Source organism: Bradyrhizobium sp. INPA03-11B (assembly GCF_040446015.1).
GTDB lineage: Bacteria > Pseudomonadota > Alphaproteobacteria > Rhizobiales > Xanthobacteraceae > Bradyrhizobium > Bradyrhizobium macuxiense_A.
Genome location: NZ_JASGSR010000056.1, coordinates 1 through 51,822 on the forward strand (window position 1 = coordinate 1; position 51,822 = coordinate 51,822).

Genomic DNA, 51,822 nt, shown 5'->3' on the forward strand with positions numbered 1-51,822 from the left:
ACCTTGCCCTTGTAGAGATCGGGCGCCAGCGCATCGAACCCGGCCCGCGCGAAGCGATCGCACATGCCCTTGATCTGGTCCTGCAGGCCCCACCATTCCTGGATCACGACGACCCCGGGCGCGTTGCCGCGGGCGGCGTTGGCGAGATAGCCCGACGCTTCCTTGCCGTCCGGACGCTTGAAGCTGATGCTGGTACCCATGAGTTCCTCCGCAATGTTTGCCGGCTGATTGGCCGGCATCTTGTCCGTACTCGGTGGCGGACGCAAATCCATTCGCCGTCATTGCGAGCGCAGCGAAGCAATCCAGATCCCCGCAAGCGGATAGGTGGATTGCTTCGTGGAGCCTGTCATCGGGCGCGCGTTCGCGCGACCCGGTGGCTCGCAATGACGTGAGCCAAACAAAAAAGCCCCCGAAGGGGCTTTTTCAAATTCGCGATAGCCGAGGTCAGTGGGCGTCGGCCCAGACCTTGCGCTTGGTGAAGTACATCAGGATGGCGAAGATCACCAGGAAGAAGAACACCTGCATGCCGATCCGCTTGCGCTCTTCCATGTGCGGCTCGGCGGCCCACATCAGGAAGGTGGTGACGTCATGCGCGTACTGCTTGACCGTCGCCGGCGAGCCGTCGTCGAAGGTCACCTGACCGTCGGACAGCGGCTTCGGCATCTTGATGGCGTGGCCGGGGAAGTACTTGTTGTAGTACGAGCCTTCCGGGATCGTGACGCCGGCCGGAACCTTGTCCTCGAAGCCCTGCAGGATGGCGTCGACGTAGTCGGGGCCCTGCTCCTGGTACTGGCTGAAGAAGTCGATCACGAATTGCGGGAAGCCACGCTTGTAGGACCGCGCCTTGGTGATCAGCGAGAGGTCCGGCGGCGCCGCGCCGCCATTGGCCGCGCGCGCGGCCTGCTCGTTCGGGAACGGCGATGGGAAGTAATCCGCCGGGCGGCCCGGACGTTCGAACATCTCACCCTGGTCGTTGGGGCCGTCCTTGATCTTGTACTCTGACGCGAACGCGGCCGCCTGTGCCTCGGAATAGCCGGGGCCGCCGGCATCGGCGAGGTTGCGGAACGCGATGTAGGACAGGCCGTGACAGGCCGAGCAGACTTCCTTGTAGACCTTCAGACCACGCTGCAGCGAGCCGCGGTCATACTTGCCGAACGGACCGGAGAACGACCAGCTCTGGGCCGGCGGCATCGTGCCACCTTCCTCGGCCTTGGCGTTCTGGGTGCTGCCGGCGAACAGGCCGCCGGCCACCACCAGCGCGAGCACCATGGAAGCTACGGTTGCGGCCCTGCCCTTGCTCTTCGCCAGCACGTCGTCGGCGATCGAGTTCGGCACCTGGCGCGGCGTCTCGATGCGGGCGAGCAGCGGCAGCACGATCAGGAAGTAGGCGAAGTAGCAGACCGTCAGGATGCGGCCGGCGATCACATAGATGCCTTCCGGCGGCTGCGAGCCGAGGTAGCCGAGCCCGATGCAGACCACCACGAATATCCAGAAGAACTGCTTGGCCAGCGGACGATACTTCGACGAACGGGTCCGTGCGCTGTCGAGCCAAGGCAGGAAGCACAGGATGATGATCGCCGAGAACATCGCCACGACGCCGGCGAGCTTGTTCGGGATCGAACGCAGGATCGCGTAGAACGGCAGGTAATACCATTCAGGCACGATGTGCGCCGGGGTCACGCCGGGGTTAGCCGGGATGTAGTTGTCGGCGTCGCCGAGATAGTTCGGCATGTAGAAGATGAACCAGGCGAAGAAGATCAGGAAGCACGACACACCGAACGCGTCCTTGATGGTCGCATAGGGCGTGAACGGAACGGTGTCCTTCTCGGTCTTGGCTTCGACGCCGGCCGGGTTGTTCTGGCCCGCGACGTGCAGCGCCCAGATGTGCAGCACGACCACGCCGGCGATCACGAACGGCAGCAGGTAGTGCAGCGAGAAGAAGCGGTTCAGCGTCGGGTTGCCGACCGAATAGCCGCCCCACAGCAGGGTCACGATGCTCTCGCCGAAATACGGCACGGCCGAGAACAGATTGGTGATGACGGTGGCGCCCCAGAAGCTCATCTGGCCCCACGGCAGCACGTAGCCCATGAAGCCGGTCGCCATCATCAGCAGGTAGATGATGACGCCGAGGATCCACAGCACCTCGCGCGGCTCCTTGTACGACCCGTAATAGAGACCGCGGAACATGTGGATGTAGACCGCGAAGAAGAACATCGACGCGCCGGCGGCGTGCATATTGCGCAGCAGCCAGCCGTAGTTGACGTCGCGGACGATCAACTCGACCGACTTGAAGGCGAGGTCGGCGTGCGGCGTGTAGTGCATCGCCAGGATCACGCCGGTCAGGATCTGCAGCGCCAGCATCATCGAAAGGATGGCGCCGAAGGTCCACCAGTAGTTCAGGTTGCGCGGCGTCGGATAGGCCACGAAGGAGGAGTGGATCAGGCCGAAGATCGGAAGGCGCCGTTCGATCCACTTCAAGGCGGGGTTGCTCGGTTGGAAATCAGATGGTCCGCTCATTGATGCGATCCTGAAGAAGAAAAACGACGCGATGGGTCCAAGGGGAAGCCGAAGTCCCGGAGGGTCCGGGACTTAGCCGATCTGGATTTTGGTGTCGGAAAGGAAGGCGTAGGGCGGCACTGCCAGGTTGGCGGGCGCCGGCCCCTGGCGGATACGACCGGAGGAGTCGTACTGCGAGCCGTGGCAGGGGCAGAAGAAGCCGTCGTAATTGCCCTCATGGGCGATCGGGATACAACCGAGATGGGTACAGATGCCGATCACGACCAGCCACTGGTCATGGCCGGACTTGACGCGGGCCGAGTCGGGCTGCGGATCGGGCAGGCTCGAGAGCGGCACCTTCTGGGCCTCCTCGATCTGCTTCTTGGTGCGATGGCTGATGTAGATCGGCTTGCCGCGCCAGAAGACCTTGATGTCCTGGCCCTCGGCGATCGGCGTCAGATCGACCTGGATCGGCGCGCCGGCCGCGATCGTCGCGGCATCCGGGTTCATCTGGGCAACCAGCGGCCAGACGGTGGCGGCTGCGCCGACCGCGGCGGCAGCTCCGGTTGCAACAAAGAGAAAATCACGGCGTGTCGGATGGTCCGCCGAAGACGCTGTCGTCACGATTCCTAGCCCTTTCTTTTCTGCAGCCGGTGGAACCGCCCCAGAGGCGCTGGGATGCGCCCCAAGAAAGGCTGCCGGCGCCCGCGGCCCCCGCGGCGGCAGAAAACCGCTATTCCCCACCCCAAATGGCGGAACAGCAGTCCAGAATCGTTCTATTGGCACCCTTGCCGGACGAGCGCAAGCCCGCTATCGGCTCGCACACGTGCAATGCACGAAATCCGCGCCGAGCGATGTTTTATTGAGACAATTTCATCCGGATTTCACAGGTCACCAGCACCATGCAGATCGCGCTGTTCCAGCCCGACATTCCCCAGAATACAGGGACGATTCTGCGCCTCTGCGCCTGCCTGGACGTGGCAGCCCATATCATCGAACCGGCGGGATTCGACACCTCGGACCGGAATTTCCGCAGGGCGGGTATGGACTATCTCGACCATGTGCGGTTGAAGCGTCACGACTCATGGGCGAAATTCGAGGATTGGCGGGCCGAGGCCTCCTGCCGGCTGGTCCTGTTCACGACCAGGGCCGCGAAATCCTACCTTGATTTCGAGTATACCGCCTCCGATGTGCTGCTGTTCGGGCGCGAAACGGCAGGGGTGACCGACGCGGTGGTGGCCGCGTCCGATGCGCGGCTGGTGATTCCGATCAGGCCGACCATGCGCTCGCTCAATGTGGCTGTCACGGCGGCCATGGCGGTCGGTGAAGCGCTGCGGCAAACAGGTTCAGAACTTGCCGGCTCAGGAATTGCCGGTCCGGCAACTTAAGGGATTTTTGGTGAGCTACGCGGTCAAGGAGATCTTTCTTACCCTGCAGGGCGAAGGCGCCCATGCGGGCCGGGCCTCCGTGTTCTGCCGCTTCGCCGGCTGCAACCTCTGGAGCGGCCGCGAGCAGGACCGTGCTGGCGCCGTCTGCCGGTTCTGCGACACCGATTTCGTCGGCACCGACGGCACGCTCGGTGGCCGCTATGCCGACGCAACCGAGCTCGCCGGCACCATTGCCGCACAATGGACCGGGGGCGAGGCCGACCGCTATGTGGTGCTGACCGGCGGCGAGCCGCTGCTGCAGGTTGATACCGCCCTGATAGAGGCCCTGCACGACCACGGCTTTGCGATCGCGATCGAGACCAACGGCACCATTGCCCCGCCCGACGGCCTCGACTGGATCTGCGTCAGCCCCAAGGCCGCCTCCGAGCTCGTGGTGCGCAGGGGGCACGAGCTCAAGCTGGTCTATCCGCAGCCGGAGAATGCACCGGAGGACTTTGCCGGACTCGCCTTCGAGCGCTTCTCGCTGCAACCGATGGACGGCCCCGACGTGATCGAGAATACCGAGCGGGCGATCGCCTATTGCCTGAAGCACCCGCAATGGCGCCTCAGCGTGCAGACGCACAAGACGCTCGGGATCAGATGAACCGGAGCGTTTTCGAGCGAAGTGGGTACCGGTTCGCGTCAAGAAAACGCGACCAAACTAGAGACAAGACAGAACTGGATTGTTGAACGAGATGTGGGAATTGACGAAAGCGTTTCGGTTCGAGGCTGCGCATGCGCTGTCCGGAACGACCTTTGGCGCCGCCAGCGAGGAGATTCACGGTCACTCCTTTCGCGCCGAGGTGACCGTCCGCGGCACGCCCGACCCGAAGACCGGGATGGTGGTCGATCTCGGCCTGCTCGAGCGCGCCATGGCCGAGGTGCAGAAGACGCTCGACCACAAGTTCCTCAACAAGATCGAGGCGATCGGGGTGCCGACGCTGGAGAATCTCTCGCGCTTCATCTGGGAGCGGTTGCAGCACGCCGGCAAGCTGACCCGCGTCAGCGTCCATCGCGACAGCTGCAACGAGAGCTGCACCTATTTCGGCCCGCAAGGTTAGTCATGCTGCCAACAGACCCCGCCATCATCGAGGACCGCAAGGCGCGTGCGCGCGGCTGGTTCGAGGCACTGCGCAACGACATCTGCGCGGCGTTCGAGCGGCTCGAGGACGACGCCTCGCCCGCGCTCTATCCCGGCAATGCCGGCCGGTTCGTGCGCACCCCCTGGGACCGCACCGACCATACCGGCAAACCCGGCGGCGGCGGCGTGATGTCGATCATGAAGGGCCGGCTGTTCGAGAAGGTCGGCGTGCACTGCTCGACCGTGCATGGCGAGTTCGCTCCGGAATTCCGCGCGCAGATTCCCGGCGCCGCCGACGATCCACGATTTTGGGCCTCGGGCATTTCGCTGATCGCGCATTTGCGCAATCCGAACGTGCCCGCCGTGCACATGAACACCCGCTTCGTCGTCACGACCAAGGCGTGGTTCGGCGGCGGCGCGGATCTGACGCCGGTGCTGAACCGGAGGCGTACCCAGGAAGACCCCGATACGGTCGCCTTCCATGCCGCAATGAAAGCGGCCTGCACCGGACCGAACGGCGTCGCCGACTACGACAAGTACAAGAAATGGTGCGACGACTATTTCTATCTGCCACACCGCAAGGAAGCCCGCGGCGTCGGCGGCATCTTCTATGACTGGCATGACAGCGGCGACTGGGAGGCCGATCTCGCCTTCACCCAGGACGTCGGGCGCAGCTTCCTCAAGATCTATCCCGAGCTGGTGCGGCGCAATTTCGCGGCCGACTGGAGCGCGGAGGATCGTGACGAGCAGCTGGTCCGTCGCGGACGCTATGTCGAATTCAACCTGCTCTATGATCGCGGCACCATCTTCGGCCTGAAGACCGGCGGCAATGTCGATTCGATCCTGTCGTCGCTGCCGCCGGAGGTGAAATGGCCGTAATGAACCTGCCGCGCGCGATGCTGATCGATATGGATGACACCATCCTGTCGGCCTATGGACGCCCCGAGATCGCCTGGAACACGATCACCGCCGAATTCGCCGCGGAGCTGGCGCCCCTGCCCCCCGACGAGGTCGCGACCGCGCTATTGGCCTATGCGCGGCAATTCTGGTCGACGGCTGAGCCGATCTGGCGGATCAAGCTCGGCGAGGCGCGCCGGCTCACCGTGAAGGGCGGCTTCGCTCAGCTTGCGGCGGCCGGTCACCGCGCGCTCCCCGACGATCTCGCGGACCGCATCGCCGATCGCTTCACCGCCTATCGCGAGGAGGAGATGTTCGTCTTCCCCGGCGCGCATGAAGCGATCGATGCGTTCAAGGCGCTCGGCATCAAGCTTGCGCTGGTCACCAACGGCGCCGCCGACATGCAGCGCGCCAAGGTTGAACGCTTCGCGCTCGGCCATCGCTTCGATCACATCCAGATCGAGGGCGAGCATGGTTTCGGCAAGCCCGAGGAGCGCGCCTATCTGCACGCAATGGAAGCGCTCGGCGTCACTGCATCCGACACCTGGATGATCGGCGACAATCTGGAGTGGGAGGTCGTGGCGCCGCAGCGGCTCGGCATCTACGCGATCTGGATGGATGTGCACGGTGCCGGGCTGCCGGTGGGATCGACGATCAAGCCCGACCGCATCATCCGCTCGCTGACCGAGCTGGTTCCTGCCAGACACGAATAGCCGTTTTCCACGTCAATTCCATCGAAGCTGACGCCGGCCGTGATTTGACTGTCATCACCGGTCGCTAGCTTGCCGTCCGCGTCATCCAGCGCGGAGGGAATATCATGGAACTGAAACCAGGCGATGTCGTCATGCTGAAATCCGGCGGCCATCCGATCACGGTGGTGGAAGTCGACGAGGACAAGGTCGAGTGTCTGTGGATGGGCACGGACGGCGATCTGTTTCGCGAAACCCTGCCGCTCGTCGCACTCGAATCGACCGAGCTCGATCCCGAGGACGACGAAGAGGAAGACGACGAAGACGAAGATGACGACGAGGAAGAAGAGGACGACGAAGACGAGGACGACGACGGCGACCGCAAGAAGAAGCGCAAGGCTGCGTAAGATCCGTTGATCCGATGCCGCCCCGCGCGTGCGGCATCGTCTCCGTACGACGTTCGTCACCGTGCCGCCGATGAACTCGGCGGTACGAGAATCAGAGCCGGTGATCGCGGGTGAAACGGGAAACGGTCTGGTCGGCGATGCCGGACAGCACCTGCGGATCGAGCGGAAAATCCGCGGCAAGCCAGGCATCCTCGGCAAGCGTCAGGACATGCCCCAGCGCCGGCCCCTCGGCGATCCCGCGCGCGATGAAATCCGACGCCCGCAACGGGAAATGCGGCGCGCGCCAGCGTTGCGGCAGCGTGGCGAGTGCGCGCCATTGATCGACGTCGCGGTCTGCGCCGGTTCGCGCCCAGGCCAGCAGCAGCCGGTCGCGATACGGCTCCTCGTCGAGCCGGTAGAGCCGGCGCTTGGCATGCGCCTCGTCCATGCCGGGCAAACGCCACCAGCGATGGCCCATCGAGTCCAGCGACTTGGCCTCGGCGTTGGAGAGCCGCAGCCGGCTTGCGATGCGCCGCGCGTCCTCGGTCACGGCAACCGTGAGCGCGGCGAGCCTGCGCATCGCACTCGGTGCGAGCCCCATCAGCCTCTCGATCTCGATCATCGCCGCGAACGGCCCGGTATAGGCGACGCCGCCGAACAGCGGCTGCAGCAACCCGCCATCGCCCATCGCGACCATCGCGCCGGCGGCGCCGTTCGCCACCACGAGCTTGAGCATCTCCATGCGGATGCGCTCGGCAGAGAGGCCGGCAAGTCCGCCGCGCCCGCTGACGCAGGCGAGATAGCCGGCGCGATCTACCTCGCCGGCGCCATAGGCGGCGTGGAAGCGGAAGAAGCGCAGGATGCGCAAATAATCCTCGGCGATCCGCTGCGCGGGATCGCCGATGAAGCGCACGCGCCGCGCCTCGATATCGGCAAGACCGCCGACGTGATCATGCACGACGCCCGAGGCATCGACCGAGAGGCCGTTGATGGTGAAGTCGCGCCGCTCGGCGTCGCGCACCCAGTCGCGCCCGAACGCCACCTTGGCCTTGCGGCCATAGGTCTCGGTGTCTTCGCGCAGCGTCGTCACCTCGAAGGGCTGGCCGTCGACGACCAGGGTCACTGTGCCGTGCTCGATGCCGGTCGGCACGCTCTTGATGGCAGCCCGCTTGGCGCGGCGGATCACCTCCTCCGGCAGCGCCGTGGTGGCGATATCGATGTCGGCGAGCGGAATCCGCATCAGCGCGTTGCGCACGGCGCCTCCGATCACCCGCGCTTCCTCGCCGTCGGCATTGAGCAGGCCGAGCACGCGCGCCGCGGGCCCGGAAGCGAGCCATGGCGCGTCGGACAGCAGGCGCACCTCGCTCATTTCTCAGCCCCCGGCACCAGCCTGCCATTCTCGATGTGAGCGGGAACGTAGGTCGAGTTCGGCGGCGCGCCGGTCAGTTCGGCGAGCAGTACGAAGCTCACGATGACCATCACCAGCGCCGCCAGCGTCAGCTTCATGATCATGTCGAGCGGCCAGGACGCCGGCAGCGTCACGCCGGACCGCGTCGCGATGAGGAAGATGGCATAGACCGCGAAAGGGATCAGGAAGATTCCGATCTCGGTCAACACCGTGCGGATCATGACAGATAGATCCGCTCAAACAGCACGCGCAGGATGCCCGCGGTCGCGCCCCAGATGTAACGCTCGGCGAACGGCATCGCATAGTAGGAGCGGTCCATGCCGCGGAATTCCTTGGTGTGGATCTGATGATTCTCGGGGTTCATCAGGAACGCGAGCGGCACTTCGAACGCATCGACGACTTCGGCCTCGTTGATCTCAAGGGTAAATCCCGGCTTCACCTTGGCGACCGTCGGCAGGATGCGGAAGCCGAACGCGGTGCCATAGAGGTCGAGATAGCCGACAGGGTCGATGAATTCCCGCCTCAAGCCGACTTCTTCACAGGCTTCGCGCAGCGCGGCATCGAGCGGCGAGGCATCGGTGGCGTCGATCTTGCCGCCGGGAAACGAAATCTGGCCGGCGTGGCTCGACAGATTGGGCGAACGCTGCGTCAGCAGCACGGTCGGCTCGGGATGATCGACCACCGGGATCAGCACCGCGGCCGGCCGCACCGGCTGCTCCTGGGCAACGATCTCGAGCATGCGGTCGTTGCCGGAATCTCCGGTGCGCGGAATGATATGCGGATCGACCAGGCCCGGCGGCACTTCGAAAGTGAGCCGCGTGCGGGCCCGCGCGAAGAATTCCGTCGAGCTGATCGTCGCCGGCTTCACCTTCAGCAACGGCTCGTTCAAAGTGCGCCCCTCACCTGACTGGCATCGGCCATCGCGAAAAACTCGCCGCCGGACTCGATGCCGAACATCTCCTGACCATCGACCATCCGCTCCTCGCCCATGTCAACCAGATCGTAGTAGAGCGCGCGGGTGACCTTCGCCCACAGGTCGGCGCGAACATGCAGATAGGGCGTCAATCCGCCATCCTCGGCGGCTTCGAATCTGAGGCCGTGGCCCTTCTCGCAATCGACCCAGTCATCGACGTTGGTGCGGAACCTGAGCAACCGGCCGCGCGCGTCTTCCTCGGTCTGCATTTCCACGGCGAGGAACGGTGCGTCGTCGACGCGGATGCCGACCTTCTCGACCGGTGTCACGAGAAAGTGCTTGCCGTCCTCGCGTTTCAGGATCGTGGAGAACAGCCGCACCAGCGCCGGGCGTCCGATCGGCGTTCCCATGTAGAACCAGGTGCCGTCTGGCGCGATTCGCATGTCGAGATCGCCGCAGAACGGCGGATTCCACAGGTGAACCGGCGGCAGGCCCTTGCGTTTGGCCGAACCCGATGTCGCAGCCTGATTGGCGGCAGCGGTGAGGCCCTCGAGGCCCTTGCCTCCGAGACCCCTAGTTTCCCTGCCGGAATCGCTCTGCCCTTGCTTCGCCATTGTTTGCCCTGAAGTTTCCGACCTTCAATCTGGCACGTTTGGTGCACATATCGTGAGATGTGGTCGGGATGTCATTCTCGCCACATCGTGATGCCGTTCATACCCTGAAATACCGATAAGGTGGGGATAGTTTAATTCAACGAATACATGGCCTTCGCATAGGTTTAGCATGCGGGCCATGCGATGACGACCTAGAGATGACGACAGATGCCGGCGCGGAAATGCGCGCATCGCCGAGAAGGAGCGGATCGAATGGCTGGTGCAGACAGCGTCGAGAAACTGGAGGATGTGATCGTCCGTTCGGCCGAGCAGGTCGCGGGCCAGATCAAGGCCGCCAAGGAAGCGGTGTCCACGGTCATCTTCGGCCAGGACCAGGTGATCGAAAACACGCTGGTGACGATCCTGTCCGGCGGCCACGCGCTCCTGATCGGCGTCCCCGGCCTCGCCAAGACCAAGCTGGTCGAGACGCTTGGCGTCACGCTCGGGCTCGACGCCAAGCGCATCCAGTTCACGCCTGACCTGATGCCGTCCGACATCCTCGGCGCCGAAGTGCTCGACGAGAGTTCGGCCGGCAAGCGTTCGTTCCGCTTCATCTCCGGTCCGGTGTTCGCGCAGCTCTTGATGGCCGACGAGATCAACCGCGCCAGCCCGCGCACCCAGTCGGCGCTGCTGCAAGCCATGCAGGAGCAGCACATCACCATTGCCGGCGCGCGGCACGATCTGCCGAAGCCGTTCCACGTGCTCGCGACGCAGAACCCGCTTGAGCAGGAAGGTACCTATCCGCTGCCCGAGGCCCAGCTCGACCGCTTCCTGATGGAAATCGACGTCGACTATCCCGATCGCGACGCCGAGCGCCGCATCCTGTTCGAAACCACCGGCGCCGAAGAGGCGCATGCCAAGCCATCGATGGACGCGGAGACCCTGCTCACGGCACAACGCCTGGTGCGGCGCCTGCCGGTCGGCGATTCCGTGGTCGAGGCGATCCTGACGCTGGTGCGCGCCGCGCGCCCCGGCACCGAGGGCGGCGAGGCCGGCAAGCTGATCGCGTGGGGACCCGGTCCCCGCGCCAGCCAGGCCTTGATGCTCGCGGTGCGCGCCCGCGCGCTGCTTGACGGCAGGCTCGCGCCGTCGATCGACGACGTGCTCGATCTCGCCGAGCCCGTGCTCAAGCACCGCATGGCGCTGACCTTCTCGGCGCGCGCCGAGGGCCGCACCATTCCCGACGTGATCAAGCAGTTGAAGACGCGGATCGGTTGATGGCAGCAGACAACAGGCACCAGAACGAGGAGATCCTGGCGGTCCGACGTGCAGATGGCGAAAGCCGAACGCTCGCCGCGTCGCTGCCGCGCCTGGTGCTTGAGGCTCGCCGTGTTGCCGCCAACGTCATCCATGGCCTGCACGGCCGCCGCCGCGCCGGCTCGGGCGAGAATTTCTGGCAGTACCGCCGCTTCGTCTCCGGCGAGCCGTCGCAGCGCGTCGACTGGCGCCGCTCGGCACGCGACGACCATCTCTATGTGCGCGAGCAGGAGTGGGAGGCCGCGCACACCGTGTGGATCTGGCCCGACCGGTCGCCGTCGATGGCTTTCGCATCGCGCGATGTGCGCGACAGCAAGCTGGAGCGGGGACTGATCGTCGCCTTCGCGCTCGCCGAGTTGCTCGTTGCGGGCGGCGAACGCGTCGGCATTCCCGGCCTGATGAACCCGACCGCCAGCCTCAACGTGATCGACAAGATGGCCGAAGCGATCTTGCACGACGAGACGACGCGCGCGAGCCTGCCGCCGTCCTTCGTGCCGTCGTCGCTGGCCGAAGTCGTCGTGCTGTCGGATTTCTGGTCGTCATTGGCCGAGATCACGGCGATGCTGGGCGGGCTTTCCTCCTCGGGCGCGCACGGCACCATGATCCAGGTGGTCGATCCCGCTGAAGAGACCTTCCCCTATTCCGGCCGCGTCGAATTCGTCGAGCCCGAGGCCGGCAGCGTCATCACCGCGGGCCGCGCCGAGAGCTGGGCGAGCGACTATGTCGCGCGCGTCGCGCTGCATCGCGAGCAGATCCGGGCCGAGACCAACCGGCTCGACTGGCTGTTCTCGACCCACACCACCAGCCGCTCCGCGGCCGAGCTGCTGTTGTTCCTGCACGCCGGCATGATGGTGAGCAAGGGCGGCGGCCGCTCAACCGTCAAGGTGGGACGCAGCGCATGATCGCAGGCCTCCCCCTCTCCTTCGCCGAACCGCTGCTGCTGCTGGGGCTGGTCAGCCTGCCGGTGCTGTGGTGGTTGCTGCGCGTGATGCCGCCGCGGCCGCGCCGGATCGAATTCCCGCCGACGCGGCTATTGTTCGACATCGCGCCCAAGGAGGAGACGCCGTCGCGCACGCCGTGGTGGCTGACGCTGCTGCGGCTCGCCGCCGCCGCGCTGGTCATCCTCGCCGCCGCCGGCCCGATCTGGAATCCGCAGACCGGCGTTGCCGCGGGCAAGCAGCCGCTGGTGATTCTGCTCGACGACGGCTGGAGTTCGGCATCGAGCTGGGATGCGCGGATCAAGGCCGCCGACGAATTGGTCACCAATGCCGACAGCGACCGCCGCGGCGTCGCGCTGGTGCCGCTGTCCGACCCGACGCGCGACATCACGCTGATGCCGGCCGGCGCCGCGCGCGTCGCGTTGCGCCAGCTTGCGCCAAAGCCCTACTCGATCGATCGCGTTGAAACCCTCGCGACGCTTGAGCGTTTCCTCAAGTCGACCGGCGACTGCGAAATCGCCTGGCTGTCCGACGGCGTCGACACCGGCCGCGGCAGCGAGTTCACCGAAGGTCTCGGCAAGGTGATCGAGAGCCGCAATCTGACGATCTATGCCGGCGGCGCGCAATCTGCGCAGGCGCTGGTCGCGGCCGAGAACGCCGCCGCCAAGATGACGGTGAAGGTGCTCCGCACCGAGAGCGGCATTGCGGCTGGGACCGTGCGCGCGGTCGACGCCAAGGGCTCGCCGATCGGCGAGGCCCGCTTCACATTCGGCCCGCAGGACCGTGAGACCGAAGCCGCCTTCGATCTTCCGGTCGAACTGCGCAACGACATCGCCCGGCTCGAAATCGCCGGCGAGCATTCCGCCGGCGCCGTGCAGCTGCTCGACCGGCGCTGGCGCCGCCGCGCCATCGGCGTGGTCTCCGGTGCGAGCAACGACACCGCACAGCCGCTGCTGGCCTCGACCTTCTATCTCTCCCGCGCGCTGTCGCCATTCGCCGATGTCAGGCTCGGCGATCGCGGCGCGCCGCAGCAGGTGATCGGGCAATTCCTCGATCAGCGGCTGCCGATGATCGTGATGGCTGATGTCGGCACGCTGTCGCCGGAGATCCGCGACCGGCTCAACGCCTGGATCGAGCAAGGCGGCGTGCTGGTGCGCTTCGCCGGTCCTCGCCTCGCGCAGGCCGATGACGACCTCGTTCCCGTCAAGCTGCGCCGCGGCGGACGCACGCTCGGCGGCAGCCTGACCTGGGAGAAGCCGCAACACATGGCCTCGTTCGCTGCCGATGGTCCGTTCGCCGGCCTTACCGTGCCGAAGGATATCACCGTGAGCCGCCAGGTGCTGGCCGAGCCCGATGCCGTGCTCGCGACCAAGAGCTGGGCCTCGCTGGAGGACGGCACGCCGCTCGTCACCGGCGAGCATCGCGGCAAGGGCGTGGTCAGCCTGTTCCATGTCGGTGCCGACATGCGCTGGTCGGACCTGCCGATGTCCGGCACCTTCGTCGAGATGCTGCGCCGGCTGATCGACATGTCGGGCTACACCTCGAAGCCCGGCCCGGGCGTCGCCAGCGATCCCAATGCAGAGACGGTGGCGCCGCTGCGCACGCTCGATGGCTTCGGCGCCTTCGGTCCGCCGCCCTCGACCGCCAAGCCGATGTCGGCGGACTATCGCGACCGCGGCACCGCAGACCATCCGCCCGGCTTCTACGGCACCGCCGAGAGCCCGATCGCAGTCAACACGCTGGCCTCCGCCGACCGGATCGCGCCGCTCGATACCTCCGGCCTGCGCGCCAAGCGTGCGACCTACACCAACGCCGAGCCGCGGGACCTGCGCGGCATCATGCTGTCGACGGCGCTGGCGCTGTTCCTGCTCGACGCCATCGTGGTGGCGATGCTCGGCGGCGGCCTCGCCGCGCTGATCCGGCGGCGCGCCGCACCCGCGGTGCTTGTGTTGGCTTTCATCCTTGCGACGACGATGGTGCCCTCGCCGACGCGCGCCCAGAACGCCAGCAGCGACGACTTCGCCATCAAGTCGGTGTCGCAGACGCGGCTCGCCTATGTCGTGACCGGCAATGCCGACGTCGATTCCATCGTCAAGGCCGGGATGTCCGGACTGACGCTGTTCCTCGGCCAGCGCACCGCGCTGGAGGCCGGCGATCCCGTCGGCATCGATCCCGCGCGCGACGAGCTGGCGTTCTTCCCGCTGATCTACTGGCCGATCGTGCCGGGCGCGCCGAAGCCGCCGCAGGACGCCATCAACAAGATCGACGCCTACATGAAGCAGGGCGGCACCGTGCTGTTCGACACCCGCGACGCCGTCGAGGCGCCGCCGGGCGACAACGGCGCGTCGCAGACGCCAGGCATGCAGACGCTGCGCGAATTGCTGTCGACCCTCGACGTGCCCGAGCTCGAGCCGGTGCCGCGCGAGCACGTGCTGACCAAGACGTTCTATCTGCTGCGCGACTTCCCCGGCCGCTTCAGCTCCGGCCAGACCTGGGTCGAGGCGCTGCCGCGCGAAGACGACGAGGAGGCTGCGCAGCGCCCGGCGCGCGGCGGTGACGGCGTCTCGCCGATCATCATCACGTCCAACGATCTTGCCGGCGCCTGGGCGATCCGTCCCGACGGGCAGCCGATGCTGCCGCTGACGCCGGGCGAGCCGCGCCAGCGCGAATTCGCCTTCCGCGCCGGCGTCAACATCGTGATGTACACGCTGACCGGCAACTACAAGGCCGACCAGGTGCACGCGCCTGCGTTGATCGAGCGGCTGGGACAATAATATGAACTACGGTATCGCGTTCACACCGCTGGTTCCCTCGATTGTGCTGTGGATCGCGCTCGGCGCGATCGTCGTCATCGCGGCACTGCTGCTGCTGTCGCGTGCGCGCGGCGCCGCGGTGCGTGTCGCCGCGCTGGCGCTGATCCTGCTCGCGCTGGCCAACCCGTCCTTCACTCGCGAGGACCGCGAGCCGCTGACCTCGGTCGCAGCCGTGGTGGTCGACAAGAGCCCGAGCCAGAATTTCGGCACGCGCAACCAGGAGACCGACAAGGCGCGGCAAGCGCTGGTCGACAGCCTGAAGCAGATCAAGGGCCTCGAGGTCCGCGTCGTCGAGGCCGGCCAGGCCGACGGCGAAACCGACGGCACGAAGCTGTTCGGCGCGCTGACGTCGGCGCTGTCGGACGTTCCGGTCGAGCGCGTCGCCGGCGCGTTCATGATCACCGACGGCCGCGTGCACGACATTCCCGGCAACGCCCAGGCGCTCGGCTTCCAGGCGCCGGTGCACGCGTTGATCACCGGCCGCAAGGACGAGCGCGACCGCCGCATCGCGATCACGGCCGCGCCGCGCTTCGGCATCGTCGGCCAGACCCAGACCATCACCTACCGGCTCGACGACCAGGGCGTCACCGGTGAGCGCGCCAAGGTCACGATCCGCCGCGACGGCGAGGTGATCAACGAGCGCACTCTGACCTCGGGCCAGACCTCCAGTGTCGACATCGACATCAAGCATGCCGGTCCGAACATCGTCGAGATCGAGGCTTCGCCGCTCGAGAACGAGCTGACGCTGGTCAACAACCGCGCCGTGGTAGCGATCGACGGCGTGCGCGACAAGCTGCGCGTGCTGCTGGTGTCCGGCGAGCCGCATGCCGGCGAGCGCACCTGGCGCAACTTGTTGAAGTCGGACCCCAGCGTCGATCTCGTGCACTTCACGATTCTTCGTCCGCCGGAGAAGCAGGACGGCACGCCGATCAACGAGCTGTCGCTGATCGCGTTTCCGACCCGTGAGCTGTTCCAGCAGAAGATCAACGAATTCCAGCTGATCATCTTCGATCGCTACGCCCGGCAGGGCGTGCTGCCGATCGCCTATTTCGACAACATCGCGCGCTATGTCCGATCCGGCGGCGCGGTGCTGGTCTCGGCCGGCCCCGACTACGCCTCGACCACCAGCATCTGGCGCACGCCGCTGGATTCGGTGCTGCCGGCCGAGCCGGTCGGCGTCACCGAGAAGCCGTTCTATGCGCATCTGAGCGATGCCGGGAAACGCCATCCGGTGACGCGCGGGCTGGAAGGCTCGAATGCCGAGCCGCCGCATTGGAGCCGGTTCTTCCGCACCGTCGACACCCGCAACGCGATCAACCCGCCTGTCATGACCGGCGCCGACGGCAAGCCGCTGCTGCTGCTGTCGCGCTTCGGCGAAGGCCGCGTCGCACTGCTGCTGTCCGACCAGATCTGGCTGTGGGCGCGTGGCTATGAGGGCGGCGGGCCGCATCTCGATCTGTTGCGGCGGGTGTCGCACTGGCTGATGAAGCAGCCCGACCTCGACGAAGAGGCGCTGCGCATGCAGGTGCAGGGCAAGGACCTGATGGTGGTGCGCCAGACCATGGCCGACACCGTGTCGCCCGTCACCGTGACGTCGCCGAGCGGCGCCACGCATGAACTGACCTTGACCGCCGGCGATGCCGGAGAGTGGCACGCCACGCTGCCCGCGAACGAGCTCGGCCTGTGGCAGGCCACCGACGGCACGCTGAAGGCGCTGATCAATGTCGGCCCGACCAACCCGAAGGAATTCTCGGAAGTCACCTCGACCACCGACATGCTGAAGCCGCTGGCGCAGGCGACCGGCGGCGACGCACGGCGCATCGTCGACGGATCGAGCCTCGACATGCCGCGCATCGTGCCGGTGCGCGCGTCCTCGATCTTCCGCGGCGACGGCTGGCTTGGCGTCAAGATGCGCGACGCCAGCGTGGTCAAGGGCGTCGGCGTGCTGCCGATGTTCGCCGGCCTGGTCGGCCTCTTGCTGCTGCTCGGCGCATTCGCGGCAACCTGGCTGCGTGAGGGACGCTGAGACCAATAGCGCGCAATGTCCAGTCGGCCCCGTTGCTGCAATCCCACACCAGCAACGGATCGATACAGTGTGTCTGAACCACCGTTGACATCTCGGCCGCCGTCCGATGTTATAATGTAACATCGGACGGCCGGGGAATGAGCGCCGTGCCGATGGGTGGGGCTCAATCGGCATGAATTGGTTCCGGAGACACATCAAGACTGGCTCGCGTCTGGCGCTGTTCGCGCTCGCCGTCCAGTTCGTGCTGTCGTTCGGGCACTTCCACCCCATCGCGGCCGCACAAGCCGCGCCCGCTGTCCAGAGCGGCCTGTCGCTGCTCGATCTCGCCTATATCGGGACCTCGGCGACGCCTGACCTCGCGGTCCAGGTGACCGGGACCGAGCCGCCCGCCAGGCACGACAAAGACCGGCATCATCCCGCCGACAATTGCGCGATCTGCACCGTCATCTCGCTCGCGAGCAGCATGCTGTTCACCGCGCCACCGGTGCTGTTGCTGCCGGAGGCTGTCGAGCTTCTGTTCCGCACCACCAATGCCGAATTCCTCCATCTGAAGTCGGCGCCTGCGGCCTTCCGTTCCCGCGCACCTCCTGTGTCCTGACATCGACTGATTGCTGCACGCCCTGAGCGGACGGCCGCGTCACAGTTGCGGCTTCCCGCAGGGCAAATCGGGATCGATCCGTCATTTCGACGGGACTGGACCAGGACAATGACACTTCAGAAGACACGAGCACTCCACATCGGAGGCGCGAGCTGGCTGCTGCTCGGCGCCATGCATGGCAGCGCGCTGGCCGACGATACGCCGACGCAACTGCCTGATATCACCGTGACGGCGCCGAGCCCGATCCAGCGGCACCGCACCGTGCCAACGCGCGCGCCGGTTCACGTCGTCCGGGCTGCGCCGAGCCGCAACCGCGAACGCGCCGCGGCGGCGCAACCGGCGCAAGCCGCACCGCCGCCTGCGCCACAACAGGGCGTGCTGCCCGTCGTCACCGACCAGTTCGCAACCGTCACCGTGGTGCCCAACGAAGAACTGCGGCGCTCCGGCGGCGCCACGCTCGGCGATCTCCTGTTCTCCAAGCCCGGCATCACCGGTTCGAGCTTCGCGCCCGGCGCATCGAGCCGGCCGATCATCCGCGGCCTCGACGTCAACCGCGTCGGCATCGTCGAGAACGGCCTCGGCGGCGGCGGCGTCTCCGATCTCGGCGAAGATCATTTCGTGCCGATCGATCCGTTCTCGACCAACCAGATCGAGGTGGTGCGCGGCCCGGCCGCGCTGCGCTACGGCTCGACCTCGATCGGCGGCGTGGTGAGCGCAACCAACAACCGGATTCCCGACGCGATGCCGACCTGCGCGGCAGCGCCGTTCCAGAGCTATGGACTGCCCGTGAAGGCGCCGCTGGCCGACGCCGGCGGCCCGGGTTGCCTCAATGTCGAGACCCGCACCTCGGTAAGCTCGGTCAATCGCGGCGTCGAAGGCGGCATGCTGCTGGATGCCGGCGGCAACAATGTCGCCGTGCATGCCGACGTCTACGGCCGCACCACCAGCGACTACAGCATCCCAAGCTACCCGTATCTGTTCGACCAGACCCGGCCGGTGGGCGGCCGCCAGCCGAACTCCGCGACGCAGTCGGACGGCGCCTCGGTCAGCGCGTCGTATTTCTTCCAGGGCGGCTATATCGGCGCGGCGATTACCCAGAACGACTCGCTCTATCACATCCCCGGCATCGACGGCTCCGATCACAAGACCCGGATCGATGCGCACCAGACCAAGATCGCGGTCAAGGGCGAGTACCGGCCCGACGCTGCCGCGATCGACGCCGTGCGATTCTGGGTCGGCGCGACCGACTATCGCCACAACGAGCTCGGCCTTGCCGACCCAACCGACCTGTTCAGCGACGGCGTGCGCCAGACCTTCACCAGCAAGGAGCAGGAAGCCCGCGTCGAGGTGCAGATGATGCCGTTCAACGCGCGCTTCGCAACCGTGACGACCGCGTTCGGCCTGCAGGGCGGACACCAGGAGCTGACCGCGCCGAGCCCGGACGATCCGGGCGCACTGTTCAACGGCTTGTGGAGTCCGAACAACAACAACCGCATCGCGGGTTACGTATTCAACGAATTCAAGTTCACGGATTCCACCAAGGCTCAGGTCGCCGGCCGCATCGAGCATGTCGAGTTGCACGGATCGACGCCGGATTTCCCGGCTGACTTCCTGCCTGATGGCGCGCCGCAAAGCGCGGTGTCGCGCAATCCGTCCTACACGCCGGTCAGCGGCAGCGTCGGGCTGATCCAGAATCTGCCCGGCGACCTCGTCGGCAGCATCACCGCGCAATATGTCGAGCGCGCCCCGAAGCCTGCCGAGCTGTTCTCGCGCGGCGCGCATGATGCGACCGCGACCTTCGACATCGGCAATCCGAACCTCACCATCGAGACCGCGAAATCGGTCGAGATCGGCCTGCGCAAGGCGACCGGACCGTTCCGTTTCGAGGCCACCGCCTACTACACCCGCTTCAGCAATTTCATCTATCGCCGCCTGACCGGCGTGATGTGCGGCGGCGATTTCGATTCCTGCGGCAATGGCGATCCGAGCAACGAGGCGCGCCAGGCGGTCTATTCGCAGCGTGATGCGATCTTCCGCGGCGCCGAATTCCAGAGCCAGCTCGATATCAGCGCGCTCAACGGCGGCATCTGGGGTATCGAGAACCAGTTCGACGTGGTGCGCGCCACCTTCACCGACGGCACCAACGTGCCGCGGATTCCGCCGGTACGGCTCGGCGGCGGCGTCTACTGGCGCGACAGCAACTGGTTCACCCGCATCAACCTGGTGCATGCGTTCGCGCAGAACGATATCGCCGTGATCGGCGAGACCCCGACCGCGGGCTTCAATCTCCTGAACGCGGAGATCACCTACAACACCAAGCTCAATCAGTCGTGGATCGGTGCGCGCGAGATGACGCTTGGTCTGGTCGGCAACAATCTGCTCAACCAGAACATCCGCAACTCCGTCTCCTACACCAAGGATGAGGTGCTGATGCCGGGCCTCGGCGTGCGGGCGTTCGCCAATCTGAAGTTCTGAGACAAGCGTATCCCTCTGCCTTCAACGGCAGAGGGATTTTTGTCGCGTAGCCCGGATGCAGCGAAGCGCAATCCGGGGACTACGCCCGCGGTGAGGCTGTCCCGGATTTCGCTTCGCTACATCCGGGCTACAGCGTTCAGTGGCCGACGACGACTTCGCTGATCTGAATCACCGGCTGCAGATCGGTGTAGTTCGGAATGTCGCCCATGATCTCCTGGGCGTGCTTGCCCATGCCGGCGGCGAAGGCCTCGACCGAGTCGCAGAAGATGTGGCACATGCCGACATAGGTCGCGGGTTGCCCCGGTGCGCCGCCGGCGAGCCCCTTGTCGACGGTGTAGTATTTGCAGGCGTCGCCCAGCCGCGCCTTCACCAGCGGCATGTGCTTGTCGCGATAATAGTCGTGATCAAAGCGTGCGCCTGGATTGTTCGGATACATCACACTGACCTTGATCATGGCGCGCACTCTCCCTGTTGATATGACATGCGCCGGTCTTGTCCCGGCGCTTGCCTCAACTGTGCTTCAGATTGTCGGAGGGTGCAACCGTTCCGGCGATGGCTCGCGCGGATGTCAGATCGCCTTGCTCCAGTCCGGCTGGATCGGTCCGGACACGCCCTCGAACGCGCCGTCGACCAGTTCCATGACAAGCAGGCGACTGTAGTCGACCGGGCCGGGCATAGTCATCCGCCCCTTCGCCACCGGCTTGAAGCCGACCCGCGCATAATACGGCTCGTCGCCGACCAGCACGATCAGCCGGTGGCCCTTGGCACGGGCGTCATTGATCGCGCGCTCGAGCAGCGCGCGGCCGACGCCGCGGCTGCGGAACGGCGGCTCGACCGTCAACGGTCCGAGCATCAGCGCCGGCGTGTCGCCGATGCACACAGGAAGCTGGCGCACCGAGCCGACCAGCAGCGTGCCGATCCGCGCGGTGAAGGAGACATCGAGCAGATGATCGACATGCTCGCGCAGCCGGTAGGCGCTGAGCACGAAGCGGCCGGGCCCGAAGGTGCGCTCGTGCAGGCGCTCGATCGCCTGGGCGTCTTTCGGGGTCTCGGGCAGGATGGTCAGGGACAGTTCGGTCATTGTGGGGCGCGGGATAGCATCTGGCGCGGGCGCGGTCCATCACCGCCATGTCGCCGGCGGCGGCCTGCCCTCGAGCACCTCCGCGATCCGCAGCCGGGTGCCGGGGGTGGTCTCATCGGGCAGGTCAGCCGGATCGAAGAAGCCACAGGCCACGATCTCGCGATTCGGCTCCGGCAGCCGGTCCTGCCGGTAGTTCCGGACGACATAGACCGCGACATGATCGCGCGGCGAGACGTGGCTGTTGTGGAAGATGCCGTGCAGCACCGGCTCGCCGGTAAGCTCGATCCGCCCCTCCTCCTCCAGCTCGCGCCGCAGCGACTCGATAAAACTTTCGCCAACCTCGACCCCGCCGCCAGGCAGATACCAGCCGTGGACATAGCTGTGCTTGACCAGGAACACTTTGTTGTCGGCGTCGAGCACCACGGCGCGGACCCCGAGCGTCATGCTGCGGACCAGCCGCCAGTAGAAATGAAACACCCACCTGATCTGCGGCTCGAAGCGCTTGCGTAAATCCAGCAGGATCGTCACTGAACCCCCGACGTCATGGTGTTTGATCCGCGCTTTGATCCTTGCTTTGATCCTTGCGCGCCTGCGCAGCTCTTGCCAATACAGGGCAGGACGTTCGGGATAGCACGACATGACCGGCTGCCGGCCACTTTTCACCGACAATCCGAAGGGAATCGCGTGATGGCGGCGTTCCGCCTCGCACATCTGTCGGATCCGCATCTGCCGCCGCTCCCGGCGGCACGGCTGCGCGATCTCGCCGGCAAGCGCGCCTTCGGCTATTTGAACTGGACGCGCAACCGTCACAAATATCACCGCCGCGACGTGCTCGATGCGCTGGTATCCGACATGCAGGCTCAGCAGCCGGACCACGTCGCCGTCACCGGCGACCTCGTCAACCTCGCGCTGGATGCCGAGTTCAATCCGGTCCGGCAATGGCTGGAAGGCGTCGGCGGCGCTGCCGACGTCACTGTGGTCCCCGGCAATCACGACGCCTATGTGCGCGCGACCCGGCATCGCTTCGTCAGCCATTTCGGCGACTATCTGCGCGGCGACGCCGACGGCGCGGCGACGCATTTTCCGTTCGTGCGCCGCCGCGGCCCGGTGGCGCTGATCGGCGTCTCCTCGGCGGTGCCGACGCCGCCGCTGATGGCGACCGGCTGGCTCGGCCATGCCCAGCTCACAGCGCTGGATACGATCCTCGCGCAGCTGTCGCGGGAGGATGCGTTCCGCGTGCTGCTCGTGCATCACCCGCTGCACTCGGACGGGCGCGCCAAGCGGCTGACCGATTCGCATCAATTGCTCGCGCTGCTCAAGCGGCACGGCGTCGAGCTGGTGCTGCATGGCCACGACCACATCCATTCGACGATGTGGTTCGACGGCCCCGAGCGGAAGATCCCGGCGATCGGCGTGCCGTCGGCATCGGCGCTGGCGCGCAAGCACTATCCGGCGGCGGCCTACAATCTGTTCTCGATCGAGCGCGACGGCAACGCCTGGCGCTGTGAGCAGACCGTGCGCGGCCTCGGCCATCACGACGGCATTCGCGAGCTCAAGCAAATACGATTGTCCTAGAGCCTTTTTCCGTTCCGATTGCATCGGAACGGAGCTCTAGATTCTCATTTTGACGCATTTTCTTCACGCGAACCGGTGTCCACTTCGCTCGAAAATGCTCTAGTCGCCACCGCCGCCGCCACAGCCGCCGCCGCAGCCGCCTCCGCTGTCGCCGCCGCCTCCACCATCGCCGCCGCCTCCATCACCGCCGCCGTGGCCGCCACCATCGCCGCCATGGCTTCCGTCGCTGCCGGCATCGCCGAAGCCCGCCGACGATCCGTCGATCGATGAGTCCGAGAAATCGCCGCCGCAATAGGGGCTGCTGCCGGCAATGCCGCTGCGGCGCAGCGCCTCGCAGTCGGTGTGATAGATGAAGCCGTTCGCGATGTTCAGCTTGGCGTCGAGCGCGAACAGCAGCGGCAGCCGCGTCGGCCTGACCGGATCGATGTTCTCGTATTTGCAACAATACCACCAGACCCGCCGCAGCCCCTCATTGCTCCGGCGCTGCTCCTTCACCAGCACGACGGCCGGCGTGTGATGCAGGAACGTACCGAAGGCGCGGCGGCAGAACGCGTCGTATTCGCGGGTGTAGAGAATGAATTCGTGCCAGAGGTCGTCGGCGGCCTGCGACGGCATCGAGACGAAGCGCTTGCCGCTCATCAGATGGGCGAGGAAGAACTGCCGCAAGCCGCGCGACACCAGCGCGCTGTCCTTGCGGGAAAAGCCGGGGTGATGCTTCTCGAGCCGGGCCAGCAGCCCCGCCGGCCATTTGAAGGTGCGGATATATTCGGCGCGCCGCAGCGTCTGCCATTTGCCGAACAGCACGGCGCTGCCGATCACGGCGCCTGCCGCCAGCACGCCGAAAAATGCCGAGGCGGGTGTTATGACCAAATTGCCCCCCGCCCCTTCCCCTATTTGAGCATGATCTCCGCGCAAACGCGTTCCGCGTTTGTCGCGAGGGAAAACCGCTTCATACTTTTCCGGATCATGCTCTAGAAATTCTGCAAGCTCGCCAGCAGCGCGAAACCGAACAGCGCCAGCGCGCCCAGGATGAAGCCGAGCACGAACATGCCGAGCCTGCCGCGGCGCTTCGGCGCCACCACCGGCACGGGCGGCGACGCCGGCGGCTCGGCAACCGGAAGCGGCGTTGCCACCATCGCATGCTCGCGCTCGATCATGCGGCGTGCCACATAGTCGGTGACGGCATCGACGATCACGGCCACGTCGTGTGATTCGGCGAGCACGATGCGGCCGAACCGCGTGTCCTGCACGAAGCGGTAGATGCGCTTGTCGCGGCCCATCAGCACATGCGCGACGACGTCGATCCAGAGCCGCGGCGTCTCGCCTTGGCTGATGCCGCGGTCGAACAGATCGACCTTCTCCGGCACCTGCGCGAACAGCGGATCGAGCGCGTCGTTGAGGATCTCCAGCCGCGCCACTTCGGCATCGCGCAGCTCGACGACGACGCCGGTGCGGTCGGCCGCTTCGATCCGCGCCCGCCGCAGCGCCTCTCGCAGCGTCGGCCGCATCTCGCGCGCCTCGCTGCCGGTGTTCTGCGGATCGGACATGCCTTGCGGTCTCGTGGTGACGGGTTTGCTTACGCATTAACCTATCAGCAACCATGACGTCCGCAAAGGACGTTGGTTCCCAAGCACTTAGGCTGCCACTTATCCCCAGATCAAAAACCGCTGGGAGTGTCCCAAAAGCGGTCGACCCCACCCGGTTGAAACCGGATGGGGCCGCCGTCCTTGGACGTTTCTTAGCTTTGAAAATCCTGGCCGTCAGGCCGAAACCCGCGACGGCTCCTCGACGATGGAGAAGCGCACGCCGGCCTTGTGGCGGCTCTCTTCCGAGACTTCCTTCCAGCACTCTTCGGCTTCCTTGCGGGTCTTGAACGGGCCGCGGACCTGGGCGGAGCCTTCGACGAGCTTGTGGAAGTTCATCGACCCGAACTCGCCGCCGATCACCCAGAAATTGCTGCCTTTGCTCATCGTCAGTCTCCTTTGAAAAAACCGTGCTGCCTTTGCTCAGCCGCCTGAAACCTGATCCCCGCAACCTGCTCGCCGGTTCGACATTCTTGACAGAGCATCGCGAAGTGCGTGTCGGGAGATAAACGCGAAAAGGCGAAGTTCGTACAGGTACCTTGTTTTTTATTGGTGATGTCATGTAACATCTGAACTTGTAATAATTGTCGATTTGTAATTTTTGTCACAAAATAGGTCAGGAAGACTGCCATGCCCGGCGAGTCCGGAAAGAAGCTGTTCGTCGGGCCGCGGTTCCGGCGGATCCGCCAGCAATTGGGGCTGTCGCAGACCCAGATCGCCGAGGGGCTCGGCATCTCGCCCTCCTACATCAACCTGATCGAGCGCAACCAGCGCCCGGTGACGGCGCAGATCCTGCTGCGGCTGGCCGAGACCTACGATCTCGATTTGCGCGACCTCGCCACCGCCGACGAGGACCGCTTCTTCGCGGAACTCAACGAGATCTTCTCCGACCCCCTGTTCCGCCAGATCGACCTGCCGAAGCAGGAGCTGCGCGACCTCGCCGAGCTCTGCCCCGGCGTGACGCATGCGTTGCAGCGGCTCTACGCCGCCTACACCGAGGCGCGCCGGGGCGAGACGCTGGTGGCGGCGCAGATGGCCGACCGCGAAGGCTCGCAGTTCGACGCCAACCCGATCGAGCGGGTGCGCGACCTGATCGAGGCCAACCGCAATTACTTTCCCGAGCTCGAGACCGCGGCGGAAAATCTGCGCGACGAGCTCAACGTGCCGACCGAAGGCCTGTTCACGGCGCTCGCCACGCGCCTGCGCGAAAAGCATTCGATCGTCACCCGCGTGATGCCGGTCGACGTGATGCGCGAGACGCTGCGCCGTTTCGATCGGCATCGCCGGCAGCTCCTGATCTCCGAGCTCGTCGACAGCTCCGGCCGCAGCTTCCAGCTTGCGCTGCAGATCGGCTTCGTCGAATGCGGCGCCGCGATCGATGCCATCGTCAGCCGCGCCGGCCCGCTCGACGACACCGCGCGCAGGCTCTACCGCATCACGCTCGCCAATTACTTCGCGGCGGCCGCGATGATGCCCTACCAGGCGTTTCATTCCGCCGCCGAAGCCTTGAGCTACGACGTCCACGTGCTGGCGCAGCGCTTCAACGCCGGCTTCGAGCAAGTCTGCCACCGCCTCACCACGCTGCAACGGCCGAACGCGCGCGGCGTGCCGTTCTTCCTGCTGCGCGTCGACAATGCCGGCAACGTATCGAAGCGATTTTCCTCCGGCACCTTCCCGTTCTCCAAGTTCGGCGGCACCTGCCCGCTCTGGAACGTGCATTCGACCTTCGACATGCCCGACCGCCTGCTCAGCCAGGTGATCGAGCTACCCGACGGCACGCGCTACTTCTCGATCGCGCAGACGGTGCGCCGGCCGGTTGCGCCCTACCCGCAGCCGCAGCCGCGCTTTGCGATCGGGCTCGGCTGCGAGATCCGGCATGCAACAAAGCTGGTCTATGCGACCGGGATGGATCTGGAAAAAATCGAGGGCACCCCGATCGGCGTCAACTGCCGGCTCTGCGAGCGCGAGAATTGCAGCCAGCGCGCCGAGCCGCCGATCACGCGCACGCTGATCCTCGACGAGACCACGCGGCGGGTGTCGTCATTCGCGTTTTCAAACGCGCGGGAGCTGTAGACTCGCTTTCTTATCCTCCCCTGGAGGGTCGACGCGAATGAAATGAGCGGCGGGGTGGGGTGAAGGTCCCTCGTATCGGTCGCTGCCCGTGTTGAGAGATCACCCCACCCCGCTGCGCATTCCGCTTCGCTGCATGCGCAACGACCCTCCCCCTCCAGGGGAGGGTTTAGATTCAATCCACCGCGGCAAAGGCCTTGCACCAGCCGTCCTTGCTAATGGCGCCCTCGACCACCTTGCAGCCGTCGGGCGCGACGAACAGGGTGCACAGGCCGCAGGAGTAGATGCCGTTCGGCGTGTCCTGATATTCGGCCTGCGGTTTTGTCATTTTGTCGGATGCTGCGGCACCTCGCAGCAGGAGCGTTGCGGGAAGTCCTACGATGGCGGTGCAGATGAAGCTGCGCCGCGAACGATCGGGTTGTTGTTTGGCCATGGCGTTCACCCCATGCGTCGCCCCGGCCTAGTACGCAATTGCGCACGGGGGGCCGGGACCCATACACCGTGACGGACATTGTAGGCGAGACTCTTCGTTGTCGTCCTGGCGAAAGCCAGGACCTATGACCACCGCATTCCGTGATGAACGGGATCGTGGCCCCCACGTCGCGCAACCATGCGCATTTGGGGCAATGGGTCCTGGCTTTTCGCCAGGACGATACGGGGGATGGTTCCCGCTCCAAGATGACGCACAACGCGGTGTCATCACCCGCGAAAGCGGGTGACCCAGTATTCCAGAGACAGCAGCTTGAGCCGAGAGGCCGCGGCGTACTAGATCGCCCGGTCAAGCCGGGCGATGACCGTTGTAGATGGGACGCCCGCTCGGCAGACCGGGCGGTGCAGCGATGAAGCACGTCATCAATCGGGCAAACCCGCCCGCCGTAGCGCATCCGCATACTTCGCCACGTCGTCGGGGTTACGGTACGGACCCAGCACGGTGGTCAGGGTCGAAGGGCGTAGCGCCGGGTCGATCTCGTGCAATCGCGCTGCCAGTCTCCTTGCCTCGTCGCAGCGGCCGGCAAGCACGCTGCTTGCGGCACCGATACGCAACGCGGCGTGGCTATCCGGCCGGCTGCGCAACGCCATCGCCGCCCATGCGAACGCTTCGTCGTACCGGCCGGCAAAGAAATGAGCATGGGCGGTGCCTTCCTGCGGCCAGAACTTACCCGGATCGACGGGGCTCAGCCGCATGGCGCGTGCAAAGTGCTCAATGGCCAACTCTGCATCTCCGAGCCACAGCCGCGGCCAGCCGCTATGGGCCCACGCGGCGCCGAGGTTCGGGTTCAGGGCCAGCGCACGATCAATCATGGCGACGCCGTCATCGAGGTCTTTGGCGACATAGCCCAACGCATGCCCGATGTGCACGAATGCAATCGCGTCGTTCTTGCCCAGTTGCATCACGCAGCGGGCCAGCCTCCTGACTTCAGCGATCTCCTGATCACGATCGACGATCCAGCTGAACCCCTTGCGCACGGCGAAGCGCATCGCCGCAGCGCCGTAAGGCGTCGGGAATTCGGGATCAAGTTCAATCGCCCTGTAGAACAGGCGGAGCGCTGCTTCATTCCCCTCCTTGGTCCATCTGTAGGTTTCCGCCATCCCGCGAAGATAGAGATCGTAGGCGCCCAGATTCTCCGTCGGCTTGCGCTTGGCATGCTCGAGCTCCGCCACATACACGTGGTCGGCGAGCACGGCGACGATGGTGCGCGCCACCTCCTCCTGGACCGCAAAGATGTCCTCCAACTCGCGATCGTAGCGCTCTGCCCAACGATGCGCCCCGGTCAGGGCATCGATCAGCTGCGCCGTGATCCGCACCTGCGCTCCGTCACGCCGAATACTGCCTTCAAGCAGGTAGCGCACACCAAGCTCCCGGCCGATCTGACGGATGTCGACGGCCTTGCCCTTGTATGTGAAGGACGAGTTGCGGGCGATGACGAACAGCTCAGAGAAACGTGACAGCTCGGTGATGATATCTTCGGTGATGCCGTCGCTGAAATAGTCCTGCTCCTTGTCCCCTGACAGATTGGCAAACGGCAGCACCGCGACGGACGGCAAGCAGCCCGGAGCACCGGATGGCGCGTCCAACTCGCTCCGGATCTCGCGGTGGGGCGGCCATTCCGGGCCAACGAGTGGACTTGCGTTCTTGCCGTCCAGAGCCGTGGCTGGCGAACCGGCCGGAGCATCCTGCGCCCGTTGCACGACGCCCACGAAGCGGAAGCCTTGTCGCGGCAGCGTCCTGATCAGGCGTTGCGCTTGCCCGGAATCGCCGATTGCGTGCCGGGCGGCGTTGAGACGCGTCGTCACCGCCGCATCGGAAACGGCGCGTCCATCCCAGATCGCGTCGACAAGATCGTCCTTGCTGACGACGCGATCGCTGTTGCGGATAAAATAATCAAGCAGCGCGAAAACCTGCCGCGTCGTCGGGACAACCTCGAACCCGCGTCGCAGCTCGCGCCGCTCGGTATCCAGCGAATAATCTTCGAAGAAATAGCGCAAGGCACCATTCCCCAAATGGCCGTCCGCTCGCCGGAGGGCGCTCTCGCGCGGGCCGGCGCGGAAAGAGTAAGCCGCCGGTGAGGAAAATGTAAGCGACATGTCAAGCAGACCTGCCGGCGTCCTGCCACCGTGATGCAGGGACAAGCCGTCGGGAGATGTCCAATGGATACGCCCTACAATGTCGCCGGATCGCCGCAAGCGATTGCGCCGGCACGTTCGCGCTTTGCAGTCATCGGCAGGTACTGGGCCGCCCTGCTGGATTGGGAGCTCCGCATCCAGATACGGGACCGCCTGACCAATCTGAGCGACCGTGAGCTCAGGGATATCGGGATTGCGCGCGGAGAGATCGACTACGTCGCCTCGCATCGCGCGACCGACCCGCGAGGCGCCGTCTACCCGCCATGAGCAGAGGTGCCCGGCTTCGGGCGACGTCAGCGATCAGTATTGCAAAGAGGCCGCGTCATGCCGGCACCAAAGAGCCCTGACGGGACGATCGAACAGATAGTGGGCGCATTTCGAGTCCAGCCCGACTGGTATGAGGAATATTGGCTACGGCCGACGACGGCCACGCCGTCCGGTCAAGCGAAATGGCTGCGTCCAACGTCTTGGCTTCTTACGCCATCTTGTCGGCGAGCCATGGCGGCAGCGGTGACGACATTCCGCAGAGCCGGCAGGCTGGTCACCGCCATGGTGGCCGGCCGTAACGGCAGCGAATTGGATCGCCATCTCGATCCAGGTCTGGAATAGCCCGCGGCGACACCGCGCGATTGAAGCAGCTCAAGGTTTGCGCAGATTGAGCGAGAAGCGCAGGTTGAGCGGCTGCAACATTTCCGGCGGCGGCGCCTCGCCGACATTGCCGCGCTTCAGGATGGTGCGCAGATCCTCGGTCGCGCCGGCGTCGTTGAACGCAGGAAAATTGACGCGCTCGACGGTGCCGTCCGGGTTGAGCCAGGCGCGGACCACGAGCGTCGGCGGCGGCCCGTTCTCCTTGCCGGAATGCTCGATCACCCAGTTGCGGAAGCGATTGGCGACCGTCTCGTCGGCCGCGATCCATTCCTCGAACCGGTACTTGACCAGCTTGGCGAACTGCGCCCATGACGGCGGCGCCTGTTCGGGATTGCGAAAGTCTTGGGCATGGCCTGGCGCCGGGGAGAAGACCAGCAGGCCGAACGAGAGCACGAGCGTGCCCCGCAGAATGAGCATGGATCTGGACAAGGGTTGACCGCAGACAGCAGGCTGACAGGACGACGCGCGAGCATCGATCCGGCAGCAACTAGTCGCTCATTGTTGCAGGCATGTGACGCGCGCCGAGATGCTGGCGGCACGATGCGCGCGCGACGCGGTGCCGCTCATCTGCGGCCGGTCGTCCTCTTGGAAGCGCACGCCATGCGCGGCAAGAAAGGACTTGGCGTGCGCGGCATCGACCGCCAGCACGCGATCGATCGTGGTCCTGCGGCTCACCACCCCTTCGACGAGGCCACGGGCATCCAGCACCGGCGCACCGCTGGTGCCGAAGGTGACGTTCGAGCGCAGCACGAGATGCTCGGGATCGCGCAGCGTGGTGTCGACGAACGCATTGCCGAGCGATCCGCCATGCGCGAGCATCGGCTTCAGCCGGTCATAGGCCTCGGCAAACACCATGTCGTTGGCGACGGACGCGCTGGCGCGTGGAAATACCGCTGCGAGGCCCAGCGTGCGCGGGACCTTGATCAGGGCAATGTCGCTCGCAGCCAGCGCCACCACGCGCGCTGCAACGGCGCGGCCCTCCTTGCTGACGACAATCCGGGCGCAGTCCGCGACCGCATGACGCGCGGTCAGCATGTGGCCGAGATCGTCGACAAAGAACGCGGTGCCGTCGAGCCGCTGGCTGACGAGAGGCGGGCTGTCGACATCGCGCGCCAGCGGTTTCGCTGCCTCGATCTGCCGCACCGGTTGGAACGGCGAGAACGGCACCTGCGCCGCGGCCTCGCGCGGCAACAAGCCGGTGAGCGCGCAACCGATCGCAATACCGCAGGCCAGCCGGATCATGCGGACAGGCAATTTCGCGCGCATCGCCGATGCCGCGCGGCCTGAAATCGAAACCAGGTGATGCACCCTCAGACCCCAACTCCGCCCGACGCCGCCGCGCAAATCGCGCGCCGGCAATGCCTGTACATACACCGCACTCTCTACTTCATTTCGCGCGGCGTAGCCGATTCTCCGAGACGGCATTTTGTCGGCGATCCAACGCGATCCAGGCACGCGCGGCGCAGTGCGCGCTGCTCGGCTTGAGCGGGGATCGCAGACCCGGGTGATGGCCGCGTGCCGATCCAGCCTGGACTACCCGCGCTCCGTCGGCGCCCCGCCTATGTAATTGTTTTGGCTGGAGAATACGCCGATCGCGGCATCGTCAATGGCAGCCTGCTTTCGTCCACACTCAATTTATGATATCAAAAAATATCAGCAATTATGCTGGATGCATCAGGGGTTTGCTCCCATGACTATGCAAGACCATTCCGCTTCAGGCCTTTCCACGATCAAGGTCAGGGTCGACGACCGCCCGGCCATCCTCGTCGGCAGCGGCTATGTCGCGCTTTTGCTCGCGCTGATCTTTCTCGTGCTCACCGTCTGGTGCGCCTACGGCGCGTTCATGCATGCCTCGACCTGGTCGCTGCTCTGCGCGCTGCTGTCCCTGATAGTCGCTATCCTGTTCGGCTCGTCGATCTATTCGCTGCAGCCGAACGAGAGCGCGGTGCTGACATTGTTCGGCGCCTACGCCGGCACAGATTCCGCACCGGGACTGCGGGCCACCGTGCCGTTGTTCAAGATCGCGAAAATATCGCAACGCGTCCGCTACCATGAATGCGGCAAGCTGAAGGTCAACGATTTGATCGGCAACCCGATCGAGATCGGCGCCGTGGTGGTCTGGCGTGTCGACAACAGCGCCAAGGCGATCTTCCAGATCGACGACTATGCCGACTTCGTCGGTGCGCAAACGGAATCGGCGCTGCGCCACATCGCCGGCCGCCATCCCTATGATTTCGACGAGGCGGTCGCGCATGCGGGTCCCGATGAGGCCGTCAGCCACGACCAGGTGGCCGCACGCACGCTGTCGCTGCGCGAGAGCGGCGACCAGGTCACCAACGAGTTGATCGTCGAACTCAAGGAGCGCCTTGCGGTGGCCGGCGTGACCATCAACGAAGCCTGGATCAACCATCTCGCCTACGCGCCGGAGATCGCCCCGGTGATGCTGCGCCGCCAGCAGGCGAGCGCGGTGATCGCCGCGCGCAAGCTCGTCGTGTCAGGCGCGGTCGACATCGTCAAGGAAGCGCTCGACAAGCTGAAGGAGCAGACCGACATCGATCTCGACCCCGAACGCAAGGCAGCCATGGTGTCGAACCTGCTGGTCGTGCTGGTCTCCGACAAGGATGCAACGCCGGTCGTCAACACCGGGACACTGTATGCCTAAGCGCGGACGCCCCAAGGGGCCGGACAAGGAGCCGATCCTGCTGCGGCTCGGCAGCCCGCTGCTCGACATCCTCGACCGGCTGGCCGCCGCGGAATTCCGCTCGCGCCAGGGCCAGATCGAAAAGCTGCTGCACGAGGCGCTGGTCCGGCGCGGCGCCTGGCCGCCGAAGGCGGACGCGGAAGAGGAAGCATCGGACTCCAGCTGACACGCCAGCGGCCGCGACGCCGGCGTGAGTCGGGTGCCGCAGCGGCTCGGCTACGCGCTGCGAGCGAGGGAGCGGACGTCGCGCGACGGCACAACCGGCCGGGGCTAATGCGAGCCAGCATGCGCGCGCGACATCCGCCCGAGCTAATGCCCATCCGTTGACGCGCCCCGGATCAGCGGCACGCAACGGCCCCCGCCTCCGCGCGGGACGCTGCGAAGCGCCGCCGCGCGAGAGTGACATCAGATCGATCTGCGCCGCGTTTGGTCGTCCGTGGCCGTCAGCTGCCCGGCGGCGAGTAGGCAGCCTTGAGCTTGGCCGCGTGCTGACGCACGACCTTGATCTCGTCCTGGGTAAACAGCCGGACCAGCTTCACGTTCTGGATGGCGCCAGCCGCGACGACGATGCCGGTGATGGCAGGCGCGACGGTCGGATCCGGAACGTCGAAGATCACCATCACGCTGGGGCCGTCGGCCGCCATGCTGTACATCGAAATCAACTTGCCGCCGCCCGCCTCGATCAACTTCTTGGCCGCCTCCAATCGATTGGTGGTCGGGTTCTCCAGGATGTTGTTGATCGCACGCGGTGTGTATTCCCCTGAGAGGCAGAAATGCATGGCAATCCCTCCATCTTTGTCTGGGAATGAAAAGGCATTCACCCGGGCGTCGCCCAGGGCAGAAGAAGATTTCGTACTGAAATGAAGAAGAAAGGGCCTGCCGATGGCCATGAGCGCTGCCGCTCATTCTCCGGAATTCGGCGTAACCGGTGGCAGCTCGCCGCGCAATCTACAACAAGTGCACGGCAAATGAAATCGCGTTCCTGCGCGATGAATGAATCGATCGATGATCGATGCGGCACGGAGGGGCAGCGTGCCTGACCTGACGCGCGCGCGTGACCTCACGCCATCGCTGCCTCGGCTTGTCGTGACGGCACAGCGCCTTGCAAACACTGGCGATCTGCCTCAGTGTCGCGCGTCTCCCGCAAGAACAAGAGAAAGAACACTCATGAAGCATCGTCCGCTCGGCCGCTCCGGTCTCACCGTCCCTCCCCTCTGCTTCGGCTGCAATGTGTTCGGCTGGACGGTCGACGAAGCCGCGTCGTTTCGCCTGCTCGATACCGTGCTCGATCAGGGGCTGACATTCCTGGATACGGCCGACGTCTATTCGCGCTGGGTGCCGGGCCATCACGGCGGCGAGTCCGAGACGATCATCGGCAAATGGATGAAGGCGCGCGGCAACCGCAACCGCGTCATCCTCGCCACCAAGGTCGGCATGGACATGGGAGGCGGCAATGTCGGGCTGCAGCCGGACTACATCGCGCGCGCGGTCGAGGACTCGCTGCGGCGGTTGCAGACCGATCACATCGACCTCTACCAGTCCCACAAGGACGACGAGACGACGGCGCAGGAAGAGACGCTCGCGGCCTACGACAAACTGATCAAGGCCGGCAAGGTCAGGGCGATCGGCGCCTCGAATTTCTCGCCGGAGCGGCTCAAGAGCGCGCTCGATATTTCCAAGGCAACCGGACTTCCCCGCTACGAGAGCATGCAGCCCGAATACAGCCTGGCGGAGCGGTCGAGCTACGAAGGCGCGCTGCAACGCGTCTGTGTGGAGAACGACGTCGGCGTGATCACGTTCTTCTCCCTGGCCGCCGGATTCCTGACCGGCAAATATCGCTCGGAGAGCGACTTCGCCAAGAGCCCACGCGGGACGCGCAGCATTCCAAAATACATGAACCCGCGCGGCATGCGCATTCTGGCCGGCCTCGACGAGGTCGCCGCCGAGACCCGCGCCGAGCCGGCCGCGGTTGCGCTTGCCTGGCTGATGGCGAAGCCCGGCATCACCGCTCCGATCGCCAGCGCCACCAGGCCCGAGCAGGTCACGACGCTTGTCGCGGCGGCGAACCTCGAGCTGAGCAAGGACCAGGTCGCACGGCTGGACGCCGGGAGCGCGTAGCGACGGCCTCTGCTTCACCTCGCCCCGCGTGCGGGGAGAGGTCGGAACGCATCGTGAGATGCGTTCCGGGTGAGGGGGATTCTCTGCGAATGCAACTATCATCGTACGCGCGGAGACAGCCCCTCACCCCACCCCTCTCCCCGTAAGAACGGGGAGAGGGGGCGCACCGCCTTCGCGGCCTCTGCTCAACCTGCTCTTATGTTGCTCTAACCCCACGGCCCGCGCTGGCCCGACGCTCCGCCCCACGGGCTGCGCGGCGGATAGCTGGCGCCGGCGGGGCGCGGCGCGGTCTGGGTGCCGAGCTCGGCGGCGAGCTGCTGCAGCGCGGCGATGCGGTTCGCGGTCGAGGGATGAGTGGCGAACAGATTGTCGACGCCGTGGCCCGACAGCGGGTTGATGATGAACATGTGCGCGGTGGCCGGATTGCGCTCGGCTTCCATGTTCGGCACCTGATGTGCTGAATTCTCGATCTTGGCGAGCGCGGACGCCAGCCACATCGGCTGGCCGACGATGCGTGCACCATAATTGTCGGCGGCGTATTCGCGGGTGCGGCTGATCGCCATCTGCACCAGCATGGCGCCGAGCGGCGCCAGGATCATCATCGCGATCGAGCCGACGATGCCGGGGCCGTTGTTGTTGCGGTTGCCGCCGAAGAACATGCCGAACTGCGCCAGCATCGAGATCGCGCCGGCGATCGTCGCCGTGATCGTCATGGTCAGCGTGTCGTGATGCTTGATATGGGCAAGCTCGTGCGCGATCACGCCGGCGAGCTCCTCGCGGCTGAGCTGCTGCATCAACCCCGTGGTGACGGCAACCGCCGCGTTCTCCGGATTGCGGCCGGTCGCGAACGCATTGGGCTGCGCCTCGTCCATCACGAACACGCGCGGCATCGGGAGCGCCGCGCGCTGCGCGAGCTCGGCCACGAGATTGTAAAGGTCCGGCGCCGAGCGCGCGTCCACCTGATGGGCGCCGTACATCGACAGCACCATGCGATCGGAATTCCAGTAGGTGAAAAGATTTGTCGCAGCCGCGACGATCAGCGCGATCACGGCGCCGGTGCCGCCGCCGATCAGATAGCCGACGCCCATGAACAGCGCGGTGAGGCCGGCAAGCAGGAGCGCGGTACGAAAATAGTTCATCGTGGTTCCCTGACGGCAGGCGGAATGCTGCCACAATCGACGCCGCTGAGGTAGGGATTTTGCCGCCGGCGTCGCAAGAGGAAGGCGTGCGTCGCAGCGACGCGGCGCGGATTAACGATTGGTCATGTGCGGCGATCCGTAGCCCGGACGAAGCGCAGCGAAATCCGGGAGCGGTGCCTCGCCGCGCGACCTGATCCCGGATTGCGCGTCGCTTCATCCGGGCTACCGAGACGCGCCTACTCCGCCGGCTCCTGCGCAAGCCGTGTCTCCCGCTCGCGCAACGCAACCCGCAGCATGCGGGCGAGCTGGGCCCGGCTGTAGGGCTTTCCGAGGAACAGAATGCCCTGCTCGAGCTTGCCGTCCTGGTCGATGGCGTTCTCGGTGTAGCCCGACGTGAACAGCACGCGCAGGCCGGGGCGGCGCCGCTCGGCCTCGGTGGCAAGCTCGCGCCCGTTCATCCCGCCGGGCATGATGACGTCGGTGAACAGGAGATCGACCGGCGCGCCGCTATCGAGCACGGCGAGCGCCTCGGCACCGCTATTGGCCGACAGCGTGGTGTAACCGAGGCTCTCGATCTGGGTCAGCACATAGGAGCGCACCAGTCTGTCGTCCTCGACGACGAGCACGATCTCCTGCGCGCCGCGCGCCTCCGGCTGCCGCGGCTCGGGCACCGCGGCCGGCGAGACCGCCGCCGCGCGCGGCAGAAACAGCATGACCCTGGTGCCGCGGCCGAGCTCGCTGTCGAGCACAATGTGCCCGTTGGACTGCTTGACGAAGCCGTAGACCATGCTGAGGCCCAGCCCGGTGCCCTTGCCGACGTCCTTGGTGGTGAAGAACGGCTCGAACACCTTGGCGAGATCGGCTTCCGCGATGCCCTGGCCGTTGTCGATCAGCGCGATCGCGACGTAGTCGTCAGCGGCAAGCCCGTCATGGCCGTGCACATCAGATGGCTTGAGCTCGGCGGTGCGGGTCTCGATCGTAAGCCGGCCGCCTTTCGGCATCGCGTCGCGCGCGTTCAGCGCGAGATTGATGATCGCGGTGACCAGCTGGTTGGAATCGACCAGCGCACGCGGCAGGTCGGGCATCGGACGAAAATCGATATCGACATGGTCGCCGATGGTCGGCCGCAGCAGCTCGATGGTGTCGACCATCAACACGTTGACGTCGACGTCGCTCGGCTGCAGAGGCTGCTTGCGCGCGAAGGCAAGCAGATGCCGCGTCAGCGATGCGCCGCGCTCGGCGGCGTCGCGGATCAGGGCGGTGATCTCGGTGAGCTGGCGGTTGTGGGTGACCGCCTCGGCCAGGATGTCGATGGTGCCGGTGATGACGGTGAGGATGTTGTTGAAGTCGTGCGCGATGCCGCCGGTGAGCTGACCGACCGCTTCCATCTTCTGCGCCTGGCGGATCTTGCTCTCGTTGACCTCCGCCTCGCGGAAGCGCTCGAGCAGGAATTCGGAGTGCTGGCGCTGCCGCCCTTCCTCGGCGAGCGCGATATGCGCCTCGCGCAGCTGCGCCTCGGTCGGGATCGCCAGGATCTTCGGGATCAGCGGCCACAGCAGCACCGCGGTGAAGATCGAAGCGATCGCGGTCAGCGCCTTGAGCAGGCCTTCGAGACCGTAGATCGGCACCCATAGCGTGTAGATCGAGAACACATGCGTGAGGCCGCAGGCGAGGATGAAGGCGGCGAACGGCCAGGCCATCCAGCCGAACTGGAAGTCGCGCCGCTTGGAGACGAGAATCGCGAGCGCAAACGGGATCGAGAAATACGAAGCGGCAATGATGGCGTCTGAAATCACGTGCAGCCAGATCAGCTCCGGCTCCCACAACAGGCAGATGCCGTGTGGCGAAAAAGTCGACGAATCCAACAGACGCTCGAGAAAACTCCACATGGGTCCCTCCGGGCGTGATCGATCCGCCGACACCCCTGCCCGCGAATCACTTGGCGATCATAGCGGTGGCTCTTCGACCAGCCGAAGCCCAATTGGTCTAAGAGGCGCCCCCCGTTGTTGCCCGGTGTCGCCCTGGTGTATGCAGGATGAGTTTTATCCCCCTATTCAAGCCGGTGATATCGATGCCAGCATCTCCCCTCCGCGCCCCGATCATGATCGCAGCGATTGTGGGGGCGCTGGCGCTCTCGTCGCTGGGTCATGCACAGCAGCTGCTGCCCAGTCCCGCAGGTCCGGCGCCGGCCAGGGCGCGCCCGGCGGCCGTGGTCTCACCGCGAGCTGCGTCCTGCCACAACGGGCAAAACTTCGATCGCTTCCTCGCGGAGCTGAAGCAGAAGGCGGTCGCCGCCGGCGTCTCGCAGCGCACGATCGCGGAGGCCGCGCCGTACCTGGTCTACGACCAGGGCATCGTCAATCGCGACCGCGGCCAGCGCGTGTTTGGCCAGATATTCACCCAGTTCGCCGGCCGCATGGCTGCGAACTATCGCATGCAGCAGGGCCAGCAATACATCCGGACCTATGCGGCCGCGTTCGCCCGCGCCGAGAAGGAGTACGGCGTGCCGCCGGCTGTCATCGCCGCGTTCTGGGGGCTGGAGAGCGATTTCGGCGTCCAGATGGGCAATCTGCCGACGCTGAAGTCGCTGGTGTCGCTGGCCTATGATTGCCGCCGCTCGGAGATGTTCCAGGGCGAGACCATCGCGGCGCTGAAGATCATCGAGCGCGGTGACCTGACGCCCGACGAGATGATCGGCTCGTGGGCAGGCGAACTCGGCCAGACGCAATTCCTGCCGACGCACTATTTCAATTATGCCGTCGACTATGACGGCGACGGCCATCGCAATCTGCTCGCGAGCGGCCCCGACGTGATCGGCTCGACCGCGAACTACATCGCCAATGGATTGAAGTGGCGGCGCGGCGAGCCATGGCTGCAGGAGGTGCGCGTGCCGCAGGCCGCGAATTTCCCGTGGGACCAGGCCGACCTCACGATCAAGCTGCCGCGCTCGAAATGGGTTGCGCTCGGCGTCACCTTGACCGACGGCAAGGCGCTGCCGAATGACGAGATGCCGGCCTCGCTGCTGCTGCCGATGGGCCGGATGGGCCCGGCGTTCCTCGCTTATCCGAATTTCGCCGCCTACACCGAATGGAATAACTCGCTGATCTACTCGACCACCGCCGGTTATCTCGCCGGCCGCATCGCGGGCGCGCCGCCGATGCAACGGCCGCACGCGCCGGTCGCGCAGCTGCCGTTTGGCGAGATCAAGGAGCTGCAGGGGCTCTTGGCACGCGCCGGCTACGACGTCGGCAAGATCGACGGCGTGCTCGGCCAGGCGAGCCGCAGCGCAGTGAAGGCGATGCAGATGAAATACGGCCTGCCGGCGGATTCCTGGCCGACTGCTGAGCTGCTCGCGCGGATGCGCGGCGGCGGCCGCACCCAGCCGGCCGCGGACGCCGCGGTGCCGGGGACGCGGTGAGGCGAGAACCAGCCGCCGCTCTCTCCCCGTCACCCTGAGGAGCGCGGTACGCGCGTCTCGAAGGGTCGACGGCCACCGGCCGGGCCGTGCATCCTTCGAGACGCGCTTCGCGCTCCTCAGGATGACGGAAAACAAAGAAATATTTGACCGACTGTTACAGCTCCCCGCAGTTGTATTCTTCCAACCGCGGCCCCATTTGCAGCATCGCCGTTCGGTAACATCCGGACTTTCATCAGCACCAGGGAGCATCCCCATGTCCTTTCATGACGCCGTCGTCCCCGCATATTTGCAGATCCTGAGCAGCCTCACCGGCGAGCTGACCAAGGCCGAGGCGCATTGCGAAGCGAAGAAGATCGCGCCCGAGGTGCTGCTGGGATCGCGGCTCTATCCGGACATGCTGCCGTTGGCGAAGCAGATCCAGCTGGTCTGCGACCACGCCGCACGCGGCTGCGCGCGGCTGACCCATAGCGAAGTGCCGTCGACGCCCGACACCGAGAAGAGTTTTGGCGAACTGAAGCAGCGGCTGGCCAAGACGATCGACTATGTGAAGTCGTTCAAGCCGGAGCAGTTCGACGGCGCGGACGCCAGGGACGTCACCTTCCCGATCGGCCCGGACCGCACCATGACCCTGAAGGGTCAGCAATTCCTCAGCGCGTTCTCGTTCCCGAACTTCTATTTCCACGCCGTGACCGCGCACGACATCCTGCGCCACAACGGCGTCGAGGTCGGCAAGCGCGATTTCCTCGGCGTCAGCTGACGCGATATTCCCCGCCGCGGGATTTTAGCCTCACACGCACAGCCGTGCTACTGCTCCCTGACAACAACAAGACGTCAGGGAGCACGCCAATGTCGACCACAACCCACGCACCGAAAGCCATCGATCCCTCCTCATCGCTGCACGCCGAGGCGCTGGGATTGGCAAAGAGCCACGGCCGCCTTGCCGGCCGCCGTATCATCGTGGTCGGAGCGGGACAGCGCACAACCGTTGACGAGGAACCGCCAATCGGCAATGGCCGCGCCATGAGCGTGCTATTCGCGCGCGAGGGCGCCTCGGTCGCCTGCCTCGACGTCAACAAGGACGCCGCCGACGGCACCGTCGCGCAGATCACAAAAGAAGGCGGCAAGGCCTTCACCGATGTGGTCGATGTCTCCGACGTCGCTGCGATCGCGCCCGCGGTCGAACGCTGCGCGCAGAAACTCGGCGGGCTCGACGGGCTGGCACTGAATGTCGGCATCTCCTCCGGCCTGTCGCTGCCCAAGATGACGGCAGAAGCCTGGGATCGCGACTACGCCGTCAATGTGCGCAGCCACATGCTGTTCGCGCAGAAGGCGCTCGAGGTGATGGCGCCGGGCGGCGCGATCATCCTGATCTCGTCGATGGCGAGCCAGCGCGCCGGCGGCCGCAACCCGGCCTATGAATCCTCCAAGGCGGCGCAGATCGCGCTCGGCCGGGCGATCGCGCGGGCCGGCGAGGACAAGGGCATTCGCTGTAATGTGATCGCGCCCGGCTTCATGGATACGCCGATGGGCCGCGATGCCAGCCGCCGGCGATCGGACCGCGCCGTGACAGTGCCATTCGGCCGTCAGGGCACCGGCTGGGAGGTCGCCTATTCTGCGCTGTTCCTGATTTCGAATGAATCCTCCTATGTGAACGCGCACACCCTGTTCCTCGATGCCGGCCACATGGGCGGAATCGTGCGCGGCTGATCTGCGGACGGGCCATTGCGCTCGTCGCCGCAATGCACAACTCTCCCTCATCGATCATTGTCTGGAACATTTCACATGAGCCAATCGACCAAACTCCTCGAGCCCTACCAGCTGGGCGCGCTGACCTTGCCGAACCGCCTGGTGATGGCGCCGCTGACGCGCAACCGCGCGGTGCCGCCCGGCATGGTGCCAAGCCCGCTCGCGGTGGACTACTACGGCCAGCGCGCCTCCGCCGGCCTCCTGATCACCGAGGCGAGCCAAGTCTCGCAGCAGGGCCAGGGCTATCAGGACACGCCCGGCATCTATTCGAAGGAGCAGGTCGAAGCCTGGCGCAAGGTCACCGATCGCGTGCATGAGCGCGGCGGCCGCATCTTCATCCAGATCTGGCATGTCGGCCGCATCTCGCATACCTCGCTGCAGCCGAACGGCGGCGCGCCGGTGGCGCCGAGCGCGATCCGCGCCAAGACCAAGACCTTCGTGAACGGCACCTTCGCCGACGTGTCCGAGCCGCGCGCGCTCGAACTGTCGGAGATCCCCGGGATCATCGAGGACTTCAAGCGCGGCACCGCGAACGCGCTGGCGGCCGGCTTCGACGGCGTCGAGATCCACGGCGCCAACGGCTATCTGCTCGACCAGTTCGCCCGGGACAGCACCAACAAGCGCACCGACGCCTATGGCGGCTCGATCGAGAAACGCGCGCAGCTGATGCTGGAAGTCTCCAAGGCGGTCGCTAAAGAGGCCGGCGCTGACCGCACCGGCATCCGCATCTCGCCGGTGACGCCGGCCAACGACGTCTCCGATTCCAATCCGCAGCCGCTGTTCGACCACATCGTCGACCAGCTCAACGCGCTGAAGCTGACCTATATCCACGTCATCGAGGGCGCGACCGGCGGCCCGCGCGACAATGTGGCGTTCGACTACGCCTCGCTGCGCAAGCGTTTCAAGCAGACTTACATCGCCAACAACGGCTACGACTTCGCGCTGGCGGAGAAGGTGCTGGAGGCAGGCGCGGCCGATTTGATCGCATTCGGCAAGCCATTCATCTCCAACCCCGACCTGGTCGAGCGGCTCAAGGCCGGCGCCCCGCTCAACGCGTGGGACAAGGCGACCTTCTACGGCGGCGGCGCCAAGGGCTACACGGATTACCCGACGCTGAAGGCGACCGAACCGGCGGAGTAACACAACGTCCCATCAATCAAATGGCCCAGAGTGCATCAGCGCTCCGGGCCATTTTCATGCGTCGACGGCCTCACCGCTCTTCGCGGCCGGCAGTTGGCCACTCCGTGTCGCGGTAAGCGCTGGCCACGGCCTCCAGTGCCGCATAGCATGGCGCGTGACGAACGAGCCTGAAGGTCATGCACGGAATGAGCAAGGACAACGCAGAGGATATCGTTCGACGCGCCACTACGGCCTTCAACGGTGGCCGGCACGACGAGGCGATCGCGCTTTGCGAGCGCGGCCTTTCACGTCAGCCCGGCGAGCCGATGCTGAGCCACCTGCTGGCCGCCGTGCTGTTTGCCAAAGGCGAGATCGCGCCGGCCCGTGGGCATGTCGCGACCAGCCTGGCGCGGCGCCCCGACAATGCCGCGGCGCGGCTGCTCGCCGCGCGCCTCGCCCGTGCCGATGGAGAATTCGATGCGGCGCTGGCGCAGCTCGAGCGCGCCATCGCGCTGAAACCGCAGCGCGATGTCTTCGTCGAGAAGGCGCGCACGCTGGATCTGGCCGGCCGCAAGGCGCAGGCCCGCGAGGCCTGGGAAGCGATCCTCAAGGCCATCCCCGAGCATCAGGAGGCCAATGCGAGGCTCGGCCGGCTGGCCTGGGAGGATGGCGAGCTCGCCAAGGCCGCGAGCCTGCTTGCGCGTGCCACCGCGAGCCCAGCGCCGGCCTCGGTGTGGTTCGATCTCGGCGTGGCCAAACAGGATTTGCGCGACCATGAAGGCGCTACACGGGCCTATCGCAAGGCACTCGAGATCAAGCCGGATTACGCGGAAGCCGCGCTCAATCTGGGGATCGCGTTGCAGGAGGGCGGCGAGCCCGACGCCGCGATGCAGGCCTTTACGCTCGCCTATGGCCTGCGTCCAAAATTGTTCGGATCGATCGCGATGGCGCTGACCTCGGCCTCACATGGCCGCCTGTGGCTTGACGAGGGCGCGCTGCGCGCGGCCTTAAGTAACTAGCCGACCGCGCTTGGCGCGGAAATGCTTGCGATAGACATTGGGCGCGGCCAGCACCTCGCCGACCACTTTCGCATAGGCTTCGCGGTGTGCATCGTCGAAGGCTTCGAACACCAGTTCGGGGGCCTCGCGCGGCACTGCGAAGCATTGCGCGACCGGCGTCCCCTTCGGCAACACGCCGGCGAAACCAGGCTGGGTCCAGACCGCCGGGAAATTGATCCCGCCGTCGTGAAACCGGTCGGCGTCAACGAGGCCCGAGATCAGCCGAAACGGCAGGTCGTCGCGATTGACCGGATGCGTCGCGAACAGCGACCAGCCCGGTTCGAGCTCGATGGTCCAGAAGCTGTTGAATTTCAGCGCAGCCTGCCCGTTGGCGAACGGCGCGCCGGCGAATTGCGCGACCGGATGGAAGCTGAGCGGCGCGCGCGGATGGCCATGCGTTGCCGGCTCCGGAATGTCCCAGTCCCATGCGAACGCGCCGCGCTCGACCCTGATATCGCAAGGCAGCGGGATCATGACCCCGTAGGCCATCGCATCGACGAAGGGCGGACATTGCTTGACCGTGCGGATGTCGCGATCGTGGATGTCGGAATGCGCCTTCGCCGGCATCGCGCGCAGCCAATCGGGCAACGCACTGCGGGCCGGGAACGGCCGCGGCAGATGCTCGGCAAGCCGCGGATCGCAGCGAAAAATCATGCGCATGGTGAACTCCCCGATCATGATGCGATGACGAGGCGACGCATGATGACCTCATCGCGTCATTTGAGCACAATCCCGAAGGGGGCTCCACTCCGCCGGATACAGGCGTCGATCAAGCAAAAAAGGCCGGGATCCCTCCCGGCCTTTCGCAGTTTTCGGATGGCGTGGGCGGTCAAGCCTTACCGCCTTACTTCGCTTCGGCGCGCTTGGGCGGGCTGGCCGGCCACGACTTGATCAGGGTGTCGTAGTCGATCGTTTCGCCCTTCGGCTTCTCGTTCGCGAGCTTGCGCTGCGGAGCGATGGTGCCGTCCTTCTCGGCCTTCTTGTACCAGTACTCGGCGGTTTCCTTCTTGTTCAGCTTCGGTCCGCAGGCGCCCTGCACACCGGACTTCTCAAGACGCTCCATCACCGAATCCTGGGCCGCGGCGAGCGCGTCCATCGCAGCTTGCGGCGTCTTCGCACCGGACGACGCATCGCCGATGTTCTGCCACCACAGCTGAGCGAGCTTCGGATAGTCAGGCACGTTGTTGCCCGTCGGGGTCCACTGCACGCGCGCGGGCGAGCGGTAGAACTCGATCAGGCCGCCGAGCTTCGGCGCACGCTCGGTGAACGACTTGTCCCAGATGTCGGATTCACGGATGAAGGTGAGACCGACTTGGCTCTTCTTCAGGCTCGTCGTCTTGGAGACGATGAACTGCAGATAGAGCCAGGCCGCCTTGCGGCGATCCACCGGGGTCGACTTCAAGAGCGTGGCCGAACCCACGTCCTGGTAGCCGAGCTTCATGCCGTCCTTCCAGTACGAGCCGTGCGGCGACGGAGCCATACGCCACTTCGGCGTACCGTCCGCGTTCATCACGGCGATGCCCGGCTTCACCATGTCGGCGGTGAAGGCGGTGTACCAGAAGATCTGCTGGGCGATGTTGCCCTGCGAGGGCACCGGGCCCGACTCGGAGAAGGTCATGCCCTGGGCCTGCGGCGGAGCATACTTCTTCATCCAGTCGAGATACTTGACGATCGAGTAGACCGACGCCGGGCCGTTGACGTCGCCGCCACGCTCGACCGACGAGCCGACCGGACGGCAGCCTTCCATGCGGATGCCCCATTCGTCGACCGGCAGGCCGTTCGGGAGACCCTTGTCGCCGTTGCCGGCCATCGACAGCCAGGCGTCGGTGAAACGCCAGCCGAGCGAGGGATCCTTCTTGCCATAGTCCATATGGCCGTAGACCTTGACGCCGTTGATCTCCTTGACGTCGTTGGTGAAGAACTCGGCGATATCTTCATAGGCCGACCAGTTCACGGGCACGCCGAGATCGTAGCCATACTTGGCCTTGAACTTGGCCTTGTATTCCGGGTTGGTGAACCAGTCGTAGCGGAACCAATAGAGGTTCGCGAACTGCTGGTCGGGCAGCTGATAGAGGTGACCGTTCGGTGCCGTGGTGAACGACTTGCCGATGAAGTCGTCGATGTCGAGCATCGGGTCGGTGACGTCCTTGGCTTCGCCCTTCATCCATTCCGTCAGGTCGACGGCTTGGCCGTAACGGAAGTGGGTGCCGATGAAGTCGGAATCGTTGATCCAGCCGTCATAGACGTTCTTGCCGGACTGCATCTGGGTCTGGATCTTCTCGACGACGTCACCTTCCTGGATGATGTCGTGCTTGACCTTGATGCCGGTGATCTCCTCGAACGCCTTGGCGAGCGTGCGGGATTCATATTCGTGCACCGTCAGGGTTTCGGAGACGACGTTGATCTCCATGCCCTTGAAGGGCGCAGCGGCCTTGATGAACCACTGCATTTCCTTCATCTGGTCGTCCTTGGAGAGGGTCGACGGCTGGAATTCGCTGTCGATCCACTTCTTCGCGGCCGCCTCGTCGGCGCGAGCCGGCGCGGCGATAGCCACTGATGCCACAGCCAGCGCGACGACGCTGGTCATGGTCAGAAGACTATCCTTGGTCTTTCTCAAGTGTCGCATGTTGATTCCTCCGGTTGCAGCGACAAACTAAGTACCCCAGGTCCGGGTAGACCCCGGATCTGCTCTTTTTCGCCTCTCAGACGGTGCGAAAGATCACCGCAGCTGAGCCAAGCGAAATCAGTGTTGCGAGCCACAGGCTCGAAATATCAATGCCCTCCCCGATCGGCAGGGTGAAAATCGGATCGGTGCCGACGAGGCCGATCCACAGCAAATGGATCACCGCCGCCAGCACCAGCGAGACGAACAGACGGTCGCCACGCGTGGTCGGAATCCGCAGCACGCCGACCCGCTCCGCTTCGGGATAGGCGATCGCGAGCCAGGTCATCATCCCGAGCGTAGAGGCAAGCAGCACGAAGAAGATTGCGGTCGGCCACGTCCATGCCATCCATGCGATGGATTCCATGATTGCCTCCTAGACTCGGCCGAGCGCGAAGCCGCGCGCGATGTAGTTGCGCACGAACCAGATCACCAGCGCGCCTGGGATGATGGTGAGCACGCCGGCCGCGGCAAGCAGGCCCCAGTCCATGCCGGCAGCCGAGACCGTGCGCGTCATGATCGCCGCGATCGGCTTGGCCTGCACCGAGGTCAGCGTGCGCGCCAGCAGCAGTTCGACCCATGAGAACATGAAGCAGAAGAAGGCGGCGACGCCGATCCCGCTCGCGATCAGCGGCACCAGGATCTTGATGAAGAAGCGCGGGAACGAATAGCCGTCGAGGAACGCGGTCTCGTCGATCTCGCGCGGCACGCCCGAGACGAAGCCTTCGAGGATCCACACCGCCAGCGGCACGTTGAAGATGCAGTGCGCGAGCGCGACAGCCCACGGCGTATCGAACAGGCCGATCGCCGAATAGAGGTTGAAGAACGGCAGCGCATAGACCGCCGCCGGCGCCATGCGGTTGGACAGCAGCCAGAAGAACAGATGCTTGTCGCCGAGGAAGCGGTAGCGCGAGAACGCATAGGCCGCCGGCAACGCCACCGCGATCGAGATCACGGTGTTGATGACGACATATTCCAGCGAATTGATGTAGCCGGAATACCAGCTCTCGTCGGTGAAGATGCGCCGGTAGTGCTGCAGCGTCGGCGTATGCGGCCACAGCGTCATCGTCGAGACGATCTCGGCGTTGGTCTTGAAGCTCATGTTGACGAGCCAGTAGATCGGCAACAGCAGGAAGATCAAAAACAGCGCCATGATGAGGCGACGACCGGGGATCGAGTGCATCAGGCCACTCCTTCCTTCGGTTTGAGCACGCCTGCGGGCCTGGGTGCGGCCGCTGGCTTGGGCTCGGCCGCCGGCTCGCCCTGCGCCACGGCCTTACGTTCGGTGCCGGCGTTGGTCATCACGGTGTAGAACACCCAGCACACGATCAGGATGATCAGATTGTAGACCAGCGACAGCGCCGCGGCCTTGCCGAGGTCGAACTGGCCGAGCGCGATCTTGACGAGCTCGATCGAGACGAAGGTCGTCGAGTTGCCGGGACCGCCGCCGGTGACCACGAACGGCTCAGTGTAGATCATGAAGCTGTCCATGAAGCGCAGCAGCACCGCGATCAAGAGCACGCGGTTCATCTTCGGCAGCTGGATCGCCTTGAACACCGCCCAGCGCGAGGCGCCGTCGATCTGCGCCGCTTGGTAATAGGCGTCGGGGATCGACTTCAGGCCGGCGTAGCACAGCAGCGCGACGAGGCTGGTCCAGTGCCAGACATCCATCACGATGACCGTGACCCAGGCGTCGATGTCGTTGGCGACGTAATTGTAGTTGAAGCCGAGATGGTTCAGCACATAGCCAAGCAGGCCGATATCGGGCCGGCCGAAGATCTGCCAGATGGTGCCGACCACGTTCCACGGAATCAGCAGCGGCAGTGCGAGGATGACGAGGCAGGCCGCGACGCTCCAGCCCTCACGCGGCATCGACAGTGCGACGATGATGCCGAGCGGCACCTCGATCGCCAGGATCACGGCGGAGAAGAACAAGTTGCGGCCGAGCGAGGCCAGGAAGCGGCCGCCGAGATCGGTCGAGGGATCGAGCAGCTCCTTGAACCAGCCGACGCCGTTCCAGAAGAACTGGTTGTTGCCGAACGTGTCCTGCATCGAATAGTTCACGACCGTCATCAGCGGCAGTACCGCCGAGAACGCGACCACCAGGAACACCGGCAGCACCAGAAACCAGGCTTTTTGGTTGATCGTCTTGTCCATCAGGCGACCCCTTCCACCAAATGGCTGTCGGCATAGACGTGGACATAGGCGGGATTGAAAACGAGACCGGCGGTGTCGCCGGAGACCGAGAAGCCCGGCGGCACGCGTGCCGCGAGCTTGGTGTTGCCGACGCGAACGCGGGCGAACTGGATGCGGCCGAGATCGTCGATCCGCTCGATGGTGGCCGAGAGCAGCCCGGATGCGGGCGGAGCTACGTCGACGAATTCGGGCCGCACGCCAATCTCGATCTTTTTGCCGGGCGGCAGGACACCATAGTTTCGATGCAGGCCGATGACGTGGCCGTCGATCCGCGCCTCGTGGCCCGAGACCTCGGCCGGCACGATGTTCATGCCGGGCGAGCCGATGAAATAGCCGACGAAAGTGTGCGCCGGCTTGTCGAACAATTCGGCCGGCGTGCCGCTCTGCACCACGCGGCCGTCATGCATGACGACGACGGTATCGGCGAAGGTCAGCGCCTCGGTCTGGTCGTGGGTGACGTAGATCATCGTGAGGTCGAGCTCGCGATGCAGCGCCTTCAATTTGGAGCGCAGCTGCCATTTCAGCTCGGGATCGATCACGGTCAGCGGTTCGTCGAACAGCACGGCGGCGACGTCGGAGCGCACCAGGCCACGGCCGAGCGAGATCTTCTGCTTGGCGTCGGCGGTGAGCCGCGTCGCCTTGCGGTTCAGATACGGCGTGAGGTCGAGCAGGCCGGCGATCTGCTTGACCCGTGCATCGACCTCGGCCTTGGCGATACCGCGGTTCTTCAGCGGGAAGGCCAGGTTCTCGCCCACCGTCATGGTGTCGTAGATCACAGGGAACTGGAACACCTGCGCGATGTTGCGCTTCTGCGTCGACAGCGGCGTGATGTCCTTGCCGTCGAACAGGATCTGGCCGCGCGACGGCGTCACGATGCCGGAGATCAGATTGAGCAGCGTGGTCTTGCCGCAGCCGGACGGCCCGAGCAACGCATAGGCGCCACCCTGCCGCCAGGTCATGGTGACCGGCTTCAGCGCAAAGGATTCCAGCGGCGCGTCATTGCCGTTGTAGGACTGCGCGAGATCGACGAGGTCAATGCGGGCCATGAAGCATCTCCCTCACTTCGAGAAAGTCGTTGCAGGTGAAGCGACGAGGCGGTCGGCCGCGTCGAACACGAAGATGTTGTCGGGATCGAGCGCGGCGTCGAGCACCTGCCCGGGTTCATATTCATGCACGCCGTGCAGTACCGCGACCCAGTTCGAATCGTGGACATGAACGTGGACGAAGCTCTCCGAGCCGGTGATCTCGGTCACGGTCACGGTGGCAGCGAATTTGTGGCTGCCGCTCGCAGCGCTACCGACCTCGAGCTGGTGCGCGCGGAAGCCGATCCGGTAGGCGCCGTCGGGCAGACCGGCATAGAGCCCGGCCGCGGGCGCCTGCTCGCCGCCCGCATAGATCACCCGGTCACCCTTCTTCTCGATGCCGATGATGTTGAGCGGCGGATCGGAGAACACCTGCGCGACGCGCAGCGTGTCGGGATGCCGGTAGACCTTCGGCGTCGCGCCGGTCTGCAGCGCCCGGCCTTCCCACATGCACACCGTGTCGCCGCCGAGCAGCAGCGCTTCCGACGGCTCGGTGGTGGCATAGACGAAGATCGCACCCGACGCCTCGAAGATGCGCGGCAGCTCGGCGCGCAGCTCCTCGCGCAACTTGTAATCGAGGTTGGCGAGCGGCTCGTCGAGCAGCACCAGGTCGGCGCCCTTGACCAGCGCGCGCGCGATCGCCGTGCGCTGCTGCTGGCCGCCGGAGAGCTGCAGCGGCGTGCGCTTGAGGTAGGGCTCGAGCCGCAACAGGGCGGCCGCTTCCGCCACGCGCTTCTCGATCTCGGCCTTCGGCTTGCCCTGTACCCGCAACGGCGAGGCGATGTTCTCGTACACCGTCAGCGAGGGATAGTTGATGAACTGCTGATAGACCATCGCGACCGAGCGCTGCCGCACGTCGGCGCCGGTGACGTCCTTGCCGTCGACCAGCACGCGGCCGGTGGCTGGTTTGTCGAGCCCGGCGAGCAGCCGCATGATCGAGGTCTTGCCCGACAGCGTCGGTCCGAGCAGCACGCTGAGCGTGCCACGCTCCAGCGTCAGCGACACATCGCGGATGGTCGGAATGCCATCCACGGTTCGCGTGACATTCTGCAGTGTAACGCTCATGCCCGTCCTCCCGCTTCGCGGAGGGGACGTTCACCGGACACGCGGTTGGCGGCCATCCACTCGTCGAGCGCGGCGATTTCACCCGCCGTCATCCGCAAGCCCAGCTTGGATCGTCGCCAGACGACATCTTCCGCGGTCCGAGCCCATTCGTTCGCCATCAGGTACCGGACTTCACTCTCCGTCAAGGTGGCGCCGAAGGAACGGCCGAGATCTTCAGCCGATGCTGCATTGCCGAGGACCTTGCCGGCGCGCGTGCCGTAGGCGCGCGCGAGACGATTGGCATGGGGCTGCGCGAGGAATGGATGGTTGCGAACTAGCTCGGCGCTCAGCGCCGCGACCGCCGACACATCCATGTCGCCGCCCGGCAGCGGCGCCTTGCCGGTCCAGCCCTCCTGCGCTTTCGCGCCCTTGAGATAAGGCGCGAGCCGCTCCAGCGCCTCTTCGGACAACCGGCGATAGGTCGTGATCTTGCCGCCGTAGATCGAGAGTAGCGGCGCACCACCAGGCGTATCGAGCTCGAACACATAATCGCGGGTCGCGGCCTTGGCCTCGCTCGCGCCGTCGTCATAGAGCGGACGCACGCCGGAGTAGTTCCAGACCACGTCCTGCGGCTTCACCGACTTGGCAAGGTATTCGCTGGCGGAGGCGCAGAGATACTCGATCTCCTCCTGCGTCGCCTTCACCTTGGCCGGATCGCCGTCATAGTCGCGATCGGTGGTGCCGATCAGCGAGAATTCGTCCTGATAGGGAATCACGAAGATGATGCGGCCGTCGGCATTCTGGAAGATGTAGGCGCGGTCGTGGTCGTAGAGCTTGGGCACCACGATGTGCGAGCCCTGCACCAGCCGCACCTTGGCCCGCGCATTGACGCCGGCGCCTGACGCCAGCACCTGTTCGACCCAGGGACCGCCGGCATTGACCAGCACGCGCGACTTGATCGTCTCACGCGAACCGCTCGTCGTATCCTCGACCGTGACGTGCCAGACGCCGTCGACCTGCCGGGTCTCGACCGCGCGGGTACGGGTGCGGATCTCGGCGCCGCGATCGGCGGCATCGCGCGCCGTTAGCGCAACCAGCCGCGCGTCGTCGACGAAGCAGTCGGAATATTCGAAGCCCTTGGTGTAGCGGCCGGGGATCAGCGGCTTGCCGACCACGTCGCGCGTCAGATCGACCGAGCGCGTCGCCGGCAGCAGATGCCGGCCGCCGATATGGTCGTAGAGGAAGAGGCCGAGTCGCAGCAGCCAGGCCGGGCGCAGGCCCGCGTGGTGCGGCAAAACGAAACGCAGCGGACGAATGATATGGGGCGCGATCTGCCAGAGGATCTCGCGCTCGATCAGCGCCTCGCGCACCAGACGAAACTCGTAATATTCGAGATAGCGCAGGCCGCCATGCACGAGCTTGGTCGACCAGGACGACGTCCCACTAGCCAAGTCATTCATTTCACAGAGGAAAACAGAATTGCCCCGGCCCGCCGCATCGCGCGCGATGCCGCAGCCATTAACGCCGCCTCCAATGATGGCGAGGTCGTAAATTCGGTCCAAAGAACGCTTCCCCCGGCAACCGCCTTCGCTTTGACGGTTTTACTTTCGGATTGGAGTAGATCACAACCAAAAACGAAAGCAAAGCGAAAATGGGGAACTTTAGCTGGGGATTTTTTGGGCGGGATGATCGCGGCGGGGGCAGAGCATTCACGAATCTCGGACCATCGCCCCCGCGCAGCGGCGTCGCCGTTATCGCTGAGGTGCGAGCGCAAGCGTGCCGCTTCATCCTCCCCTGGAGGGGGAGGATCGGTTCGCATGCAATGCGAACCGAGGTGGGGTGAAGGTCTCTTATGTCGGGCGCTGCCCGAGTGGAGAGATCACCCCACCCCGCCTCACAT

52 protein-coding genes are annotated in these 51,822 nt (G+C 65.4%); 23 read left to right on the forward strand and 29 right to left on the reverse strand.

Annotated elements, in window-relative coordinates:
- The 3 genes from QMZ05_RS22795 to petA form a co-directional block, all read right to left on the reverse strand.
- The coding region (locus QMZ05_RS22795) for a dienelactone hydrolase family protein (protein WP_353702778.1) at positions 1–200 on the reverse strand (200 nt) is incomplete at its 3' end.
- A gap of 244 nt (positions 201–444) precedes the next feature.
- Positions 445–2,517 carry a cytochrome c1 gene (locus tag QMZ05_RS22800; protein WP_353702779.1) on the reverse strand — a complete coding sequence of 691 codons (2,073 nt, stop codon included), beginning with the start codon at positions 2,515–2,517 and terminating at the stop codon, positions 445–447.
- 72 nt (positions 2,518–2,589) lie between these two features.
- A complete protein-coding gene (gene petA, locus QMZ05_RS22805) occupies positions 2,590–3,120 on the reverse strand; it encodes a ubiquinol-cytochrome c reductase iron-sulfur subunit (RefSeq protein WP_050421975.1) in 531 nt (176 codons plus the stop codon).
- 278 nt (positions 3,121–3,398) lie between these two features.
- Here petA and QMZ05_RS22810 point away from each other — a divergent pair, with 278 nt between their 5' ends.
- The 6 genes from QMZ05_RS22810 to QMZ05_RS22835 all read left to right on the forward strand — a co-directional run bounded on the left by QMZ05_RS22810 (position 3,399) and on the right by QMZ05_RS22835 (position 6,997).
- Complete coding sequence (locus QMZ05_RS22810; protein ID WP_353702780.1) at positions 3,399–3,884, forward strand: tRNA (cytidine(34)-2'-O)-methyltransferase; 486 nt, start codon at positions 3,399–3,401, stop codon at positions 3,882–3,884.
- Between the two features lie 10 nt (positions 3,885–3,894).
- Complete coding sequence (gene queE, locus QMZ05_RS22815) at positions 3,895–4,527, forward strand: 7-carboxy-7-deazaguanine synthase (protein WP_353702781.1); 633 nt, start codon at positions 3,895–3,897, stop codon at positions 4,525–4,527.
- Between the two features lie 91 nt (positions 4,528–4,618).
- The gene (locus QMZ05_RS22820; protein ID WP_050627210.1) at positions 4,619–4,984 is read left to right on the forward strand and encodes a 6-carboxytetrahydropterin synthase; all 366 of its coding nucleotides are present in this window, start codon (positions 4,619–4,621) and stop codon (positions 4,982–4,984) included.
- Between the two features lie 2 nt (positions 4,985–4,986).
- A complete protein-coding gene (gene hemF, locus QMZ05_RS22825) occupies positions 4,987–5,883 on the forward strand; it encodes an oxygen-dependent coproporphyrinogen oxidase (protein WP_353702782.1) in 897 nt (298 codons plus the stop codon).
- On the forward strand, positions 5,874–6,614 hold the full coding sequence (locus QMZ05_RS22830) for an HAD family hydrolase (RefSeq protein WP_353702783.1): 741 nt from the start codon (positions 5,874–5,876) through the stop codon (positions 6,612–6,614). Before hemF ends, QMZ05_RS22830 begins: the two co-directional genes overlap by 10 nt.
- 104 nt (positions 6,615–6,718) lie before the next feature.
- Positions 6,719–6,997, forward strand: coding sequence for a DUF2158 domain-containing protein (locus tag QMZ05_RS22835; RefSeq protein WP_353702784.1), 279 nt, complete (start codon positions 6,719–6,721; stop codon positions 6,995–6,997).
- Between the two features lie 91 nt (positions 6,998–7,088).
- Here the strand turns inward: QMZ05_RS22835 and QMZ05_RS22840 are convergent, their stop codons facing one another.
- From QMZ05_RS22840 to QMZ05_RS22855, 4 genes are read right to left on the reverse strand one after another with little or no spacing between them, the layout of a single operon-like run.
- Positions 7,089–8,345, reverse strand: coding sequence for a CCA tRNA nucleotidyltransferase (locus QMZ05_RS22840; protein ID WP_353702785.1), 1,257 nt, complete (start codon positions 8,343–8,345; stop codon positions 7,089–7,091).
- A complete protein-coding gene (locus QMZ05_RS22845; RefSeq protein WP_353702786.1) occupies positions 8,342–8,605 on the reverse strand; it encodes a DUF6111 family protein in 264 nt (87 codons plus the stop codon). The genes QMZ05_RS22840 and QMZ05_RS22845 overlap by 4 nt, the downstream gene beginning before the upstream one ends.
- Positions 8,602–9,273: a CoA pyrophosphatase gene (locus QMZ05_RS22850; RefSeq protein WP_074131613.1), complete on the reverse strand. Its 672-nt coding sequence runs from the start codon at positions 9,271–9,273 to the stop codon at positions 8,602–8,604. Before QMZ05_RS22850 ends, QMZ05_RS22845 begins: the two co-directional genes overlap by 4 nt.
- On the reverse strand, positions 9,270–9,911 hold the full coding sequence (locus QMZ05_RS22855) for a DUF1285 domain-containing protein (protein WP_353702787.1): 642 nt from the start codon (positions 9,909–9,911) through the stop codon (positions 9,270–9,272). Before QMZ05_RS22855 ends, QMZ05_RS22850 begins: the two co-directional genes overlap by 4 nt.
- Positions 9,912–10,163: 252 nt before the next feature.
- Here QMZ05_RS22855 and QMZ05_RS22860 point away from each other — a divergent pair, with 252 nt between their 5' ends.
- The 6 genes from QMZ05_RS22860 (at position 10,164) to QMZ05_RS22885 (ending at position 20,057) form a co-directional block, all read left to right on the forward strand.
- On the forward strand, positions 10,164–11,168 hold the full coding sequence (locus QMZ05_RS22860) for a MoxR family ATPase (RefSeq protein ID WP_050421964.1): 1,005 nt from the start codon (positions 10,164–10,166) through the stop codon (positions 11,166–11,168).
- The gene (locus QMZ05_RS22865; RefSeq protein ID WP_353702788.1) at positions 11,168–12,109 is read left to right on the forward strand and encodes a DUF58 domain-containing protein; all 942 of its coding nucleotides are present in this window, start codon (positions 11,168–11,170) and stop codon (positions 12,107–12,109) included. The genes QMZ05_RS22860 and QMZ05_RS22865 overlap by 1 nt, the downstream gene beginning before the upstream one ends.
- A complete protein-coding gene (locus tag QMZ05_RS22870; RefSeq protein WP_353702817.1) occupies positions 12,109–14,919 on the forward strand; it encodes a DUF4159 domain-containing protein in 2,811 nt (936 codons plus the stop codon). Before QMZ05_RS22865 ends, QMZ05_RS22870 begins: the two co-directional genes overlap by 1 nt.
- A gap of 1 nt (position 14,920) precedes the next feature.
- Complete coding sequence (locus QMZ05_RS22875; protein ID WP_353702789.1) at positions 14,921–16,984, forward strand: hypothetical protein; 2,064 nt, start codon at positions 14,921–14,923, stop codon at positions 16,982–16,984.
- 172 nt (positions 16,985–17,156) lie between these two features.
- Positions 17,157–17,582 carry a DUF2946 family protein gene (locus QMZ05_RS22880; RefSeq protein WP_353702790.1) on the forward strand — a complete coding sequence of 142 codons (426 nt, stop codon included), beginning with the start codon at positions 17,157–17,159 and terminating at the stop codon, positions 17,580–17,582.
- A 108-nt stretch (positions 17,583–17,690) separates the two neighbouring features.
- Positions 17,691–20,057: a TonB-dependent receptor gene (locus QMZ05_RS22885; protein ID WP_353702791.1), complete on the forward strand. Its 2,367-nt coding sequence runs from the start codon at positions 17,691–17,693 to the stop codon at positions 20,055–20,057.
- A 136-nt stretch (positions 20,058–20,193) separates the two neighbouring features.
- Here QMZ05_RS22885 and QMZ05_RS22890 read toward each other — a convergent pair whose 3' ends face one another.
- The 3 genes from QMZ05_RS22890 to QMZ05_RS22900 form a co-directional block, all read right to left on the reverse strand.
- Positions 20,194–20,511, reverse strand: coding sequence for an EthD family reductase (locus QMZ05_RS22890; RefSeq protein ID WP_016839733.1), 318 nt, complete (start codon positions 20,509–20,511; stop codon positions 20,194–20,196).
- A gap of 114 nt (positions 20,512–20,625) precedes the next feature.
- Entirely contained in the window at positions 20,626–21,138 is a 513-nt protein-coding gene (locus QMZ05_RS22895; RefSeq protein WP_074131606.1) for an N-acetyltransferase, read from the reverse strand.
- Between the two features lie 39 nt (positions 21,139–21,177).
- A complete protein-coding gene (locus tag QMZ05_RS22900) occupies positions 21,178–21,666 on the reverse strand; it encodes an NUDIX domain-containing protein (RefSeq protein WP_353702818.1) in 489 nt (162 codons plus the stop codon).
- Positions 21,667–21,825: 159 nt separating this feature from the next.
- Here QMZ05_RS22900 and QMZ05_RS22905 point away from each other — a divergent pair, with 159 nt between their 5' ends.
- On the forward strand, positions 21,826–22,713 hold the full coding sequence (locus QMZ05_RS22905) for a metallophosphoesterase (RefSeq protein ID WP_353702792.1): 888 nt from the start codon (positions 21,826–21,828) through the stop codon (positions 22,711–22,713).
- 99 nt (positions 22,714–22,812) lie between these two features.
- Here QMZ05_RS22905 and QMZ05_RS22910 read toward each other — a convergent pair whose 3' ends face one another.
- From QMZ05_RS22910 to QMZ05_RS22925, 4 genes are all read right to left on the reverse strand, one after another.
- On the reverse strand, positions 22,813–23,583 hold the full coding sequence (locus tag QMZ05_RS22910) for a hypothetical protein (protein WP_353702793.1): 771 nt from the start codon (positions 23,581–23,583) through the stop codon (positions 22,813–22,815).
- 101 nt (positions 23,584–23,684) lie between these two features.
- Positions 23,685–24,260, reverse strand: coding sequence for a hypothetical protein (locus tag QMZ05_RS22915; protein ID WP_353702794.1), 576 nt, complete (start codon positions 24,258–24,260; stop codon positions 23,685–23,687).
- Between the two features lie 213 nt (positions 24,261–24,473).
- On the reverse strand, positions 24,474–24,683 hold the full coding sequence (locus QMZ05_RS22920; protein ID WP_016839740.1) for a hypothetical protein: 210 nt from the start codon (positions 24,681–24,683) through the stop codon (positions 24,474–24,476).
- Positions 24,684–24,685: 2 nt separating this feature from the next.
- Positions 24,686–24,928, reverse strand: a complete 243-nt coding sequence (locus QMZ05_RS22925) for a hypothetical protein (protein WP_353702795.1) — start codon at positions 24,926–24,928, stop codon at positions 24,686–24,688.
- On the opposite strand from QMZ05_RS22925, the gene QMZ05_RS22930 reads away from it, so the two are divergent.
- Positions 24,927–26,369, forward strand: a complete 1,443-nt coding sequence (locus QMZ05_RS22930) for a short-chain fatty acyl-CoA regulator family protein (RefSeq protein WP_353702796.1) — start codon at positions 24,927–24,929, stop codon at positions 26,367–26,369. The two genes, QMZ05_RS22925 and QMZ05_RS22930, sit on opposite strands and share 2 nt — an antisense overlap.
- Positions 26,370–26,541: 172 nt before the next feature.
- On the opposite strand, the gene QMZ05_RS22935 is transcribed toward QMZ05_RS22930, so the two are convergent.
- A complete protein-coding gene (locus QMZ05_RS22935; protein ID WP_353702797.1) occupies positions 26,542–26,799 on the reverse strand; it encodes a hypothetical protein in 258 nt (85 codons plus the stop codon).
- Between the two features lie 419 nt (positions 26,800–27,218).
- The gene (locus tag QMZ05_RS22940) at positions 27,219–28,853 is read right to left on the reverse strand and encodes a winged helix-turn-helix domain-containing tetratricopeptide repeat protein (protein WP_353702798.1); all 1,635 of its coding nucleotides are present in this window, start codon (positions 28,851–28,853) and stop codon (positions 27,219–27,221) included.
- Between the two features lie 162 nt (positions 28,854–29,015).
- Between QMZ05_RS22940 and QMZ05_RS22945 the strand changes: the two genes are divergently transcribed.
- Complete coding sequence (locus QMZ05_RS22945; protein ID WP_353702799.1) at positions 29,016–29,258, forward strand: DUF1127 domain-containing protein; 243 nt, start codon at positions 29,016–29,018, stop codon at positions 29,256–29,258.
- Positions 29,259–29,630: 372 nt separating this feature from the next.
- Here the strand turns inward: QMZ05_RS22945 and QMZ05_RS22950 are convergent, their stop codons facing one another.
- A complete protein-coding gene (locus tag QMZ05_RS22950; protein ID WP_050421952.1) occupies positions 29,631–30,056 on the reverse strand; it encodes a hypothetical protein in 426 nt (141 codons plus the stop codon).
- A gap of 78 nt (positions 30,057–30,134) precedes the next feature.
- Positions 30,135–30,947 carry a serine protease gene (locus tag QMZ05_RS22955; protein ID WP_353702800.1) on the reverse strand — a complete coding sequence of 271 codons (813 nt, stop codon included), beginning with the start codon at positions 30,945–30,947 and terminating at the stop codon, positions 30,135–30,137.
- A gap of 382 nt (positions 30,948–31,329) precedes the next feature.
- Between QMZ05_RS22955 and QMZ05_RS22960 the strand changes: the two genes are divergently transcribed.
- Positions 31,330–32,301, forward strand: coding sequence for an SPFH domain-containing protein (locus tag QMZ05_RS22960; RefSeq protein ID WP_353702801.1), 972 nt, complete (start codon positions 31,330–31,332; stop codon positions 32,299–32,301).
- Positions 32,294–32,506 carry a hypothetical protein gene (locus QMZ05_RS22965; protein ID WP_353702802.1) on the forward strand — a complete coding sequence of 71 codons (213 nt, stop codon included), beginning with the start codon at positions 32,294–32,296 and terminating at the stop codon, positions 32,504–32,506. Before QMZ05_RS22960 ends, QMZ05_RS22965 begins: the two co-directional genes overlap by 8 nt.
- Positions 32,507–32,783: 277 nt before the next feature.
- On the opposite strand, the gene QMZ05_RS22970 is transcribed toward QMZ05_RS22965, so the two are convergent.
- Positions 32,784–33,230: a GYD domain-containing protein gene (locus QMZ05_RS22970; RefSeq protein WP_245321197.1), complete on the reverse strand. Its 447-nt coding sequence runs from the start codon at positions 33,228–33,230 to the stop codon at positions 32,784–32,786.
- 277 nt (positions 33,231–33,507) lie between these two features.
- Between QMZ05_RS22970 and QMZ05_RS22975 the strand changes: the two genes are divergently transcribed.
- Complete coding sequence (locus QMZ05_RS22975) at positions 33,508–34,458, forward strand: aldo/keto reductase (protein ID WP_353702803.1); 951 nt, start codon at positions 33,508–33,510, stop codon at positions 34,456–34,458.
- 206 nt (positions 34,459–34,664) lie between these two features.
- Here the strand turns inward: QMZ05_RS22975 and htpX are convergent, their stop codons facing one another.
- A complete protein-coding gene (gene htpX, locus QMZ05_RS22980) occupies positions 34,665–35,597 on the reverse strand; it encodes a zinc metalloprotease HtpX (protein ID WP_353702804.1) in 933 nt (310 codons plus the stop codon).
- Positions 35,598–35,833: 236 nt separating this feature from the next.
- The gene (locus QMZ05_RS22985) at positions 35,834–37,486 is read right to left on the reverse strand and encodes an ATP-binding protein (protein WP_353702805.1); all 1,653 of its coding nucleotides are present in this window, start codon (positions 37,484–37,486) and stop codon (positions 35,834–35,836) included.
- A 182-nt stretch (positions 37,487–37,668) separates the two neighbouring features.
- Here QMZ05_RS22985 and QMZ05_RS22990 point away from each other — a divergent pair, with 182 nt between their 5' ends.
- From QMZ05_RS22990 to QMZ05_RS23010, 5 genes are all read left to right on the forward strand, one after another.
- A complete protein-coding gene (locus QMZ05_RS22990; RefSeq protein ID WP_353702806.1) occupies positions 37,669–39,015 on the forward strand; it encodes a lytic murein transglycosylase in 1,347 nt (448 codons plus the stop codon).
- 253 nt (positions 39,016–39,268) lie between these two features.
- Positions 39,269–39,772 carry a DUF1993 domain-containing protein gene (locus QMZ05_RS22995; RefSeq protein WP_353702807.1) on the forward strand — a complete coding sequence of 168 codons (504 nt, stop codon included), beginning with the start codon at positions 39,269–39,271 and terminating at the stop codon, positions 39,770–39,772.
- An 89-nt stretch (positions 39,773–39,861) separates the two neighbouring features.
- A complete protein-coding gene (locus QMZ05_RS23000; RefSeq protein ID WP_353702808.1) occupies positions 39,862–40,722 on the forward strand; it encodes an SDR family oxidoreductase in 861 nt (286 codons plus the stop codon).
- 75 nt (positions 40,723–40,797) lie between these two features.
- Positions 40,798–41,901 (forward strand): alkene reductase, encoded by a 1,104-nt coding sequence (locus QMZ05_RS23005; protein ID WP_353702809.1) that lies wholly within the window; start codon positions 40,798–40,800, stop codon positions 41,899–41,901.
- Between the two features lie 185 nt (positions 41,902–42,086).
- On the forward strand, positions 42,087–42,899 hold the full coding sequence (locus QMZ05_RS23010) for a tetratricopeptide repeat protein (protein ID WP_353702810.1): 813 nt from the start codon (positions 42,087–42,089) through the stop codon (positions 42,897–42,899).
- Here the strand turns inward: QMZ05_RS23010 and QMZ05_RS23015 are convergent.
- The 8 genes from QMZ05_RS23015 to glpD form a co-directional block, all read right to left on the reverse strand.
- Entirely contained in the window at positions 42,888–43,598 is a 711-nt protein-coding gene (locus QMZ05_RS23015; protein WP_353702811.1) for a hypothetical protein, read from the reverse strand. The two genes, QMZ05_RS23010 and QMZ05_RS23015, sit on opposite strands and share 12 nt — an antisense overlap.
- A gap of 184 nt (positions 43,599–43,782) precedes the next feature.
- Positions 43,783–45,525 carry an ABC transporter substrate-binding protein gene (locus QMZ05_RS23020; RefSeq protein ID WP_162240889.1) on the reverse strand — a complete coding sequence of 581 codons (1,743 nt, stop codon included), beginning with the start codon at positions 45,523–45,525 and terminating at the stop codon, positions 43,783–43,785.
- A gap of 115 nt (positions 45,526–45,640) precedes the next feature.
- Entirely contained in the window at positions 45,641–45,967 is a 327-nt protein-coding gene (locus QMZ05_RS23025) for a DUF2160 domain-containing protein (RefSeq protein WP_353702812.1), read from the reverse strand.
- 9 nt (positions 45,968–45,976) lie between these two features.
- Positions 45,977–46,783: a carbohydrate ABC transporter permease gene (locus QMZ05_RS23030; RefSeq protein ID WP_021075985.1), complete on the reverse strand. Its 807-nt coding sequence runs from the start codon at positions 46,781–46,783 to the stop codon at positions 45,977–45,979.
- Complete coding sequence (locus QMZ05_RS23035) at positions 46,783–47,757, reverse strand: sugar ABC transporter permease (RefSeq protein WP_353702813.1); 975 nt, start codon at positions 47,755–47,757, stop codon at positions 46,783–46,785. The genes QMZ05_RS23030 and QMZ05_RS23035 overlap by 1 nt, the downstream gene beginning before the upstream one ends.
- Positions 47,757–48,842 (reverse strand): ABC transporter ATP-binding protein, encoded by a 1,086-nt coding sequence (locus tag QMZ05_RS23040; protein ID WP_353702814.1) that lies wholly within the window; start codon positions 48,840–48,842, stop codon positions 47,757–47,759. The genes QMZ05_RS23035 and QMZ05_RS23040 overlap by 1 nt, the downstream gene beginning before the upstream one ends.
- 12 nt (positions 48,843–48,854) lie before the next feature.
- On the reverse strand, positions 48,855–49,943 hold the full coding sequence (locus QMZ05_RS23045) for an ABC transporter ATP-binding protein (RefSeq protein ID WP_353702815.1): 1,089 nt from the start codon (positions 49,941–49,943) through the stop codon (positions 48,855–48,857).
- On the reverse strand, positions 49,940–51,484 hold the full coding sequence (glpD, locus tag QMZ05_RS23050; RefSeq protein ID WP_353702816.1) for a glycerol-3-phosphate dehydrogenase: 1,545 nt from the start codon (positions 51,482–51,484) through the stop codon (positions 49,940–49,942). The genes QMZ05_RS23045 and glpD overlap by 4 nt, the downstream gene beginning before the upstream one ends.
- Positions 51,485–51,822 lie beyond the last annotated feature (338 nt).

Excerpts from the sequence above, each read along its gene's own strand:
- QMZ05_RS22800 (WP_353702779.1), bottom strand. The coding sequence starts at position 2,517 with ATGAGCGGACCATCTGATTTCCAACCGAGCAACCCCGCCTTGAAGTGG.
- QMZ05_RS22810 (WP_353702780.1), top strand. The coding sequence starts at position 3,399 with ATGCAGATCGCGCTGTTCCAGCCCGACATTCCCCAGAATACAGGGACG.
- QMZ05_RS22820 (WP_050627210.1), top strand. The coding sequence starts at position 4,619 with ATGTGGGAATTGACGAAAGCGTTTCGGTTCGAGGCTGCGCATGCGCTG.
- hemF (WP_353702782.1), top strand. The coding sequence starts at position 4,987 with ATGCTGCCAACAGACCCCGCCATCATCGAGGACCGCAAGGCGCGTGCG.
- QMZ05_RS22830 (WP_353702783.1), top strand. The coding sequence starts at position 5,874 with ATGGCCGTAATGAACCTGCCGCGCGCGATGCTGATCGATATGGATGAC.
- QMZ05_RS22835 (WP_353702784.1), top strand. The coding sequence starts at position 6,719 with ATGGAACTGAAACCAGGCGATGTCGTCATGCTGAAATCCGGCGGCCAT.
- QMZ05_RS22840 (WP_353702785.1), bottom strand. The coding sequence starts at position 8,345 with ATGAGCGAGGTGCGCCTGCTGTCCGACGCGCCATGGCTCGCTTCCGGG.
- QMZ05_RS22845 (WP_353702786.1), bottom strand. The coding sequence starts at position 8,605 with ATGATCCGCACGGTGTTGACCGAGATCGGAATCTTCCTGATCCCTTTC.
- QMZ05_RS22855 (WP_353702787.1), bottom strand. The coding sequence starts at position 9,911 with ATGGCGAAGCAAGGGCAGAGCGATTCCGGCAGGGAAACTAGGGGTCTC.
- QMZ05_RS22860 (WP_050421964.1), top strand. The coding sequence starts at position 10,164 with ATGGCTGGTGCAGACAGCGTCGAGAAACTGGAGGATGTGATCGTCCGT.
- QMZ05_RS22865 (WP_353702788.1), top strand. The coding sequence starts at position 11,168 with ATGGCAGCAGACAACAGGCACCAGAACGAGGAGATCCTGGCGGTCCGA.
- QMZ05_RS22875 (WP_353702789.1), top strand. The coding sequence starts at position 14,921 with ATGAACTACGGTATCGCGTTCACACCGCTGGTTCCCTCGATTGTGCTG.
- QMZ05_RS22880 (WP_353702790.1), top strand. The coding sequence starts at position 17,157 with ATGAATTGGTTCCGGAGACACATCAAGACTGGCTCGCGTCTGGCGCTG.
- QMZ05_RS22885 (WP_353702791.1), top strand. The coding sequence starts at position 17,691 with ATGACACTTCAGAAGACACGAGCACTCCACATCGGAGGCGCGAGCTGG.
- QMZ05_RS22890 (WP_016839733.1), bottom strand. The coding sequence starts at position 20,511 with ATGATCAAGGTCAGTGTGATGTATCCGAACAATCCAGGCGCACGCTTT.
- QMZ05_RS22895 (WP_074131606.1), bottom strand. The coding sequence starts at position 21,138 with ATGACCGAACTGTCCCTGACCATCCTGCCCGAGACCCCGAAAGACGCC.
- QMZ05_RS22905 (WP_353702792.1), top strand. The coding sequence starts at position 21,826 with ATGGCGGCGTTCCGCCTCGCACATCTGTCGGATCCGCATCTGCCGCCG.
- QMZ05_RS22915 (WP_353702794.1), bottom strand. The coding sequence starts at position 24,260 with ATGTCCGATCCGCAGAACACCGGCAGCGAGGCGCGCGAGATGCGGCCG.
- QMZ05_RS22920 (WP_016839740.1), bottom strand. The coding sequence starts at position 24,683 with ATGAGCAAAGGCAGCAATTTCTGGGTGATCGGCGGCGAGTTCGGGTCG.
- QMZ05_RS22930 (WP_353702796.1), top strand. The coding sequence starts at position 24,927 with ATGCCCGGCGAGTCCGGAAAGAAGCTGTTCGTCGGGCCGCGGTTCCGG.
- QMZ05_RS22925 (WP_353702795.1), bottom strand. The coding sequence starts at position 24,928 with ATGGCAGTCTTCCTGACCTATTTTGTGACAAAAATTACAAATCGACAA.
- QMZ05_RS22935 (WP_353702797.1), bottom strand. The coding sequence starts at position 26,799 with ATGGCCAAACAACAACCCGATCGTTCGCGGCGCAGCTTCATCTGCACC.
- QMZ05_RS22945 (WP_353702799.1), top strand. The coding sequence starts at position 29,016 with ATGGATACGCCCTACAATGTCGCCGGATCGCCGCAAGCGATTGCGCCG.
- QMZ05_RS22950 (WP_050421952.1), bottom strand. The coding sequence starts at position 30,056 with ATGCTCATTCTGCGGGGCACGCTCGTGCTCTCGTTCGGCCTGCTGGTC.
- QMZ05_RS22960 (WP_353702801.1), top strand. The coding sequence starts at position 31,330 with ATGACTATGCAAGACCATTCCGCTTCAGGCCTTTCCACGATCAAGGTC.
- QMZ05_RS22965 (WP_353702802.1), top strand. The coding sequence starts at position 32,294 with ATGCCTAAGCGCGGACGCCCCAAGGGGCCGGACAAGGAGCCGATCCTG.
- QMZ05_RS22970 (WP_245321197.1), bottom strand. The coding sequence starts at position 33,230 with ATGGCCATCGGCAGGCCCTTTCTTCTTCATTTCAGTACGAAATCTTCT.
- QMZ05_RS22975 (WP_353702803.1), top strand. The coding sequence starts at position 33,508 with ATGAAGCATCGTCCGCTCGGCCGCTCCGGTCTCACCGTCCCTCCCCTC.
- htpX (WP_353702804.1), bottom strand. The coding sequence starts at position 35,597 with ATGAACTATTTTCGTACCGCGCTCCTGCTTGCCGGCCTCACCGCGCTG.
- QMZ05_RS22985 (WP_353702805.1), bottom strand. The coding sequence starts at position 37,486 with ATGTGGAGTTTTCTCGAGCGTCTGTTGGATTCGTCGACTTTTTCGCCA.
- QMZ05_RS22990 (WP_353702806.1), top strand. The coding sequence starts at position 37,669 with ATGCCAGCATCTCCCCTCCGCGCCCCGATCATGATCGCAGCGATTGTG.
- QMZ05_RS22995 (WP_353702807.1), top strand. The coding sequence starts at position 39,269 with ATGTCCTTTCATGACGCCGTCGTCCCCGCATATTTGCAGATCCTGAGC.
- QMZ05_RS23000 (WP_353702808.1), top strand. The coding sequence starts at position 39,862 with ATGTCGACCACAACCCACGCACCGAAAGCCATCGATCCCTCCTCATCG.
- QMZ05_RS23005 (WP_353702809.1), top strand. The coding sequence starts at position 40,798 with ATGAGCCAATCGACCAAACTCCTCGAGCCCTACCAGCTGGGCGCGCTG.
- QMZ05_RS23010 (WP_353702810.1), top strand. The coding sequence starts at position 42,087 with ATGAGCAAGGACAACGCAGAGGATATCGTTCGACGCGCCACTACGGCC.
- QMZ05_RS23015 (WP_353702811.1), bottom strand. The coding sequence starts at position 43,598 with ATGCGCATGATTTTTCGCTGCGATCCGCGGCTTGCCGAGCATCTGCCG.
- QMZ05_RS23020 (WP_162240889.1), bottom strand. The coding sequence starts at position 45,525 with ATGACCAGCGTCGTCGCGCTGGCTGTGGCATCAGTGGCTATCGCCGCG.
- QMZ05_RS23025 (WP_353702812.1), bottom strand. The coding sequence starts at position 45,967 with ATGGAATCCATCGCATGGATGGCATGGACGTGGCCGACCGCAATCTTC.
- QMZ05_RS23030 (WP_021075985.1), bottom strand. The coding sequence starts at position 46,783 with ATGCACTCGATCCCCGGTCGTCGCCTCATCATGGCGCTGTTTTTGATC.
- QMZ05_RS23035 (WP_353702813.1), bottom strand. The coding sequence starts at position 47,757 with ATGGACAAGACGATCAACCAAAAAGCCTGGTTTCTGGTGCTGCCGGTG.
- QMZ05_RS23040 (WP_353702814.1), bottom strand. The coding sequence starts at position 48,842 with ATGGCCCGCATTGACCTCGTCGATCTCGCGCAGTCCTACAACGGCAAT.
- QMZ05_RS23045 (WP_353702815.1), bottom strand. The coding sequence starts at position 49,943 with ATGAGCGTTACACTGCAGAATGTCACGCGAACCGTGGATGGCATTCCG.